This is a genomic window from Achromobacter sp. Root83, from assembly GCF_001428845.1.
Lineage (GTDB): Bacteria > Pseudomonadota > Gammaproteobacteria > Burkholderiales > Burkholderiaceae_B > Achromobacter.
The window spans coordinates 392235-449712 of the sequence record NZ_LMIU01000025.1 but is presented as its reverse complement, the minus strand read 5'-3'; the positions used below and the strand labels follow the sequence as shown (position 1 = coordinate 449712).

The 57478-nt window shown below is 64.9% G+C and carries 49 protein-coding genes and 1 tRNA gene (2 of these 50 only partly in view); 31 read left to right on the top strand and 19 right to left on the bottom strand.

From position 1 onward, the window contains the following. From ASE30_RS25230 to ASE30_RS25215, 4 genes are all read right to left on the bottom strand, one after another. Positions 1–464: the 5' portion of a histone H1-like DNA-binding protein gene (locus tag ASE30_RS25230; protein ID WP_057286997.1), read on the bottom strand. The gene continues 262 nt to the left of window position 1, outside the view; only the first 464 of its 726 coding nucleotides appear in the window; it begins with the start codon at positions 462–464; the stop codon falls past the left edge of the window. A gap of 352 nt (positions 465–816) precedes the next feature. Further along, complete coding sequence (locus tag ASE30_RS25225; protein WP_057286996.1) at positions 817–2016, bottom strand: ribonucleotide-diphosphate reductase subunit beta; 1200 nt, start codon at positions 2014–2016, stop codon at positions 817–819. Positions 2017–2036: 20 nt separating this feature from the next. Then, positions 2037–4967, bottom strand: coding sequence for a ribonucleoside-diphosphate reductase subunit alpha (locus tag ASE30_RS25220; RefSeq protein ID WP_057286995.1), 2931 nt, complete (start codon positions 4965–4967; stop codon positions 2037–2039). A gap of 304 nt (positions 4968–5271) precedes the next feature. Beyond that, entirely contained in the window at positions 5272–8778 is a 3507-nt protein-coding gene (locus ASE30_RS25215) for an indolepyruvate ferredoxin oxidoreductase family protein (protein ID WP_057286994.1), read from the bottom strand. Between the two features lie 129 nt (positions 8779–8907). Between ASE30_RS25215 and ASE30_RS25210 the strand changes: the two genes are divergently transcribed. Then, on the top strand, positions 8908–9357 hold the full coding sequence (locus ASE30_RS25210) for an Lrp/AsnC family transcriptional regulator (protein ID WP_008159001.1): 450 nt from the start codon (positions 8908–8910) through the stop codon (positions 9355–9357). Positions 9358–9436: 79 nt separating this feature from the next. Here the strand turns inward: ASE30_RS25210 and ASE30_RS25205 are convergent, their stop codons facing one another. Further along, positions 9437–10402: a tripartite tricarboxylate transporter substrate binding protein gene (locus ASE30_RS25205; protein ID WP_057286993.1), complete on the bottom strand. Its 966-nt coding sequence runs from the start codon at positions 10400–10402 to the stop codon at positions 9437–9439. A 61-nt stretch (positions 10403–10463) separates the two neighbouring features. After that, complete coding sequence (locus ASE30_RS25200) at positions 10464–11309, bottom strand: alpha/beta hydrolase (protein ID WP_057286992.1); 846 nt, start codon at positions 11307–11309, stop codon at positions 10464–10466. 85 nt (positions 11310–11394) lie between these two features. On the opposite strand from ASE30_RS25200, the gene ASE30_RS25195 reads away from it, so the two are divergent. From ASE30_RS25195 to ASE30_RS25185, 3 genes are all read left to right on the top strand, one after another. Then, entirely contained in the window at positions 11395–12294 is a 900-nt protein-coding gene (locus ASE30_RS25195; protein WP_057286991.1) for a LysR family transcriptional regulator, read from the top strand. Between the two features lie 189 nt (positions 12295–12483). Next, positions 12484–12990: a hypothetical protein gene (locus tag ASE30_RS25190; RefSeq protein ID WP_057286990.1), complete on the top strand. Its 507-nt coding sequence runs from the start codon at positions 12484–12486 to the stop codon at positions 12988–12990. Between the two features lie 98 nt (positions 12991–13088). Continuing rightward, complete coding sequence (locus tag ASE30_RS25185) at positions 13089–14288, top strand: MFS transporter (protein ID WP_057286989.1); 1200 nt, start codon at positions 13089–13091, stop codon at positions 14286–14288. Positions 14289–14375: 87 nt separating this feature from the next. Here ASE30_RS25185 and gltX read toward each other — a convergent pair whose 3' ends face one another. Then, a complete protein-coding gene (gltX, locus tag ASE30_RS25180) occupies positions 14376–15782 on the bottom strand; it encodes a glutamate--tRNA ligase (RefSeq protein WP_057286988.1) in 1407 nt (468 codons plus the stop codon). Between the two features lie 134 nt (positions 15783–15916). Between gltX and ASE30_RS25175 the strand changes: the two genes are divergently transcribed. Continuing rightward, positions 15917–18358 carry a GNAT family N-acetyltransferase gene (locus ASE30_RS25175; RefSeq protein WP_057286987.1) on the top strand — a complete coding sequence of 814 codons (2442 nt, stop codon included), beginning with the start codon at positions 15917–15919 and terminating at the stop codon, positions 18356–18358. Positions 18359–18386: 28 nt separating this feature from the next. On the opposite strand, the gene ASE30_RS25170 is transcribed toward ASE30_RS25175, so the two are convergent. The 6 genes from ASE30_RS25170 to yjgA all read right to left on the bottom strand — a co-directional run bounded on the left by ASE30_RS25170 (position 18387) and on the right by yjgA (position 23349). After that, the gene (locus ASE30_RS25170) at positions 18387–19079 is read right to left on the bottom strand and encodes an isochorismatase family cysteine hydrolase (RefSeq protein ID WP_057286986.1); all 693 of its coding nucleotides are present in this window, start codon (positions 19077–19079) and stop codon (positions 18387–18389) included. A gap of 9 nt (positions 19080–19088) precedes the next feature. Beyond that, positions 19089–19925, bottom strand: coding sequence for an ABC transporter permease (locus ASE30_RS25165; RefSeq protein ID WP_057286985.1), 837 nt, complete (start codon positions 19923–19925; stop codon positions 19089–19091). A 3-nt stretch (positions 19926–19928) separates the two neighbouring features. Then, a complete protein-coding gene (locus ASE30_RS25160; protein WP_057287068.1) occupies positions 19929–20741 on the bottom strand; it encodes an ABC transporter ATP-binding protein in 813 nt (270 codons plus the stop codon). Next, positions 20741–21745 (bottom strand): ABC transporter substrate-binding protein, encoded by a 1005-nt coding sequence (locus ASE30_RS25155; RefSeq protein WP_057287067.1) that lies wholly within the window; start codon positions 21743–21745, stop codon positions 20741–20743. The genes ASE30_RS25160 and ASE30_RS25155 overlap by 1 nt, the downstream gene beginning before the upstream one ends. Before the next feature lie 364 nt (positions 21746–22109). After that, a complete protein-coding gene (locus ASE30_RS25145; protein WP_057286983.1) occupies positions 22110–22787 on the bottom strand; it encodes an alpha/beta hydrolase in 678 nt (225 codons plus the stop codon). Positions 22788–22797: 10 nt separating this feature from the next. Beyond that, positions 22798–23349, bottom strand: a complete 552-nt coding sequence (gene yjgA / locus ASE30_RS25140; RefSeq protein WP_057286982.1) for a ribosome biogenesis factor YjgA — start codon at positions 23347–23349, stop codon at positions 22798–22800. A 58-nt stretch (positions 23350–23407) separates the two neighbouring features. Here yjgA and pmbA point away from each other — a divergent pair, with 58 nt between their 5' ends. From pmbA to erpA, 12 genes are all read left to right on the top strand, one after another. Further along, entirely contained in the window at positions 23408–24772 is a 1365-nt protein-coding gene (gene pmbA, locus ASE30_RS25135; RefSeq protein WP_057286981.1) for a metalloprotease PmbA, read from the top strand. Between the two features lie 173 nt (positions 24773–24945). Next, a complete protein-coding gene (locus ASE30_RS25130; protein WP_057286980.1) occupies positions 24946–26043 on the top strand; it encodes a TRAP transporter substrate-binding protein in 1098 nt (365 codons plus the stop codon). Positions 26044–26299: 256 nt separating this feature from the next. After that, positions 26300–27454 carry an ABC transporter substrate-binding protein gene (locus ASE30_RS25125; RefSeq protein WP_057286979.1) on the top strand — a complete coding sequence of 385 codons (1155 nt, stop codon included), beginning with the start codon at positions 26300–26302 and terminating at the stop codon, positions 27452–27454. 166 nt (positions 27455–27620) lie between these two features. Next, positions 27621–28502: a branched-chain amino acid ABC transporter permease gene (locus tag ASE30_RS25120; protein WP_057286978.1), complete on the top strand. Its 882-nt coding sequence runs from the start codon at positions 27621–27623 to the stop codon at positions 28500–28502. A 3-nt stretch (positions 28503–28505) separates the two neighbouring features. Beyond that, the gene (locus ASE30_RS25115; protein WP_057286977.1) at positions 28506–29381 is read left to right on the top strand and encodes a branched-chain amino acid ABC transporter permease; all 876 of its coding nucleotides are present in this window, start codon (positions 28506–28508) and stop codon (positions 29379–29381) included. Then, entirely contained in the window at positions 29374–30162 is a 789-nt protein-coding gene (locus ASE30_RS25110; protein WP_057286976.1) for an ABC transporter ATP-binding protein, read from the top strand. Before ASE30_RS25115 ends, ASE30_RS25110 begins: the two co-directional genes overlap by 8 nt. After that, positions 30159–30869 carry an ABC transporter ATP-binding protein gene (locus ASE30_RS25105; protein ID WP_057286975.1) on the top strand — a complete coding sequence of 237 codons (711 nt, stop codon included), beginning with the start codon at positions 30159–30161 and terminating at the stop codon, positions 30867–30869. Before ASE30_RS25110 ends, ASE30_RS25105 begins: the two co-directional genes overlap by 4 nt. 327 nt (positions 30870–31196) lie before the next feature. Next, on the top strand, positions 31197–31625 hold the full coding sequence (gene rplM, locus ASE30_RS25100) for a 50S ribosomal protein L13 (RefSeq protein WP_056564379.1): 429 nt from the start codon (positions 31197–31199) through the stop codon (positions 31623–31625). Between the two features lie 9 nt (positions 31626–31634). Beyond that, complete coding sequence (gene rpsI / locus ASE30_RS25095) at positions 31635–32027, top strand: 30S ribosomal protein S9 (RefSeq protein WP_008163098.1); 393 nt, start codon at positions 31635–31637, stop codon at positions 32025–32027. Between the two features lie 195 nt (positions 32028–32222). After that, positions 32223–33287: an N-acetyl-gamma-glutamyl-phosphate reductase gene (argC, locus tag ASE30_RS25090; protein WP_057286974.1), complete on the top strand. Its 1065-nt coding sequence runs from the start codon at positions 32223–32225 to the stop codon at positions 33285–33287. 43 nt (positions 33288–33330) lie between these two features. Beyond that, positions 33331–34077: a DUF6776 family protein gene (locus ASE30_RS25085; RefSeq protein ID WP_057286973.1), complete on the top strand. Its 747-nt coding sequence runs from the start codon at positions 33331–33333 to the stop codon at positions 34075–34077. 86 nt (positions 34078–34163) lie between these two features. Beyond that, positions 34164–34535 (top strand): iron-sulfur cluster insertion protein ErpA, encoded by a 372-nt coding sequence (gene erpA / locus ASE30_RS25080; protein ID WP_057286972.1) that lies wholly within the window; start codon positions 34164–34166, stop codon positions 34533–34535. Between the two features lie 90 nt (positions 34536–34625). Here erpA and ASE30_RS25075 read toward each other — a convergent pair whose 3' ends face one another. Next, positions 34626–35759 (bottom strand): anhydro-N-acetylmuramic acid kinase, encoded by a 1134-nt coding sequence (locus ASE30_RS25075; RefSeq protein WP_057286971.1) that lies wholly within the window; start codon positions 35757–35759, stop codon positions 34626–34628. Positions 35760–35838: 79 nt separating this feature from the next. Continuing rightward, positions 35839–37248 carry a M23 family metallopeptidase gene (locus ASE30_RS25070; protein ID WP_057286970.1) on the bottom strand — a complete coding sequence of 470 codons (1410 nt, stop codon included), beginning with the start codon at positions 37246–37248 and terminating at the stop codon, positions 35839–35841. A gap of 259 nt (positions 37249–37507) precedes the next feature. On the opposite strand from ASE30_RS25070, the gene tyrS reads away from it, so the two are divergent. From tyrS to nrdR, 4 genes are all read left to right on the top strand, one after another. Continuing rightward, on the top strand, positions 37508–38737 hold the full coding sequence (tyrS, locus tag ASE30_RS25065; protein WP_057286969.1) for a tyrosine--tRNA ligase: 1230 nt from the start codon (positions 37508–37510) through the stop codon (positions 38735–38737). A gap of 71 nt (positions 38738–38808) precedes the next feature. After that, complete coding sequence (locus ASE30_RS25060) at positions 38809–39462, top strand: YbhB/YbcL family Raf kinase inhibitor-like protein (protein ID WP_057286968.1); 654 nt, start codon at positions 38809–38811, stop codon at positions 39460–39462. A gap of 311 nt (positions 39463–39773) precedes the next feature. Beyond that, positions 39774–41024: a serine hydroxymethyltransferase gene (glyA, locus tag ASE30_RS25055; RefSeq protein WP_057286967.1), complete on the top strand. Its 1251-nt coding sequence runs from the start codon at positions 39774–39776 to the stop codon at positions 41022–41024. 258 nt (positions 41025–41282) lie between these two features. Further along, positions 41283–41762 (top strand): transcriptional regulator NrdR, encoded by a 480-nt coding sequence (gene nrdR / locus ASE30_RS25050; RefSeq protein WP_057286966.1) that lies wholly within the window; start codon positions 41283–41285, stop codon positions 41760–41762. A gap of 47 nt (positions 41763–41809) precedes the next feature. Here the strand turns inward: nrdR and ASE30_RS25045 are convergent, their stop codons facing one another. Then, positions 41810–42772 (bottom strand): GlxA family transcriptional regulator, encoded by a 963-nt coding sequence (locus ASE30_RS25045; protein ID WP_057286965.1) that lies wholly within the window; start codon positions 42770–42772, stop codon positions 41810–41812. 19 nt (positions 42773–42791) lie between these two features. Further along, positions 42792–43355, bottom strand: a complete 564-nt coding sequence (locus tag ASE30_RS25040) for a cysteine hydrolase family protein (protein ID WP_057286964.1) — start codon at positions 43353–43355, stop codon at positions 42792–42794. A gap of 215 nt (positions 43356–43570) precedes the next feature. Between ASE30_RS25040 and ribD the strand changes: the two genes are divergently transcribed. The 6 genes from ribD to ASE30_RS25015 all read left to right on the top strand — a co-directional run bounded on the left by ribD (position 43571) and on the right by ASE30_RS25015 (position 50474). Then, positions 43571–44677 carry a bifunctional diaminohydroxyphosphoribosylaminopyrimidine deaminase/5-amino-6-(5-phosphoribosylamino)uracil reductase RibD gene (ribD, locus tag ASE30_RS25035; RefSeq protein ID WP_369819371.1) on the top strand — a complete coding sequence of 369 codons (1107 nt, stop codon included), beginning with the start codon at positions 43571–43573 and terminating at the stop codon, positions 44675–44677. A gap of 299 nt (positions 44678–44976) precedes the next feature. After that, positions 44977–45447 carry a hypothetical protein gene (locus tag ASE30_RS29080; RefSeq protein WP_156407755.1) on the top strand — a complete coding sequence of 157 codons (471 nt, stop codon included), beginning with the start codon at positions 44977–44979 and terminating at the stop codon, positions 45445–45447. A gap of 66 nt (positions 45448–45513) precedes the next feature. Next, positions 45514–47430 carry a PrkA family serine protein kinase gene (locus ASE30_RS25030; protein WP_369819370.1) on the top strand — a complete coding sequence of 639 codons (1917 nt, stop codon included), beginning with the start codon at positions 45514–45516 and terminating at the stop codon, positions 47428–47430. A gap of 12 nt (positions 47431–47442) precedes the next feature. After that, the gene (locus tag ASE30_RS25025) at positions 47443–48702 is read left to right on the top strand and encodes a YeaH/YhbH family protein (RefSeq protein ID WP_057286961.1); all 1260 of its coding nucleotides are present in this window, start codon (positions 47443–47445) and stop codon (positions 48700–48702) included. Then, positions 48699–50252: a SpoVR family protein gene (locus ASE30_RS25020; protein ID WP_057286960.1), complete on the top strand. Its 1554-nt coding sequence runs from the start codon at positions 48699–48701 to the stop codon at positions 50250–50252. Before ASE30_RS25025 ends, ASE30_RS25020 begins: the two co-directional genes overlap by 4 nt. Positions 50253–50383: 131 nt before the next feature. Beyond that, positions 50384–50474, top strand: a tRNA-Ser gene (locus ASE30_RS25015). 148 nt (positions 50475–50622) lie between these two features. Here the strand turns inward: ASE30_RS25015 and ASE30_RS25010 are convergent. Further along, a complete protein-coding gene (locus tag ASE30_RS25010) occupies positions 50623–51840 on the bottom strand; it encodes a benzoate/H(+) symporter BenE family transporter (RefSeq protein WP_057286959.1) in 1218 nt (405 codons plus the stop codon). A gap of 17 nt (positions 51841–51857) precedes the next feature. Next, complete coding sequence (glyA, locus tag ASE30_RS25005) at positions 51858–53105, bottom strand: serine hydroxymethyltransferase (protein WP_057286958.1); 1248 nt, start codon at positions 53103–53105, stop codon at positions 51858–51860. A 191-nt stretch (positions 53106–53296) separates the two neighbouring features. On the opposite strand from glyA (ASE30_RS25005), the gene ASE30_RS25000 reads away from it, so the two are divergent. From ASE30_RS25000 to ASE30_RS24985, 4 genes are all read left to right on the top strand, one after another. Next, positions 53297–54742, top strand: a complete 1446-nt coding sequence (locus ASE30_RS25000) for a PLP-dependent aminotransferase family protein (RefSeq protein WP_057286957.1) — start codon at positions 53297–53299, stop codon at positions 54740–54742. A 59-nt stretch (positions 54743–54801) separates the two neighbouring features. After that, entirely contained in the window at positions 54802–55740 is a 939-nt protein-coding gene (locus tag ASE30_RS24995) for a LysR substrate-binding domain-containing protein (RefSeq protein WP_057286956.1), read from the top strand. A gap of 199 nt (positions 55741–55939) precedes the next feature. Beyond that, the gene (locus ASE30_RS24990; protein WP_057286955.1) at positions 55940–56878 is read left to right on the top strand and encodes a hydroxymethylglutaryl-CoA lyase; all 939 of its coding nucleotides are present in this window, start codon (positions 55940–55942) and stop codon (positions 56876–56878) included. A gap of 8 nt (positions 56879–56886) precedes the next feature. Beyond that, a protein-coding gene (locus tag ASE30_RS24985) for a CaiB/BaiF CoA-transferase family protein (RefSeq protein ID WP_057286954.1) crosses the window boundary here: on the top strand, positions 56887–57478 show its 5' portion. It continues 587 nt past the right edge of the window; the window shows 592 of its 1179 coding nt (coding positions 1–592); the start codon lies at positions 56887–56889; its stop codon lies beyond the right edge, outside the window.

Sequence of the window (57478 nt, the reverse complement as noted above, 5' to 3'; positions counted from 1 at the left end):
GCCTTCTTGGCAACGGCCTTCTTGGCGGCGGGAGCCTTCTTGGCTACAGCCTTCTTGGCAACGGCCTTCTTGGCAACCGCTTTCTTGGCGGCGGGAGCCTTCTTGGCTACAGCCTTCTTGGCAACGGCCTTCTTGGCTACCGCTTTCTTGGCGACAACCTTCTTGGCGACGGCCTTCTTGGCTACGGCTTTCTTGGCTACCGCCTTCTTGGCGACAACCTTCTTGGCTACTGCCTTCTTGGCGACGGCCTTCTTGGCTACCGCTTTCTTGGCGACGACCTTCTTGGCTGCCGGCTTCTTGGCGGCAACCTTCTTCACTGCCGGCTTCTTGGCTGCAGCGACTTTCTTGACGGCTACCTTCTTGACGGCAGCTTTCTTGGCCGGGGCGGCCTTCTTCGCTACTGCCTTCTTGGCGGCGGGCTTCTTCACCGCTGCTTTCTTTACGGCTTTCTTGGCTGTTGCCATGGTCATGCTCCTTAGGTTCAGGGGTCCCAGAACTTAAACCCGTGCCCCGGTTCGCCAACAAGGCGAGCCGTGCCCGGGCTATTCATCGGCGCATGCCGCTGTTCTGTGCGAGCAACAGCTACTACGGTTTGCGCTAATGAATTCGGCACAGCCATTTGATATGGCCCCCGCTCCTTTGGCGCGAGCCATTTCAAATGGCGCCGGTAGGCAGTCTGATCACAGACCGCCGACCGCTTGTTCTACGTGTTCGAAAACACCCTGACCGGGGAGACCGTCATCAAGCCTGTCGCGAACGCGACGCTCATTCTATAGAGAGAGAGCGTGCCCGCGCCGGGCTTGATGACGAACTGCGTTACTCCCAGCTCAGCGTGCCACCGGTTTGGTATTCGATCACGCGAGTTTCAAAAAAGTTGCGTTCCTTTTTAAGGTCGATCATTTCCGCCATCCACGGGAAGGGATTTTCTTCCTGCGGGTACAGAGGTTCGATACCGATTTGCTGGCAACGACGGTTGGCGATGAAGCGCAGGTAGGATTTGAACATAGGTGCGTTCAAGCCCAACACGCCGCGCGGCATCGTGTCTTCGGCGTAAGCGTATTCGAGTTCGACCGCTTTGCGGAAGAGTTCTCGAATTTCTTCGCGAAATTCCGGCGTCCACAGATGCGGATTTTCCAGTTTGACGGTGTTGATCAGATCGATGCCGAAGTTGCAGTGCATGGACTCATCGCGAAGGATGTACATGTACTGCTCTGCAGCGCCGGTCATCTTGTTCTGGCGGCCAAGCGCCAGGATCTGCGTGAAGCCAACGTAGAAGAACAGGCCTTCCATGAGGCAAGCGAAGACGATCAGCGACTTCAGCAGCGTCTGGTCGGCTTCGGGCGTGCCCGTCTTGAAGTTGGGGTCCGCGATCGCGTCGATGAACGGGATCAGGAACTCGTCTTTGGCGCGGATGGACGGAACTTCGTTGTAAGCGTTGAAGATCTCGGCTTCGTCCAGGTCCAGGCTTTCGACGATGTATTGATAGGCGTGCGTGTGGATGGCTTCTTCGAATGCCTGGCGCAGCAGGAACTGGCGGCATTCAGGCGCCGTGATGTGGCGGTAGGTGCCCAGCACGATGTTGTTCGCGGCCAGCGAGTCGGCCGTGACGAAGAAACCCAGGTTGCGCTTGACGATGCGGCGCTCGTCCTCGGTGAGCCCGTTCGGGTTCTTCCAGAGGGCGATGTCGCGCGACATGTTGATCTCTTGCGGCATCCAGTGGTTGGCGCAAGTCGCCAGGTACTTTTCCCAAGCCCACTTGTACTTGAAGGGCACAAGCTGGTTGACGTCCGTCTGGCCGTTGATGATGCGCTTGTCGGCAACCTTGACGCGCTGCGAGGTGGCTGCACCGCTGGCGGCCAGGCCGGCCGCGTGTTCAGGCGCGGCAGGCGTGGGCATGGCGGTGTCGCCGAATACACCGGTCGCCGCCCGGACTTCGGGCGCAGCCTGCCCACCCGCCGCGGGTGCGGGGGATTGTGCAGGTTGCGTTGCGATGGTGTCGTCTTCCCAATTAATCATGATTCATTCTCCGGAGGCGGTTATTGGCAGGCTTCGCACTCTTCGAAGCCGGGGTCACCCGGCCGCATGGTGCAAACCGCCCCGAGAACTTCGGGTTCCGGCAAAACAGGTGCTGCGGCCACGGACGAAGCCGTGGATTGGCCGCTGGCGTTGACGGCGTTCAATTCGCCGCCGCGGCCCGTGGACTTCTCGGCGCTGGTGGCGCCAAGGGTACGCAGGTAGTACGTGGTCTTCAGGCCACGCGTCCATGCCAGCTTGTAGGTGTCATCCAGCTTCTTGCCCGATGCGCCGGCCATGTAGATGTTCAGCGACTGAGCCTGATCGATCCACTTCTGGCGGCGCGACGCGCATTCAACCAGCCAGCTCGGTTCGACTTCGAACGCGGTGGCGTAGAGTTCGCGGAGTTCGGAAGGTACGCGATCGATGCGGGACAGGCTGCCGTCGAAGTACTTGAGGTCGGCGACCATGACTTCGTCCCAGAGACCGAGTTTCTTCAGGTCACGCACGAGGTAATCGTTAACGACCGTGAACTCGCCGGAGAGATTCGATTTGACGTACAAGTTCTGGAAAGTAGGTTCGATGCACGCAGATACGCCAATGATATTGGAAATAGTTGCGGTTGGGGCGATTGCGACGCAATTGGAGTTGCGCATGCCATGTTGTTTGATGCGCGCGCGCAACGTATCCCAATCAAGCGTGCTCGACTCATCGACCTCGACATGACCACCGCGTTCATCGCGCAGCATCTTCAATGTGTCTTGCGGCAAGATGCCGCGCGACCACAGCGAGCCTTCATACGATTGATAACGGCCGCGTTCTTCGGCGAGCAGGCTCGACGCGGAGTAGGCGTGATAGCACACGGCTTCCATCGAGCGGTCGGCGAATTCAACCGCGGCTTGCGACGCGTACGGCACGCGCATCATCTGCAGGCAATCCTGGAAGCCCATGATGCCCATGCCCACCGGACGATGGCGCGCGTTGGAGTTGCGGGCCTTGTCGACGGCGTAATAGTTGATGTCGATCACGTTGTCGAGCATGCGCATGGCGATGCTCACCGTGCGCTTGATCTTGTCGTGGTCGAGCTCGAAACCGCCGCCGGCGGCAGGCTTCATGTGCGCGACCAGGTTCACGGAACCCAGGTTGCACACGGCGATTTCGGATTCGTTCGTGTTCAGCGTGATCTCGGTGCACAGGTTCGAGCTGTGCACGACGCCCACGTGCTGCTGCGGCGAACGGATGTTGCAAGGATCCTTGAACGTGATCCACGGATGGCCGGTTTCGAACAGCATCGACAGCATCTTGCGCCACAGCGTCAGCGCCGGCATCTTCTTGAAGAGCTTGAGTTCGCCGCTGGCGACGCGGGCTTCATAGCCCACATAGGCTTCTTCGAAGGCGCGGCCGACCTTGTCGTGCAGGTCGGGGCAGTCGGAGGGCGAGAACAGCGTCCATTCGCCGGCTTCCATGACGCGCTTCATGAACAGGTCGGGAATCCAGTTCGCCGTGTTCATGTCGTGCGTGCGGCGGCGCTCGTCGCCGGTGTTCTTGCGCAGTTCCAGGAATTCTTCGATGTCCAGGTGCCACGATTCCAGGTAGGTGCAGACCGCGCCCTTGCGCTTGCCGCCCTGGTTCACCGCCACGGCGGTGTCGTTGACGACCTTCAGGAACGGGACGACGCCCTGGCTTTCGCCGTTGGTGCCCTTGATGTGGCTGCGCAGCGCGCGAACCGGGGTCCAGTCGTTGCCCAGGCCGCCGGCGTACTTGGCCAGCAGCGCGTTTTCCTTGATGGCGTCGTAGATGCCTTCCAGGTCGTCGGAGACGGTGGTGAGGTAGCACGACGACAGTTGCGAGTGCAGCGTGCCCGAGTTGAACAGCGTGGGCGTCGAGCTCATGAAGTCGAACGAGGACAGGATCTCGTAGAACTCGATGGCGCGCGTTTCGCGGTTGGTCTCGCGCAGCGCCAGGCCCATGGCCACGCGCATGAAGAACACCTGCGGCAGTTCGATGCGGGTGCCGCGGATGTGCAGGAAGTAGCGGTCGTACAGCGTCTGCAGGCCGAGGTAGCCAAATTGCAGGTCGCGCTTGGCGTTCAGCGCGTGGCCCAGCTTGGTCAGGTCATAGTTGGCGAGTTCGGGCGACAGCAGGCCACCTTCGATGCCGCGGGCGATGAAGGCCGGGAAGTATTCGGCGTAGCGTGCGCCCATGCCGTCCTGCGAGACTTCCTCGCCCAGGACTTCCTTGCGGATCGTGTGCAGCAGCAGTCGTGCGGTGACCTGGCTGTAGGCCGGGTCCTTTTCCACCAGCGCGCGCGCTGACAGGATGGCGGACTTGAACACTTCGTCGACGGGGATGCCGTCGTACAGGTTCTTGACCGTTTCCTTCAGGATGGCTTCGGCGTCGATGAATTCAGACAGGCCTTCACCGGCGGCGACGATCGTGGCGCGCAGTTCTGCCAGGTCCAGCGGACGGCGCACGCCGGCGTCGGTCACGTTCAGCACGTGTTCCTGCGGGGCGGCGGCGGACTTTTGCTGGCCTTCGGCTGCTGCAGCGGCGGCGCGTTCCTGCGTGCGCTTCTCGCGGTACAGCACGTAGGCGCGGGCAACGTCATGCTCGCCCGAGCGCATCAGCGCCAGTTCGACCTGGTCCTGGATGTCTTCAATATGGAAGGTGCCGCCATTGGGGCGGTTGCGCACCAGGGCGTTGACGGCTTGGCCGGTCAGCGTCTCGACCAGTTCGCGAACGCGAGCGGACGCGGCGCCCTGTCCACCGTTGACGGCCAGGAAGGCCTTGGTCATGGCGATGGCGATCTTGCTGGGTTCGAACCCGACCACCGAACCATTGCGGCGGATGATGTTGTAGCTGGCCCATTGCCCGCCATTGGCGTCGGCAGGGGAATCGGTTTGCGAGGGCGGCACGGCCGAAGGCCGGGTCACAGAGGCGATCGTAGTCTGCATGGAAGCTCCTGTGCGAAAAAGCGCGTAGATAGCGACATGACGACGTCATGTCAGGTACGAAATTGGATCTTTTAAGGGGGGTCGCAACGCTTGGACGGTCTAGTCCAAAAGGCGTGGCCGACGGGAATCAGCGCTTAGGCGACCACAACATATAGTGTAGCACCCCTCGTTGGACACTAATTCTAGTGATCGAGGTTTACAGGGACAAGAAGAAGATAAGACGAATCCCACAAAAGATTGTAACCAAATGCACTAGGCGCGCCCAGTAAGGCGCGCCCAGGACAGTGACGCTCAGAGCGGCTGTTTATGCGGTTTTCCGCAGGGGCATGTCGCGCGGGGCAGGCGCCGTATAGCTCTGCATCAATCTGCCCGATTCCGTCCGATACTTCTCGACGTTGGCCGTCTTCACGTGCCCAAAGCCGCGTATGGTCTCTGCCAGGGCGGCGATTGTAGCCGCTTGCGCGAGCTTGTCGCGGGTCAACCCGGCAAGCAGTTGGTCTATGGTCTGACGATACTCCTGGACCAGCGCGCGTTCCATCTTGCGCTCGGCGGTGTGGCCGAAAGGATCGAACCAGGTGCCGCGCAGGCCCTTCAGGCGGGTCAGCAATTTCAGGGCGGTCATGGTGCGCGGACCCAGCGTCATCTTGCGGGGCACGCCGGTGCGCGGGTCCTTGCGGGCGAAGATGGGCGGCGCCATATGGAAACGCAGGCTGTAGTCGCCCTCGAACTGGCCCTGCAATTGCGCCTGGAACGATGCACCCGTATAGAGCCGGGCCACTTCGTATTCGTCCTTGTAGGCCATGAGCTTGAACAGGCCGCGCGCCACCGCCATCGCCAGCCGCGGGGTCTTGGCGTCGGGCGCCAATTCGCGTTCGCGGGCCGCGACGGCATCGACCACAACCTGGTACTCCCGGGCATAGGCCGCATTCTGGTAGGCCGTCAGATCCTCGACCCGGCGCGCCACGGCGCGATCGAATGTCTCGGGCACGTGCAGTTGCACCACCTGGGCGCGCGGGCGCAGCGCGCCTTCCAGCGCGTCGGGCTGCTGCGCCGCCAGGCGGCCGCTGTCGAACGCGGCGCGATTGGCCGCCACCGCCACGCCATTGAGTTCGATGGCGCGGTTGATGGCGGCTTGCGACAGCGGCACGCCGCCGCGCTGCCAGGCGTAGCCCAGCATGAACATGTTCGACAGGATGCTGTCGCCGAACAGCGCCAGCGCGGCCTCATGCGCGTCGATGGCCGCGGTGTGCGAGTCGCCCGCCGCATGGCGGATCTTGGCCAGCAGCGCTTCGGGGCGCATGGCCGCGTCGGGGTTGCGCGTGAATTCCGAGACGGGCGCCACATAGGTGTTGACCGTGACCTGCGTGTGGCCGCGGCGCAGCGCGCCCAGCGAGTCCGGCGCCACGGCGGCCACCGGATCGCACAGGATGGCCGCGTCGGCCTGCTGCCAGTCCAGGCGCACGGGGCCGGGGGACGCGCCGGCGGGCGCCAGCCGGATGTGGCTGACGACGGTGCCGCCCTTTTGCGCCAGGCCGGTCAGGTCCAGCACCGCGGCCGACAGGCCTTCCAGGTGCGCCGCCATCGACACGATGGCGCCGATGGTGATGACGCCGGTGCCGCCCATGCCCGCGACCAGCAGGCGGTAGGGGTGGTCCAGGGCGGGCAGGTCGGGTTGCGGCAACGCTTCGATCAGGCGCTGCAGGCGTTCCTGGTCGGCCTTGGGCGCGGCGCTTTTCCTGGGCTTGCCGCCCATGACGGACACGAAGCTGGGGCAGAACCCTTCCGCGCAGGAATAGTCCTTGTTGCAACTGGACTGGTCGATCGCGCGCTTGCGGCCATAGGGCGTTTCCAGCGGCACCACCGACAGGCAGTTGGACTGCACGCCGCAATCCCCGCAGCCTTCGCAGACCGCGCTGTTGATCAGCATGCGGCGTGCCGGGTCCGGAAACTGGTTCTTCTTGCGGCGGCGGCGCTTCTCGGCCGCGCAGGTCTGATCATGGATCAGCACCGTCACGCCGGAAATCTCGCGCAGCTCGCGCTGCAGCGCGTCCAGGTCGCGGCGGTGATGCACCTTGATGTCCGGGCCCAGGTCCACGCCCTGGTATTTTTCGGGCTCGTCGCTGGTGACGACGATGCGCGCCACGTTCTCGCCGCGCAATTGCTGGCAGATTTGCGGTACCGAGATCGGTCCGTCGACCGGCTGCCCGCCCGTCATCGCGACCGCGTCGTTGAAGAGGATCTTGTAGGTGATGTTGGCGCGCGCGGCCACCGCCTGGCGTATGGCCAGGTAGCCGGAGTGGTAGTAGGTGCCTTCCCCCATGTTCTGGAAGATGTGCGGCATCTTGGTGTAGCGGGACAGGCCGATCCAGTCGACGCCTTCGCCGCCCATCTGCGTCAGGCCGCCCGTGTCGCGGTCCATCCAGGCGGCCATGTAGTGGCAGCCCACGCCGGACAGCGCCTGGCTGCCCTCCGGCACCTTGGTCGACGTGCTGTGCGGACAGCCCGAACAGAAATACGGCCGGCGACGCATGCCGTCGGCGTCGTTGGACAACGGGGCCTGGCATTCGAAGGCGGACAGGTCGCGGCCCAGCGGCAGCCCGGCCGCGCGCGCGAGCCAGCCGGCCAGCGGCTGCGCCAGCAGCGACGGGCGCAACTGGCCGGCCGACGGCACCATCGGTTCGCCGTCGAAGCCCTTCTTTCCGGTGACCGAGGGGCGCTCCGGCAGGTTGAACAGCAGGTCCTTGATCTGGCTTTCGACGACCGCGCCCTTTTCCTCGATCACGAGGATGTGCGACAGGCCGCGCGCGAAATCCAGCAGGCGGCCGGTGTCCATCGGCCAGGTCAGGCCGGGCTTGTAGATGCGCACGGGCGCGTTGGCCGTGACGGTGTCCACGCCCAGGCGCGACAGCGCCTCCATGGTGTCCAGGTGCGCCTTGCCGACCGTGACGATGCCCACGGCGGCCTTGGGCGCGGGACAGGTCAGTTTGTCGATGCTGTGGCGGCGCGCGAACGCGGCAACCGCCTTCATGCGCAGATTCATGCGCGCCTCGACGGCCAGCGACAGGAAATCGCGCGCCGAATACTCCAGCGACTCGGGCGGCAGGTCCGGGTCCGCCGGCATGTCATAGGACTGGATCGCGGCGGGCGTGAACGAGTGTCCGCTTTCGATGGTTTCGGACACGGCCTTGAAGGCTACCCAGGTGCCCGCGTAGCGCGACAGGGCCCAGCCCCACAGCGCGAAGGTTTCGTATTCGTCGATCGACGTGGGATGCACGATGGGCATCTGCCAGCCGATCAGCGATGCTTCGCTGGCGTGCGGAATCGACGACGAGACCGCCGTGTGATCGTCGCCCACCACCACCAGCACGCCGCCATGGCGCGAGGCGCCGGCGGCGTTGCCGTGATGCAGCGCGTCGCCCGCGCGGTCCACGCCCGGCCCCTTGCCGTACCACATGGCAAATACGCCGTCGACGTTGCGGTCGGCGCGCACGCCGGCCTGCTGAGTGCCCATGACGGCGGTGGCGGCCATGTCTTCGTTGATGCCGGGCAGGAACGAGATCTGATTGGCGTCCAGCGCCTTCTGCGCCTTCCACATGGCCATGTCCACGCCGCCCAACGGCGAGCCTCGGTATCCCGACACGAAACCGGCGGTGTTCAGGCCGCGTTCGCGGTCGACCCTGCGCTGGGTCAGCATGATGCGCACCAAGGCCTGGGTGCCCGTCATGAAGATGCGCCCGGATTCCCGGGTGAGGTTGTCGGCGAGCTGATACTCGAGGTCAAGCTGGGGGTCGGCGGCGGGAGTACCGTCCATATCGAATGCTCCTGGTGTTCGCACCATGATAGGTTCGCGAGGCATCAGGTTTATTGCGTTTTTGGATCGTGCTATCCCTATAATTCGCAATGAACGTTTCGTGATCGATAAAAACCAGGAGACAAAGAGATGGATAAGACCGATATCGGCATCCTCAAGGCCTTGCAGGAGGACGGGCGCGCCTCGGCACAGCAGCTTTCCGAGAAAGTTGGCCTGTCCGCCGCGCCGGTATGGCGGCGGGTGAAGGCGATGGAGGCCAGCGGGGTCATCCAGGGCTACAGCGCCCAGGTGGACCGCAGCAAGGTCGGGCTGGGCTGCATGTTTGCGCAGATCAGCCTTGAGCGGCATTCCGCCAACACGGTCGAGAACTTCGAGCGGTCGGTGCGCGATGCGCCAGAGATCCTGGAATGCTATGCGGTGACCGGCGATTCGGACTTCCTGTTGAAGATCCTGGTGGAAAGCCCGGAAGCCTATGACCGCTTCCTGCACCGGTTCCTGTTCAATATGCCGGGCATCCGCCAGACCCGCACGATCGTGGCGCTGCGCGAGATCAAGCACGAGCAGCGCCTGCCGCTGTAAAGCGGAACGCGCCTCTATATATAGAGAGCGCGGATAGGGGACGCGCCGCGGCGATAGGGACGGATCGCCGCCGGGCGGCTTACTGGGGCTGGATTCCCGCGATCCGGATCCATTCCTTCCAGCGCTCGGTGTCTTCCTTCACGAAGGCGTCAAAGCGCGCCACGTCCATCGATTCCGGGGTCAGGCCCAGGGCGCGCAGCTTGTTCGCCGTGGCCTCGTCCTTCACCGCCGCCTGCATGTAGGCATTCATCTTGGCCACGATCTCCGGGGGCGTGCGGGCGGGCGCCGACAATCCGAGCCAGCCCGCCACGACGAAATCAGGATAGTAGGTGGCCATGGTCGGCACGCTGGGCCATGCCTCGTGCTGGCGGGCGCCGGTAACGGCGATGGGGATGAGGCCCTTGCCGTCGATCTGGCCCATCGCGGTCAGGTAGTCGACGAAGGCGAAGCCGATCTGCTTGCCGCGCAGATCGGTGATGATCTGCGTGATGTTCTTGTAGGCCGCGCCGGTGACGTTGATGCCGGCGCGCTGCTTGAAGAGTTCGGACGGCACCTGCGAGGACGAGCTGTAGTAGCCGAAGAAGACGGCGCCGGGATGTTTTTTGGCGTAATCCACCAGGTCGGGCACGGTGCGGTACGGGCTGTCCGGCGATACGACGCCCACGGTGCCGAACGTGCCCAGCATGCCGACCTGCTGGAAGTCCTTTTGCGCGTCGTAGGGCAGGCTCTTGTACAGGTACTGGTTGGCCGAATGGGTGGAGTTCGTGGACAGCAGGAAGGTGTAGCCGTCCGCCGCCGCGTTCTTGCTGGCATTGGTGCCGACTATGCCGCCGGCGCCGGGGCGGTCTTCGACGATTACCGTCTGGCCGGTCTTTTCGCCCAGGTACTGGGCAAAGGTCCTGGCGGTCAGGTCGGCCGCGCCGCCGGCCGCGGACGGTACGATGATCGTTACGGGTTTTTCGGGCCAGCCGGCGGCGTGCGACGCGGCGGCAAGCAGCAGGCTGGCGCCGGCAAGCGCCGGGCGAAGCAAGTGGGGAATGGGCATGTCTGTCTCCTGGGTGCGCGGGCGCGCGTCGTTATCGTTGTCGTTGTCATGGTGATGGGGGTCAGCCGAAGCGCCCGCGATGCCAGTCCAGAATGGCGGCGGCGCTGATCTGCCAATCGTCGGCATACATCATGCAGTGCGGCTGGCCGGCAAGAACGGCGTGCGAAAAGCCGTAGCGGCGCGCGATCGCCTGGTCCTGTCCGGGCGGATGCCTGTCATGCGTGTCCAGTCCGGCTTCCAGGCACAGGCCCGGCGCGGTGACCGACGCACCGGCGACCGCCACCCGCAGCAGGTAACGGTCGTTCAGCACTTGCGGGCTTTCGGCGCACAGGCGCCGCGCCACCGCGCGGACGTCGCGGTCGGGCGTGGTCGCCAGAAAGCGCGCGCGGATCTCCGTGGCGGACGGTGGGAGGCGCGGCGTGCCGCCGGGGACGGGGGGCAGCGCCAGCGCGCCGGGCAGGTCGCCGGGCGGCGAGGGCGCCATCAGCACCACGCCCGCCACCGGCCGATGGCAGGCTGCCAGCAGTGCGGGCAGAGCGCCCATGCTGTGTCCCACGACGACGGTGGGGCCCTCCAGCGCATCGATCGCGCTTGCCACGTCCTCGCCCAGGTCCGCGATCGTTACGGAGGAAAACGAAGCGTCCTGCGGCAGCGCGCCATGGCCGCGCATGTCCAGCGCCGCGCAGGCCAGGCCGGCGCGCGCGAAGTAATCCAGATAGTGCGCGTAGCACCAGGCGCCGTGATAGGCGCCCGGCACGAACAGCAGGCCGGGCCCGCGGTCTTGCGGCGCCGCGCCGATCAGCAGGCGGCCATGGCCGGCAGCGCGGGCGGGCAGCCGGTCGGCCAGGCTGAAATCCAGCGGATCCGTGGCGGGACCGGGGTGGGGGGGCGAAATGGCTGTGATCATGTTGCGGCCATCTTAAAAGCGGTCCTATGATCAGAAAACTTTATTTTTCATATGATTCGATAAGTATCTCTAATCAGTCAGATCCATGCGCCCGCTCCCCGACCTGTCCATCGCGCACTACCGGCACTTCCTGCTGGTGGCGGAACTGCGCAGCTTCCGCGCGGCCGCCGCCCGGGCCTTCCGCTCGCAGCCCGCGCTGTCCCTGTCCATCCGAGAAATGGAGCAGCGCCTGGGGCAGCCCCTGTTCGAACGCGGCAACCGCAACACGCTGACGCGCTTTGGCCAGGACTGCCTGCCCTTGGCGCGCGAACTGGTCGAACACCACGATCGCGTGGCCGGCGCGCTGTCGGGCCTGGCCAGCAACGGCGCCGGCACCCTGGCGATGGCGTCGGTCGCAACGGTGGCCACGCACTGGCTGCCTGAGCTGGTGGCGACGTACCGCGATCGCTACCCCGCGGTGTCGCTGCGCCTGTTCGACGACAACTCCGAGGGCGTCGAGCGCATGGTGCTGTCGGGCGAGGTGGAGCTGGGCGTGTGCAGCCCGGTGTCGCGGGACCGCCGCCTGTCATTCGAACCCCTGCTGCGCGATGCCTTCGGACTGGTCTGCCATCGCGGCCATCCGCTGGCCGGCCGCAAGTCGGTGACCTGGCGCGAGATCGCGGACCTGCCCCTGGTCGGCACCATGGCGCATCGCCAGCTCGCGGGGTATCCGCAAGCCGCCTTCATGCTGGACCGTCAGGTGTTCGTCTCCAACATGATGTCGCTGCTGGCCATGCTGGAGCGGGGCGTGGGCGTCACGGTGCTGGCGCGCCTGGGCGTGCCGCCGGACTCGCCCGGACTGGCGTTCGTGCCCTTGTCCCGGCCGCGTATCGAGCGCGAGCTGGGCCTTACCCGCCTGGCCGGGCGCAGCTTGTCGCCGGCCGCGGCGCGCATGGAGGAAATGCTGCGCGCCAAGGCGGTCATGGGGCGGCGCACTGTCGCTTGAAACCAACGCATTTTTGCGGTTTCCGCCCGTATTCCACGCGGCGGCGGCGGTGGACTGTTGCGCAATTGCACACGGCGCGGATCGTCGTTGATTCTTCCCAGGCGGCTCATTAGAGTGCCTGATGTCTGTTGCGCGAAGGGCGTGCCGGTGCGATCGGCGCGGCGCGTCGACAGACGTGTTGAGGAAGTCATGAGCAGTGTGTATTTGCGTTCGGCCGGCATTGCCTGCGCCATTCTGATCCTGGCCGGCTGCGCCGCCAGGAAGCCCGCCACCATTACCGAGGCCCAGCCCGCGGAACCGCCCAAGCCGGTGGCATGCGAGCCCGCCAAAGCCGGCGATCCCATGATCGGCACCTGGTTGTCGAACTCGCGGCCGCGCGACGTCAGCGGCGATCTGCAATCGCTGATCGTCTTGTCGGCCGACGGCACGATGGCCTACGAAACCCTGCTCAAGATCGGCCGCAAGACGCGTCCCGCGCTGCGCGAGACCGGCTGCTGGAGCGTGGCGGACGGCGTCTACACGATGCGTACCACCAAATCCGCCGGTGAACCGGTGGATGCCAACGACCCGATCTACCTGAACCGCTATCGCGTTGAAAAGGTCGAGCGGTCCAAGCTGACGCTGCGCGAACTGAAGAACGGCGGCTTCGTTCTGACCGCGCGCCGCATGCCCACGGGTTACCGCCTGGCTTACTGAGCGTTGCGCCGGGCGGACATTTCGCCCGGCGGCTACACCAAGGGCGCCGGGCTGCGGTAAGGTGCGGGCTTCGACTTTCGACCCGCCGCCGGTTTCCCATGCCCGCCATGTCCTCTGAAGCACGCGCGATCGCGCTGCTTGCCCTGGCCGCCTTCGTCAGCGCCAGCGCTTTCCGTATCTGTGATCCCATGTTGCCGCAGCTCGCGGCGGAATTCGGCACCACCACCGGCCAGGCCGCGCGGGTGGTGACGGCGTTCGCCGTGGCCTACGGGGTGCTGCAGATGTTCTTCGGTCCGATGGGCGACCGCTACGGCAAGTTCCGCGTCGTCAGCGTGGCCACGGTGGCGTGCGCGCTGGGCAGCGCGGGCGCGGTGATGGCCCAGTCGCTGGATGTGCTGGTGTTCTTCCGCATCCTGTCGGGCGCCGCCGGAGCCGGCATCGTGCCGCTATCCATGGCCTGGATCGGCGACAACGTCCCTTACGAACGCCGGCAGGCCACGCTGGCGCGCTTTCTGACCGGCACCATCCTGGGCATGTCGGCGGGCCAACTGGCCGGCGGGCTGTTCGCGGACACGGTGGGCTGGCGCTGGGCCTTTGCCGCGCTGGTGGCCGGTTACCTGATCGTGGGCGCGCTGCTGCACCTTGAGGTGCGGCGCCAGCGGGCGGCGGGCTTTGCCCAGGTCGACCCCAACGCCGTCCGGCAGGGCTTCGTGGCGCAAGCCAGGCTGGTGCTGGGAACGCCCTGGGCGCGCGTGGTGCTGGCGACCGTCTTCGTCGAAGGCCTGCTGGTGTTCGGCGCGCTGGCCTTCGCGCCTTCGTATCTGCATGAGCGCTTCGATATCTCGCTGACTGCCGCCGGCGCGCTGGTGGCGGTCTATGCGGTGGGCGGGCTGGCCTACACGGTGGTGGCCGGACGCATCCTCAAGCGCCTGGGCGAGCGCGGCCTGGCCATCGCGGGCGGGCTGGTGCTGGGCGTGGCGTTCCTGTCGTACCTGCTGGGGCCGGTCTGGATGTGGAGCCTGCTGGCCAGCGTGCTGGCCGGTTTCGGCTATTACCTGCTGCACGCGACCCTGCAGACGAATGCGACGCAGATGGTGCCGTCGGCGCGCGGCACGGCGGTGGCGTGGTTCGCGTCCTGCCTGTTCATGGGGCAGGCGGCGGGCGTGGCCTTGGCGGGCGCGGTGGTGGATGAGATCGGCGCGGCGGCGCTGTTTGGCGGATCGGCCGTGCTGCTGCCGCTGCTGGGCGCCTTCTTCGCGCGGGCGCTGAAAGCGCGGGCGGCGATCCAGCAGGGTTGATGCGGGACGGCACGTCTGAAAGCACCGAGGGCCTTGCTCACACGTCGTGAGCAAGGCCCTCGTTCGGGAAGGCTTGGATCGCGCCCCTTAGATGGCGGCCAGGCGCTTGAGCACGGTTTCCTTGCCCAGCAGGGCCAGCACCGCGTCCACGGCAGGGGTCTGGGTCTGGCCGGTGACCGCCACGCGCAGCGGGATGGCCAGTTGCGGCATCTTCAGGCCGCGATCGGCCAGCACCGTCTTGATCAGGGCCGACAAGGCCTCGCGGGTCCAGTCGGTGTCCCGAGCACGCTGCGCGAAGTCCGCCAGCGCTTCGCGGGCGGGCGCGGTCAGGTGCTGCTCGGTCAGTTCGGCCGGCGCGGACTTGAACTCGGCGCAGAAGAGCATGGCGCCGTCGGCCAATTGCTCCAGCGTTTCGGCGCGGTCCTTGAGCAGGCCCATGACGCCCGGGAGGTCGATTTTCTCGGGGTGGCCGCCGCGGTTCGCCACGCGGGGCGCCACGCGCTCGGCCAGCTCGGCGTTGTCCATCTGCTTGATGTAGTGGGCATTGACCCAGTTCAGCTTCTTGGGGTCCCACTGCGAGGCGGACTTGGACAGGTGCTTGGTGTCGAACCAGGACACGAGTTGCTCGCGGGTGAAGAGCTCGTCGTCGCCGTGGCTCCAGCCCAGGCGCGCCAGGTAGTTGATCATGGCCTCGGGCAGGTAGCCCTCGTTGTCGTATTCCATGACGTTGACCGCGCCGTGGCGCTTGGACAGCTTTTCGCCGTCCGGGCCCAGGATCATCGGCACGTGGCCGTATTCGGGCAGGGTGGCGCCCAGCGCGCGCAGGATGTTGATCTGGCGCGGCGTGTTGTTGACGTGGTCATCGCCGCGCAGGACGTGGGTGATGCCCATGTCCCAGTCGTCGACCACGACGCAGAAATTGTAGGTGGGCGTGCCGTCCGGGCGCGCGATGATCAGGTCGTCGAGTTCCGTGTTGTCGAAGCTGATCGTGCCCTTGACCATGTCGTTCCAGGCCGTGGCGCCTTCTTGGGGATTCTTGAAGCGCACGACGGGTTTGCGGCCTTCGGGAATGGCGGGCAGCGTCTTGCCGGATTCCGGGCGCCAGGTGCCGTCGTAGCGCGGCTTGTCGCCGCGCGCGCGGGCGGCCTCGCGCATGGCTTCGACTTCCTCGGGCGAGCTGTAGCAGTGGTACGCGGTGCCGGCGGCCAGCATCTGCGCCACCACCTCGCGGTAGCGGTCCATGCGCTGCATCTGGTAGAAGGGGCCTTCGTCGGGCTGCATGCCCAGCCACTCCATGCTGTCCAGGATGGCCTGCACCGCTTCCGGCGTGGAGCGTTCGACATCCGTGTCTTCGATGCGCAGCACGAAGGTGCCTTGATGGTGGCGCGCGAAGGCCCAGGAGAACAGCGCGGTGCGCGCGCCGCCCAGGTGCAGGAAGCCCGTGGGCGAAGGCGCGAAACGGGTACGAATGGGGGAGGGGGCGTTGGAAGTCATAGGTGGCAATGATAGCGGCTGCGGCGCCACAAAACGGCGTCGGGCAGTGTCCGCGTCAAGCGGACGGCAGGGTTGTCTTGTTACGATGAACGGTATTTTAGATCAGTGCAAACAGGCTCCGGCCCACCCTTCCTATGCTTCGACACGCTCTTGCGCCCATGTTCGAACCCGGTTCGCTGGTGATCGTGGCCGACCGGCCCCTGCCGGCGGCGGGGTCCCTGTCGCCCGCGCTGAAGGCGAAAACCACGATCGTCACCCCCGAGCCCGGCGCCGCGCCCGAGCTGCCCGGCAGCCTGCAGGGCCTGGCGGCGGGCGAACGGCCTGATCTGGCCCTGGTTTGCGTGTCGCCCGCTGTCCTGCCGGAAACGCTGCGCCGGCTGTCGCCGCTGTCGCCCCGCTCGGTGATCCTCCTGCCCCACGAATTGCCCGATCCGTATCCGCGCGGCACGCTGGCGCTGTGCCGCGCCTGGGCCGAGGAAAACCGTTGCGAGTTGCTGGGCCCGCGCTCGTTCGGCGCGCAGCGGCCCCATGCCGGCCTGAACTTCAGCCAGCACCCGGTGCTGGCGCGCGCGGGCCGCGTGGCGCTGGTGGCGCAGTCCCGCTCCATCATGGCCGCGGTCATGGACTGGGCCGAAGACGTGCATATCGGCTTTTCCACCGCGGTGTCGCTGGGCGACGAGGCGGTGGTGGGCCTGGCGAAGCTGCTGGACTACCTGGCCAGCGATCCGCGCACGGACAGCATCGTGCTGTACCTCGAAGACGTGGGTCCCGCGCGCGAATTCATGAGCACGTTGCGCGCCGCGGCCAGCATCAAGCCCGTCATCGTGCTGAAGGCCGGCCGTTCCGATGCCGACAGCGCCGACGCCATCTTCGACGCCGCCCTGCGCCGTGCCGGCGCCGTCCGCGTGCGCTACTTCGTGCAGCTCTTCTCGGCAGTGAAGGTGCTGGGCTACACGCGGCGCCCAAAGGGCCGCCGCGTGGCGCTGATCTCCAACGGCAGCGGGCCTCCGCAACTGGCCATGGACCTGATCGGCCCCGACGCCGCCGTGCTGCGCGCCGAACTGGCGCCCGCCACGCAGCGCGCGCTGGCGGCGATGCTGGAACCGGACGCGGCCACCGCCAATCCGGTCATCACCTACATGCCGATGACGCCCGACCGCATCCGCGCCATCCTGGAGTCCGTGCTGGACGACGCCGGCGTGGACGGGGTGCTGGTGCTGCTGGCACCTGACGCGCTCGCCGACATGCCGGCCGTCGCGCGCGAACTGGCGCAGATCGCGCCCAGCGCCAAGAAGCCGGTGGTGACCTGCTTCATGGGCGATGCCGGCATGCGCCCGCTGCGGCGCATGCTGGACGATGCGGGCACGTCGGCGTTTCGCACGCCCGAGTCGGCCGCGGACGCCTTCGGCGTGCTGGCGTCGCACCACTACAACCAGCAATTGCTGCTGCAGACCCAGCCGCCCGACCCCGCCGGCCATGTGCCGGACCTGGCGGCCGCGCGCGAGATCCTTGCGCGCGTGCGCGCCGACTGCCGGCGCGAACTGAACACCTCCGAAATCCGCACCTTGCTGGCCTTGTTCTATGTGCCGCTGAGCGACCTGCCGCCGGCCGTGGCGCCCGCCGGGACCGAATCCCGCCCCATGGCGATCCGCGTGCGGCGCGATCCGCAGTTCGGTCCGGTCATCCGCTTCGGCGCGGGCGGGCCGGACGCGGTGCTGTCGCTGGCGGACCGCGGCATGGACCTGCCGCCGCTCAATGGCTATCTGGCGCGCCAGCTCATCGAACGCAGCCGGCTGTGGCGGCGCGTGCTGGCGCCGCGCATCGGCCACATGGCCGCCGAAGCGCTGCAGCAGGCGCTGGTGCTGGTGTCCGAGCTGGTCTCGGAACTGCCCGACATCGAATCCCTGGACATCGATCCGCTCTACGCGGGCGAAACCCATCTGCGCGCCGGCGGCCTGCGCATGACGCTGACCGAGACGCCGGGCTGCGAATCCCCGCAGACGGCGGGCTATCCGCACATGGCGATCCACCCTTATCCGGCGCGGCTGGTGCAGGTGCGGCGCTTCGATGACGGCATCCCGTGGGTGCTGCGGCCCATCCGCCCCGAAGACGGCGAGGCCCTGCAGGAATTCATCCGCGGCCTGTCGGAACGGTCGCGCTATATGCGCTTCGTGTCGATGATGCGCGAGCTCACGCCGCGCATGGTGTCGCGCTACACCCAGGTGGACTACCACCGGGAACTGGCCCTCGTGGCGGCCACGCAGGTACCCAACCCGGCCAATCGCGGGCATCCGCGCGAAGTGCTCGTGGGTTTTGCGCACTACCTGCGCAACCCCGACGGCCGGGGGGCGGAATACGCGCTGGTGATTGGCGACGACTGGCAGCGGCGCGGCCTGGGCCGTCAGCTCATGACGGCGCTGATCGACGCCGCGCGCGAGCAGGGGCTGGAATACATCGATGGCCTGGTGCTGTCGACCAACCGCCCCATGCTGGCGCTGATGACCAGCCTGGGCTTCACCAACGACGCGGACCCCGAAGACCCGACGATGCGCCGGGTCTGGCTGAATCTGGCCTGAGCCCCACGGGGGGCCAGGCCGGCCGCTGTCAGGCGGTCTTGCGGGCCGGCTGCGCGGGTGTCAGCCGCGCGGCCGCTTCATCCACCGACAGCACATCGCCGAAGAACAGCATCCAGCCGTGCAGGGCGTGTTCGTGCTCGGCGGGCGTCACCGCCGCCAGCGCATCGTCCACCATGATGGTCCGGAAGTCCCGCATCATCGCGTCGCGCGCGGTGGATTCGCAGCACACGTTGGTGACCGTGCCGGCGATCAACAGCGTGTCCACGCCCAGGCCGCGCAGCAGCGGCTCCAGTTCGGACGAACCGGGCGCCATCGCGCTGTAGAAGCGCTTGACCACGCGCAGGTCCGTGTCGCGCGCGTGCAGGTCCTGATGCAGCGCAAAGCCCGGTGAATCGCGGCGCAGCGTTTCCAGGCGCCGCGCGCTGCGCTCCGGCGTCAGCATCACCCCGTGGTGATGCGACCAGAACACATCGGCGTTGTCGGACGCCGTCTGCACCCAGACGATGACGCCGCCGGCATCGCGCACCGCATCGCACAGGCGGTTGATGGGGGCGATGATCTCGCGCGCCGGCGCGCATTCGCCCTGATAGCCCGGCAGCGTGAAGTACTGCTGCATGTCCACCACGATCACCGCCGTGCGGGCGGCGGGCAGTTCGTCATAGGGATGCAGGCAGCCCTGGCGCGCCACGACGCGATCCTTTACCCATTGCGGGAATTCCATGCTGCCCCCTTATCCGTAGCGCCGCGCCACGGCGGCTTCGATGCGATAGACGATCAGGTACATGACGCTGGAAATCAGCGCCAGCATTGCGATGGCGGTCATGACGATGTTCAGCTTGAACACCTGGCTGCCATTCATGATCAGAAAGCCCAGCCCGGAGTCCGCCGACTGGAACTCGCCCACGATGACCCCCACCAGCGCCAGCCCGATGTTCATCTTCACGGCCGCGATCAGCGTGGGTACGCTGCCCGGCAGCACTACCTTGACCAGCACCTGCCAGCGGCTGGCGCCGAAGGTGTGGGCCAGCTTCACCTTGTTCAGGTCGATGCCCCGGAAGCCCGCATACACCACCATGATGGTCACGAACACGGCGATGGCCACCGCCATGCCGTACACCGCGTAGTCCGAGCCCAGCCACAGATAGAAGATGGGCACGAAGGCGATCTTGGGCATGGCGTTGGCCACCACCAGGAACGGATCCAGCACCTTGTAGAGGAAGTCGGACCACCACAGCGCGGCGGCCACCACGATGCCGATCGCCATGCTCAGCGTGAAGCCCACCAGCGTGGCCGACAGGGTGGTCATGACGTGCTTGCCCAGGCTGCCGTGGTTCCAGAGTTCGATGAACGTGGGCCACAGCGCGCTGGGATAGCTGGTCAGCAGCGGGTTCAGGATGTGCATGCGCGGCAGGATTTCCCAGGCGCACAGGAAGACCGCCAGCAGCAGCGCCTGCGCTACGCGGATGTTGCGGCGGCGCGCGCGGTCGCGCCGCAGGTAGTCCAGGTATTTTCCGCTGGGGCCGGGCACGGCGCGCAGCGGGACGGTGTTGGCAATCGGGGCGTTCATGGCTCAACCCTCCACATGGACGTCCAGCTCGTCCCAGAGCTGTTTGAAGTAGGTATTGAATTCCGGACGCGAGCGCGCCTGGAAGGGCGTCGGCCGGGCGCCGTCGCCATAGTGGATGCGGTACTGGCTTTTCAGGCGGCCGGGCCGGCGCGACAGCACGATGACGCGGTCCGTCATGGTGATGGCCTCGCCGATATCGTGCGTGACCAGCACCACCGTCTTGCCCTCGCGGCGCAGGATGTCCACGACCTCGTCGGAGATCGCCAGCCGGGTCTGCGAATCCAGCGCCGAGAAGGGCTCGTCCAGCAGGATCACGTCGGGCTCGGTCACCAGCGTGCGGGCCAGCGCCGCGCGCTGGCGCATGCCGCCCGACAATTGGCGCGGCGTATGCGACAGGAAGGCGCCCAGTCCGCACTTTTCCAGCAGATGCACGGCGCGCGCCTCGCTGCGCGCATCGCGCCGCCCCTGGATCTCGGCGCCCAGCATCACGTTGTCCAGGATGGTGCGCCATTCGAACAGGTAGTCCTGCTGCAGCATATAGCCAATGCGCGCATTGGGGCGGGTCACGGCGTGGCCGTCGACCATCACCGCGCCCGACGTGGGCGGGATCAGGCCGGCGATCAGCGACAGCAGCGTGCTCTTGCCACAGCCGCTTTGCCCGATCAGGCTGACGAATTCGCCCGGCGCCAGCGTGAACGACACGTTCGACAGCGCTTCGGTCTCGCCCTCGGGCGTGAAGTAAGACAGGCAGACGTCGCGCAGCTCGATCTTGGCCGTGGCCGCTGCCGGCTTCAGGTTGTGGACGGCGGCTCCCATCATTGGGCCTTCTTGGCGAAATCGGTCACCACCACGTCCTCGTACTTCACGCGGGCGCTGTCCTTCATGACCGCGCTGGCGATGAGCATGTCCTGCAACTGGTTCATGGCTTGCGCCGTGACCAGCGGGGACGTCTTCCAGATCTGGTACTGCTTATAGCGGTCGATGGCCTCCGTCACCGCGCCCTGGTCCATGCCGGGGAAGAAGGTCATGATCTGCGGCGCCAGCGTGGCCGCGGGCGTGTCCTTCACGTATTTTTCGGCGCGCGCCACTACGTCGGTCCAGGCCTGGATGACCTTGGGGTTGTCGCGGATGTACTTGTCGGTGGCGGTGAAGACCGTGTAATCCACCTGGCCGACCTCATGGCCCACCGAGGCCACGATATGGCCCTTGCCGTTGCGCACCAGTTCGCCGGCCTCGGGTTCCAGGAAGATGCCGTACTCGCCCTGGCCGGCCATCCATGCGCCCGCGCGGGCCGGGATGCCGATGTTGTTCAGCAGCTTCACGTCCTTCTGGGGATCCAGTCCGTGCTTGCGCAGCGCGGTCTCCAGGAAAACGATGGGATTGGACCCCGGGCGAAAGCCGATGACCTCCTTGCCCTTGAGCATGGACCAGTCGAATTTCTCGACCGGCTTGCGCGCCAGCAGGAAAAATCCGTCGGTGGCCGTCAAGCCGGCGAAGATCTTCGGCTTGACCGGCGATTCGCTGTTCTGCACATAGATTGACGCCTCGGGGCCGATCAGCACGATGTCGGCGCTGCCCGACAGCAGGGCGGTCATGCCCTTGTCGGTTCCCTGCGAGGTCTTCATGGACACGTCCAGCCCGGCGTCCTTGAAGTAGCCCTGCGACAGCGCGACATACTTGGGCACGTAGAGGATGGATCGCACCACCTCTTCGTAGCGGACCTTCACGGGGGGATTCAGGGCTTCGGCCTGGGCGGCCAGGGGGGCAATCAGCGCGAGTAGCGCCGCGCCTGCCAGACGGGGCAATGGCAAGGTCTTCACGGGACTTTCTCCTGCGTCTTGATGCCACGCCGAAATCTGGCGCGACACGGCCAATGGGATTGATCGACTACAACAACAGGGAAGCCCGAACGATGGTTGCCCGGGCCGGTAAGGCTTGGATCGAATACTATATTCAATACAAATGGGCGACAAGCATTTTGAAGTTGGCGTTTTTCTCTATGGACGCGGCCAATGTGAGCCCTGACAATTCAAGGCTGGAATACCAGTTGGTATACAAAATGGTTTTTTCTGCCGATGGGGAGTCCCACCCATCTTAGGCGCCGCGCCATGCCGCGCCCATCGGCCAGGAACACGGACCGCGCGTTGCGCGCAGCCCGTCATCGTCCCTAGGCCGCAACCCGTCCTAGACCAGGACTTCGTTCAGGAATGCCGAGATGTCCGCCACTTCCTCGGCGCAAACCGAATGCGGCATCGGATACGTGCGCCAGCGCACGTCGTAACCCAGGCGCTTCAGTTCCGCCAGCGAGGCTTCCGCGCGCGCCAGCGACACCACCGGATCGTATTGGCCGTGGGCCATGAAGATGGGGGTGGCCTTGTTGGCCTCGTTGCGTTCGGCTTCGGCGGTATCCACCAGAGGCAGATAGCCCGACAGCGCCATCATGCCCGCCAGTTTTTCCGGCAGCCGCAGGCCCGTGTGCAGGGTCATGGCGCTGCCTTGCGAGAAACCTGCCAGCACGATGTTCGACGTGGGGATGCCGCGGGCGTTCTCGCGCGCGATCAGCTTATGGACTGCGGCTTCGGATGCGCGGATGCCCTTGGCGTCTTCGACGCGCACCAGGTCCATCACCAGGATGTCGTACCAGGAGCGCATCGCCATGCCGTTGTTGATCGTCACGCGTTGCACCGGTGCGTTCGGGAACACGAACCGCACGCCCTTGCCGGCCGGCAGGTCCAGTTCCGGCACGATCGGCGCGAAGTCGTTGCCGTCGGCGCCCAGGCCGTGCAGCCAGATCACGGCATGCGTGGGGTTGGGAGCGGTTTCGATCTCGATGCAATCGAGCAGGTCGGTCGGAGCGTTCATGACGGCGGGATCAGAGGGTAAGGGTTTTCAGCGCCTGGAATAGCGCCCGGTAGTGCTTTTTTTGCGGTTCCTGGCCTTGCAGCAGCGAGGCGTTGCCGAGCCTTTCCTTGCGGGCGGCGCGGATCAGCGTCCGCAATTGCTGCACATCCGCCTGCGGGTTGTTGGCCAGCAGCTTGGTCAGCGCGTCATCGTCGTCCAGCAGACGATCACGCAGCGTCTCGAGCCGGTGCATGGCGGCGGTTTCCTCGCGCGAACCGTTCTCCCAGACATCGAGCTGGGCGCGGATTTCATCGGCGGGCGCGTCGCGCATCAGCTTGCCCACGAAGTGGACCTGGCGGCGCAGGCCCTCGCGGCCGGTGGTGCGCTGCGCCGTGCGGATGGCCTCATAGAGGCGCTCCGCCAGCGGCAGTTGCTTGAGGCGTTCGGGGGACAGATCGATCAGCTGCTTGCCCAGGTCCAGCAAGGCGTGCATTTCACGCTTGACCTGGGACTTGCTGGGACGGTCGTAGCCGTTCTCGTCGTAACCGTCGTCGACGGATTCTTCTTCGGGATGGGAATTCATGGAAAACTGCGCAATGACAGACTTGGCTATGATAACCGTCTCTGCAAATTGGACTGCAATGGTTAAATCCTCCTCTTCCTTGCCGCTGGCGGCGAATCACGCGCGTTTTTCCGAACTCGTCGAACAAACCCTTGCTTACGCGCGCCAGATCGGCGCTTCCGACGCCGCCGCGGAAGTCTCGGAAAGCCTGGGGCTGTCGGTCTCGGTACGCAAGAACGACATCGAAACCGTTGAGCAGACCCGCGACCGCGCCCTGGACCTGACGGTCTACGCCGGCCAGAGCCGCGGCTCCGCCTCGACCTCCGACTTTTCCGAAGCGGCGCTGCGCCAGACCGTCGAAGCCGCCTGGCACATCGCCCGCCACACCGCCGCCGACCCGGCCGCCGGCCTGCCCGATGCCGATCAACTGGCCACCGAATTTCCCGATCTGGACCTGCATCGCGCCTGGAGCGTGTCCACCGAGGAAGCGGCCGAGCTGGCGCTGCGCGCCGAACGCGCCGCCCGCGACGTCGATCCGCGCATCACCAATACCGACGGCGCCACCGTCGGCACCTACGAAGGCCAGTTCGTGATGGGCAACACGCGCGGCTTCCTGGGCGGCTATCCGTACTCGCGCCACAGCCTGTCCGTCGCGCCCATCGCGGGCCGCGGCAACGGCATGCAGCGCGATTACTGGTACACGTCCGAGCGCGATCCGGCCAAGCTGGCGTCGCCCGAGGCCATCGGACGCTACGCCGCCGAACGCACGCTGTCGCGCCTGTCGGCCCGCCGTATCCGCACCGGCAAGTTCCCCGTCCTGTTCGAGGCGCCGCTGGCGCTGGGGCTGGTCGGCGCCCTGACGCAGGCCGTCAACGGCGGCGCGCTGTACCGCAAGGCCAGCTTCCTGCTGGACTCGCTGGGCAAGTCCATTTTCCCCAAGCACATCAACCTGACCGAAGATCCGCACATCCCCGGCGCCATGGGCAGTTCGCCCTTTGACGACGAGGGCGTGCGCACGCGCCGCCGCAACGTGGTGTCGGCCGGCGTGCTGGAAGGGTATTTCCTGTCTTCCTACACCGCCCGCAAGCTGGGCATGACCACCACCGGCAACGCCGGCGGCTCGCACAATCTGGTGTTCAGCTCCACGCTGACCCGGCGCGGCGACGACTTCGAAGCCATGCTGAAGAAGCTGGGCACGGGCTTTCTCGTCACCGAGCTGATCGGCCAAGGCGTCAACTACGTCACCGGCGACTACTCGCGCGGCGCATTCGGCTACTGGGTCGAAAACGGCAAGATCCAGCATGCGGTCCAGGAAATCACCATTGCCGGCAACCTGGCGGACATGTTCCAGCAGATCGTCGCGATCGGCGCGGACACTGTCTCGCGCGGCACCAAGACCACCGGCTCGATCCTCATCGAGCAAATGGCGATCGCCGGGACCTGATCCCGTCCCAAGCGGCGGCCCGCGCGCCGCCGCTTGCGCCATCGGCGCCTACGCTCGTGCATTGCAATCCCTTACCTGCTCGGGAATTCCTCTAGCGATTTCGGCCCCTGCCAGCGTGTAATATCCGGCGGGTATTGCTCGAAGTCCCGGGTGTTGCTGTAAGGAGCAAAGAGATGCAACGACGTTCATTCTTGAAGCACGCCGGTCTCGGCGCCGTCGCAACCGGAGCTGCCGTCAGCGCGCCCGCGTTCGCGCAGGAGATGCCGTCGCTGAGCTGGCGCCTTTCCTCTGGTTTTCCCAGCGCCCTGGACCTGCGCGTCGGCGCCGCCGAAAGTTTCTGCAAGTTCGTGTCGGAAGCCACGGGCGGCAAGTTCAACATCCGCCACTACCCGGACGGTGAGATCGTCGCCGCCGCCGATCTGATGGAAGCCGTGTCCACCAAGAAGGTGGAGTGCGGCCATGTCTCTTCCCGCCTCTACTACGCCAAGAATCCCGCCTTCTGTTTCGATGCCGCGGTGCCGTTCGGGCTGAACGCGCGCCAGATGAACGCGTGGATGAGCGAGGGCGACGGCCTGCGCTTGACCCGCGAGCTCTTCAAACCCGAAAAGATCATCAATTTCCCGCTCGGCAATACCGGCGCCCAGATGGGTGGCTGGTACATCAAGGAAATCAAGCGGGCTGGCGATCTGAAAGACCTGAAGATGCGCGTGGGCGGCCTGGCCGGCGACGTGTTGGCCCGCATGGGCGTGGCCCCGCAGCAGGGGGACCCGGCCAAGCTAGCCGAGGCCTTCGAGAAGGACGGCCTGCAGGCCGTGGCGGGAGCTGGCGCCTATGACGACGGCAAGCTCGGCCTGAATAAGGTAGCTAAGTATTACTACGCACCCGGCTGGTGGGCCGGCGGCGAACAGCTTTCGCTCTATATCAACGACGAGGCCTGGAGCAAGCTGCCCAAGAACTATCAGGCGGTGGTGGAAGCCGCGGCGATGGCCGCGCATGCCGCCACGACCGCGCGCTACGACGCCCAAAATCCGCGTGCGCTGGCCCAGTTGACGGCGAACGGCGCGCAAGTGCGCACATTCCCGCGATCCATCATGGATGTGGCTTTCGAGACCACGCAGCAGGTCTACAAGGACTTGAGCGCGAAAGACGCTCGGTTCAAGGCAATACACGACAGTTACATGGGCTTTCGCGACAGCGAGATGCCCTGGTTCCGCCTGACCGAAAGCGCTTACGGCCAATACCTGGGCGTGGCGCTATCGGCCAGGACATGAGGGGGCGCCGGCTGCCGAATGGCATTCGGCGAGAATAGGGTTTTCGCTAGTAACCACACGTTTTTTACAAAAAAATGGGCGGTTTTCAAGCTTTTGTTGAATGGCATTCGAGTTTCGGCCTGATACAAAGGAGTAATATCCCGGGTCTTGACGCGCACACTTGTCGCCTTTAAGCGGCATTTCGACGTCAATCCGGCGGGATTACAACAGCCCGGATTACCAATATTCCGAGACAGACTTTAAGGTGGTATCAACCATGCAATCCAAGACCAAGAAGCTGCTGGCCGCGCTGATCGCCGCCGGTATCGTCCCGGCCGCCCATGCGGCTGATATCAAGCTGGGCGTGGCGGAAGCCCTGTCCGGCGGCGCCGCCCAGTACGGCGTGTCGATCCGCAACGGCTTCCAGTTGGCAGCCGACGAAATCAATGCCGCGGGCGGCATCAACGGCAACAAGCTCGTGCTGGTGGTCGAAGACGAGCAAGGCAAGAAAGAAGAAGCGATCAACGTCTTCAAGAAACTGATCTTCAAGGACAACGTCCTGATGGTCTTCGGCCCCACGCTGTCGAACTCGGCCCAAGCTGCCGACCCGGTCGCCCAGGCCGCCAAGACGGTCGCTTTCGGCACGTCCAACACCGCCGACGGCATCACGTCCATCGGCAACTATGTGTTCCGCAATTCGGTCACCGAAGCCGACGTGCTGCCCGCCACCATCTCCACCGTGAAGGCCAAGACCGGCCTGAAGAACGTGGCGGTGCTCTATGGCAACGACGACGTCTTCACCAAGAGCGGCTACGACAACTTCAAGAAGGCCCTGGAAGACCAGAAGATCCCGGTCACGACGACCGAAACGTTCGCCAAGGGCGACGTGGACTTCAAGGCCCAGCTCACCAAGATCAAGGGCACCAACCCCGACGCCATCGTGCTGTCCGCACTGCTGGCCGAAGGCGCGCCGATCATGGTGCAGGCCCGCCAGCTGGGTCTGAATGTGCCCGTCATCGGCGGCAACGGCATGAACTCGGTCAAGATTTTCGACCTGGCCCCCGGCGGCGCATCGAACAATCTGTGGATCGGCAGCCCGTGGTCGATCGAGAACAAGGCGCCCGAGAACCTCAAGTTCATCGACGCCTACAAGGCCAAGTTCAACGGTTCGCCCGACCAGTTCGCGGCGCAGTCGTACGACGCCATGTACATCGTGGCCCAGGCGCTGAAGAACACCAAGATCACCGGTGAACTGGCCAAGGATCGCGCTGCCCTGCGCGACGCCCTGCCGGCCGTGACCTGGACCGGCGCAACCGGCCCGTTCAAGTTCCGTCAAGCCAACGACCGCGCCGGCAAGCCCGCCGGCTACGATGCCGATCAGGCACCGATCGTCAGCGTGACCAAGGACGGCAAGTACGTCATCGAGAAGTAAGCGGTACGCATCCCCGCGCGGGGGGATGCGCCTTGCGGACGGCGTCGCCGCCATCCGCAAGGCGCTTTTTGTCGTAGGGCCATCCCAATAAAATAAGCCCCCATACGGGGAAGCCGGGCCACGCAGCGGGCGCGTGGAGGCCCTCATAGATCTGGAAAGTCCCATCATGTTCGAACAACAATTCGTCAATGCCTTGTCGCTGGGCTGTGTGTATGCACTGTTCGCGCTGGGCTTCACGCTGATCTTCGGCGTGCTCGGGGTGATCAACCTGGCGCACGGCGCCGTATTCATGGTTGGCGCCTACGCGGCACTGTTCGTCGTACAGCAATTCGGCCTGCCCCTGTGGGGTGCGCTGATGGTCGCGTTCTTCGTCGCCGGCTTTACCGGGGTCATCATCGACTACCTGGTGCTCAAGCCGCTGCGCAAGCGCAACGCGCCGCACTTGATTCCCATGATCGCCACGATTGGCGTGGGCATCATCCTGAATAATGGCGCCCAAGGCATCTTCGGCGCCAGCAACCTGCGCTTCCCGCACGGCACCGTGCCCGAGGAAGTGATCGAGATCGCCGGCCTGCACCTGACCGTCATCGAGCTGGGGATCATCTTCCTGTCGTTCGCGCTGATGGCCGTACTGATGTACGTCATGCGCCGCACGCAGTTCGGCCGCGCGCTGCGCGCCATCGCGGAATCGCCCAAGGCCGCCTGGCTGCTGGGCATCAACGTCGAAAAGCTCTTCGTCACCACCTCGTTCGCCGCCGCCGCCCTGGGTGGCGTGGCCGGCGTGCTGATCGGGCTGTACTCGAACGCGCTGTTCCCGCTGATGGGCCAGCCGATGCTGCACAAGGGCATCGCGGTCATCATCCTGGGCGGCATGGGGGACATCCGCGGCGCCATGCTGGGCGGTCTCTTCCTGGGCTTCGCCGAGGTGCTGTCCGTGGCTTACATCGGCTCCACCATGCGCGACGCGGTGGCTTTCGGCCTGCTGTTCCTGATCCTGCTGGTGCGCCCGCAAGGTCTGTTCGGCAAAGTGGTTCAACGCAAGGCTTAAAGTATGAGCGGATTCGAAAACTTCTGGGCCATCTATGGCAACCTGGTGCTGACGCTGGGCACCAACGCATTGCTGGCCCTCTCCATCTGGCTGACCCTGGCTTGCGGCATGCTCGCCATGGCCAACGCCGCCTTCATGGGCATCGGGGCGTACGCCGCCGCGCTGCTCACCATGAACTACGACGCGCCGTTCACGGTGGCGCTGGCCGGGGGCATGGCAGCGCCCGCGCTGGTGGCCGCGCTGATCGGCTTGCCAACCTTGCGGCTGTCAGGGGTCTACCTTGCCATGGCCACGCTGGGCTTCGGCGAAGTGGTCCGCGTGACCATCCTGAATACCGAGTCGATCACCGGCGGCGCGCTGGGCCTGAACGGCATTCCGCAGCTCACGCAGTGGTGGCATGTGGTGCTGGCGGTGGTCATTGTGCTGTTCGTGCTGTGGCGCGTGCGCGCGTCCAAGATCGGCCGCTCGTTCGACGCCATCCGCGGCGACGAGACGGCGGCGGGCTTGATGGGTATCGACGTGCGCGCCAACAAGATGCTGGCGTTTGTCGCCGGCGCGATGATCGCCGGCCTGGCCGGCGCATTGAACGCGCACCTGACCTTCTTCATCGGCCCCAACGAATACGGTTTCGACCGCGGCGTCGAAATCCTGACCATGGCCATCCTGGGCGGCATCGGCGGCCTGGCCGGTCCCGTGCTGGGCAGCTTCATCATTACGGTGCTGCCCGAACTGCTGCGCGGATTCGCGGATCTGCGCCTGATCGCGAACGGAGTGATTCTGGTGGTGATTGTGTTGTTCCTGCCGCAAGGCATCTGGGATCCGGCGCGCTTCAAGCGCTGGATGCGCCAAGGCCGTCAAGGAGGCAAGCGCCATGCTTGAGCTGTCCTCCGTCTCCAAGAGCTTTGGCGGCCTGCATGTGCTGCATGACGTCAGCCTGTCGGTACCCGAAGGCGCCATCTTCGGCTTGATCGGCCCCAACGGCGCCGGCAAGACCACGGTGTTCAACCTGATCACGGGCCTGTTGCCGCCCAGCGGCGGCACGATCACCTTCCAGGGCGAAAGCGTCCTGCGCAAGAAGCCGCACAGCATCACGCGCATGGGCATCGCCCGCACGTTCCAGAACATCCGTCTCTTCAAAGAGATGACGCTGCTGGAAAACGTGGTGGTGGGCGCCTACCGCCACATGAACTACGGCTTCCCCAGCCTGCTGCTGGGCCTGCCGGGTTACCGCGAGCACGAGCAGCGCGCCCGCGAGCGCGCCCACGAACTGCTGACGTGGATGCGCCTGGATCACAAGGCCAATGACCTGGCCGACAACCTGTCCTACGGCGAACAGCGCCGCCTGGAGCTGGCGCGCGCGCTGGCCACCGAGCCCAAGCTGCTGCTGCTGGACGAGCCCGTCGCCGGCATGAACACCGGCGAACGCGCCGAACTCATGCGCGAGATCCTGGCGATCCGCGACCGCGGCTACACCATCCTGATGATCGAGCACGACATGCGCTTCGTCATGGGCTTGTGCGAGCGCATCGCGGTGCTGAACTTCGGCAAGATCATCGCCTGCGGCGGCCCCGAAGAGATCCGCAACAATGAGCAGGTCATCGAAGCCTACCTGGGCCGCGAAGACGACGAAGACACCGAACAAGCGGAGGCCGCACAATGACAGTCATGCTGGAAGTCCGCGGACTCGAGGTCAACTACGGCCATATCGAAGCCGTGCGCGGCATCGACCTGGATCTGAACGCCAACGAAATCACCGCCCTGGTGGGCGCCAACGGCGCCGGCAAGTCGACCACGCTGCTGGCCCTGTCGGGCCTGCTGCCCAAGGCGCGCGGCCGCATCCTGTTCGAAGGCGAAGACATCACCAACCTGGCGCCGCACAAGCTGGTGGCGCGCGGCATCGTGCAGGTGCCGGAAGGCCGGGCCATCCTGACCACCATGACGGTGCTCGAGAACCTGGAACTGGGCGCTTACCGCCGTGGCCTGAAGAACGTCAGCTCGGACCTGGAGTACGTGTTCAACCTGTTCCCGCGCCTGAAGGAACGGATCACAGGCACCGCCGGCAACCTGTCCGGCGGCGAGCAGCAGATGCTTGCCATTGGCCGCGCCTTGATGGCAAAGCCCCGCCTGTTGCTGCTGGACGAGCCGTCCATGGGTCTGGCCCCGATCGTGGTCCAGGAGATCTTCCGCTCGCTGCGCGCCATCAACGCCGACGGCCTGACGCTGTTCCTGGTCGAGCAGAACGTGCGCCAGGCGCTGAAGATCGCCCAGCGCGGCTATGTGCTTGAGAACGGCGCCATGGCGCTGACCGGTTCGGGCCGCGAGCTGCTGGGCCATCCGCGCGTGCTGGAAGCCTACCTGGGCGCCTGATCGCCCGGGGGCATGCGTCCCTTCTTGAACGCGTGCGGCCGCCACGCCCGAGTGGCGGCCGCACACTGCCTGAATTCTTGCCGCTTGCCCATTTTTTGAGCAACCGTGTTAGAATTTCAGGCTTTCCCTCATTTTGGCTATTGCACGGGCGGGTTAATAACGCTTAGGCGGGAGTCGATAGGGACTTGAAAACTCAAGGCTTTTTGGAAGTGGTCTTCAGAAATGAAGCGATTATTCAGAAAATCATGGGCGCTTTCGGTCTAGTTTGGGAAAGAACACTGGTCAGATGGTCTGGCCAGAAGCAAATTTTTATTCTTAGGAACCATCATGAAGACCTTTGTGGCCAAGCCGCATGAAGTCCAACGTGACTGGTTTGTGATCGACGCCAAGGGCAAAGTCCTCGGTCGTGTGGCCAGCGAAGTCGCACGTCGTCTGCGTGGCAAGCACAAACCTGAATTCACGCCTCACGTTGATACCGGTGACTACATCGTCATCATCAACGCGTCCGATATCGTTGTTACCGGTGCCAAGGCGAAGGACAAGAAGTACTTCCGCCACACGACGTACCCGGGCGGTATCCGTGAAACGAACTTCGAGAAAATGCAAGAGCGTTTTCCCGGCCGTGCCATTCAGAAGGCCGTCAAGGGCATGCTGCCCAAGGGTCCTCTGGGCTACGCCATGATCAAGAAGCTGAAGGTCTATGCCGGTGCCGAGCACCCGCACACCGCCCAGCAGCCCAAGACGCTGGATCTCTAAGGAAACGCCATGATCGGTAACTGGAATTACGGAACCGGCCGTCGCAAAACTTCGGTGGCTCGCGTTTTCATCAAGAAGGGTACGGGTAAGATCGTCGTCAACGGCAAGCCCGTCGACGAGTTCTTCGCTCGTGAAACCGGCCGTATGGTCGTGCGCCAGCCGCTGGAACTGACCGGCCACCTGGAATCGTTTGACATCAAAGTCAACGTGCACGGCGGCGGCGAAACCGGCCAAGCCGGCGCAATCCGTCACGGCATCACGCGTGCCCTGATCGACTACGACGCCACGCTGAAGCCCTCGCTGTCGCAAGCTGGCTTTGTGACCCGCGATGCCCGCGAAGTCGAACGCAAGAAGGTCGGCTTCCGCAAGGCACGTCGGCGCAAGCAGTTCAGCAAGCGTTAATGTCCTGCAAAAAGCCCGCTTCGGCGGGCTTTTTGTTTTTGGGCGGCAAGCGCGGTCGCTGCCGTCCCGCGCGCGGAACTCCGCGCACTCCATCCGGTCGGAAAGAAGGATTGCAGTGCTGTTTCCAGCACGCCGGCGCAACACCTTGTTTCCCGAGCGATACAATCGATCCTCGTTCTCCGAAGAGCACACATCATGGCCCAAGCATCGAACACCCGCATCAAGGTTGGCATCGTCGGCGGCACCGGCTATACCGGCGTCGAGCTGCTGCGCTTGCTGTCGCAGCACCCCAACGTGGAATTGACCGCCATCACGTCGCGCAAAGAAGACGGCCTGCCCGTCGCCGACATGTACCCGAACCTGCGCGGCCGTGTGAAGCTCGCGTTCTCCGCCCCGGAAAAGGCCTCGCTGACGGATTGCGATGTCGTGTTCTTTGCGACGCCGCATGGCGTGGCCATGGCGCAGGCCCAGGAACTGATCGCCGCGGGCACCCGCGTCATCGATCTGGCCGCTGACTTTCGCTTGCAGGACATTCCCACCTTCGAGCGCTGGTACAAGATTCCCCACACCTGCCCTGACATCCTCGCCGAGTCCCAATATGGGCTGGTGGAGCTGAACCGCGAGGCCATCTCCAAGGCGCGGGTCATCGGCAATCCCGGCTGCTACCCCACCACCGTGCTGCTGGGCCTGGCCCCCTTGCTGGAAGGCGGCAAGTCGCTGGTCGATGCGCAAACCCTGATCGCCGACTGCAAGTCGGGTGTGTCGGGCGCCGGCCGCAAGGCGGAAGTGGGTTCGCTGTTCTCGGAAGCCTCCGACAACTTCAAGGCCTACGGCGTGGCGGGCCACCGCCACCATCCGGAAATCGTCGCCCAGCTGGAAAAAATCGCCGGCGGCAAGGTCGGGCTCACCTTCGTGCCCCATCTGGTGCCGATGATCCGCGGCATGTTCTCCACCATCTACGCCCGCATCCTGCCGGAAGCGCGCGATACCGACTTCCAGGCGCTGTTCGAGCAACGCTACGCTGACGAGCCCTTCGTGGACGTCATGCCCGCCGGCAGCCTGCCCGAAACCCGTTCGGTGCGCGCATCGAACACGCTGCGCATCGCGCTCAGCCGCCCGGGCAATGGCGACCAGCTTATCGTCATGGTCGTGCAGGACAACCTGGTCAAGGGCGCTGCCGGCCAGGCGGTGCAAAACATGAACCTGATGTTCGGCATCCCCGAATCCATGGGCCTCGACCAGGTCGCGATTCTGCCGTAAGGCCTTGGCGGCCCGGGGCTCCGGGCCGCCGGCCCGCGCCTCCATGCCAGCAGATCCCTCCTATTCCCCGCCACGCCTGGCCCGCAACGGCCTGGTGCGCTTGTGCGCGGCGATGTTGCTGGGCGTCTTGCTGGGTGGGGCGGCGGGATTCTTCCATGCGCGCAAGCTCTATCGCCCGCAAGACGCCGTCGTGATCAGCGCCCGCCAGGCCGAGGAACAGGAAGACACCATGCGTCAGCAGGCCACGCAACTGCGGTATACGCGCGGCCAGCTCGATACCGCCGATGGCGAACTGGTCATCGAGCGCTCGGCGCGCCAGGAACTCGAGGCCCAGCTCCACGCCGCGCAGGCCGAAGTCGGGCGGGTCCGGGACCAATTGGCCTTCTATGAGCAACTGCTGCCCCCGGGGCCCGAGGGCTCCGTCGACATCCGGGGCGTGCAAATCGACCGAGAGGGCGGCGGACTGCGCTACAAGGTGCTGCTGATGCGCAGCGGCCGCAATGGCGGCACGCCGTTCGCGGGCGCGCTGCGGTTCCAGGCCACGGGCATCCTGAAAGGCGAAACCGTGACGGTGGACCTGGCCCCGATGCAGGTCAAGGCAGAATCCGGCCCGGTCACGGCCACCGGCGACAACATCGCCGCGGCGTCCCTGGCCCTGCAGTTCGATCAGTATCAGCGCAGCCAGGGCATCCTGGCCGTGCCCGAGGGATTTGTCCCCGAAAGCGTGACCATCAGCGTCCTGGAGGGTGAAACCGTCCGGGCTTCCCGCAGCGTCAAACTGGAACTTTGAGTCTGGTCAAGCCCTGCGCTATAGTGACACCATACGAGCGGCGACGCCGCTCACTGAAATATGGCCGAATCGGCCAGGAGTGAACCATGAATGCAGTGACCGAAACCGTCGACCTCCAGGCCGCCCCGCCTGTCCCTCTGGTATTTACCGACTCGGCTGCCGCCAAAGTGAAAGACCTGTTGGCCGAAGAAGGCAACCCGGAGCTGAAGCTGCGCGTCTTTGTTCAAGGCGGCGGCTGTTCGGGCTTCCAGTACGGCTTCACGTTCGACGAAGTCGTGAACGAGGACGACACCGTGCTGGACAAGGACGGCGTGCAACTGCTGGTCGACCCCATGAGCTTCCAGTACCTGGTCGGCGCAGAGATCGACTACAAGGAAGACCTGGAAGGCGCGCAGTTCGTCATCCGCAATCCCAACGCCAGCACCACCTGCGGCTGCGGTTCCTCGTTCTCGGTGTAAAGCGCCGGGCAGGAAAGAAAAAGCCCTTCGGCACGCCGAAGGGCTTTTTGCATTGGCGGCTGCCGGCTGGGCAAGTCGCGCGCCTGGGCGTCACGCCGGATAGAGCGCACCGAGAATGCGGGCGCCGCGCGCGCCCGTGACGGCGGGCAGGCCGGCTTGCCTGCGCTGTACAAAAGCCTGCGCGAGCCAGGCGAAGGCCAACGCCTCGACCTGCTGGGCGGGTACCCCCAGATCGTCGGTCGGGCGGACGGGGCGCTGCAGGCAATAGGCAAGTTCGCGCATGAGCCCCGCGTTGTGGGCGCCGCCGCCGCAGACGAAGACCTCGCGTGTGTTCGCCGCGGCGCCGTCGATGGCGTTAGCCACGGTTCTGGCGGTCAGCCGCTGCAAGGTCGCCTGCACGTCCTGGGGCAGAGGCTTGGGACCGTCGAACGCGGCCAGCCGGGAGTCCAGCCACTGCATATTGAACAGGTCGCGGCCAGTGGACTTCGGGGGAGGCAGGCCGAACCACGGCTCGCTGGCGATCCATTGTTCCAGCAGGGGCGCCAGCACCTGGCCCGTCGCCGCCCAGCGGCCGTCCGCGTCGTAAGGGAGTCCCAGGTGGCGCTGGCACCACCCATCCAGGAAGACGTTGGCCGGGCCGGTATCGAAACCGCGTATGGCTTGCCCGGGGGCAAGCAGGGTCACGTTGGCGATGCCGCCCAGGTTGAGCACGGCGCGGCCGTGCTGGGCGCCGAAGACCGCCGCGTGGAAGGGCGGCACCAGGGGCGCGCCCTGGCCGCCGGCCGCCACGTCGCGGCTGCGGAAGTCCGCCACCACATCGATGCCCGTCAGTTCGGCCAGCAAGGCGGGGGCGTTGAGCTGCACCGTGTAGCCGCTATCGGGACGATGCCTGACCGTCTGGCCATGCGCGCCGATCGCGGTCACCGCACTGGCCGCGATGCCGGCATCCTGGAGCAGGGCGGCGGTAGCTTGGGCATACAGGCGCGCCAGCGCGTTGGCCGCCAGCGCCGCGCGCGCGAGCTCGTCACCGCCCGCTTCGTTCAGGGCCAGCAATTCCCGGCGCAGGTTCTCGGGCATCGGCAGGCTGGCGCTGGCGAGAACCTGCGGGGCCTGCCCGTCGGTCAGGCTCGCCAGCACACCGTCGACGCCGTCGACGCTGGTCCCCGACATCAGTCCAATGTACAAGTCTGGGTTCGCGTGCCCTGCGGGCGTGGAGAAATTCACGGGCGCCTCGAAAGAAGAAAGGCGGCCGGGCAGATTTGCACGGGCCGCCTCTTTGGGGACGTTGGGTTGGCTGGCCGGGTTAGCGGCTGGCCACGTTGGTCAGCGCGTCGGGCAGGGTCTGCTGGAATTCGGTCAGTAGCTGGATCTGCTGCTTGTAGGGCGTAACGGCCTGGTTGAACGCGCGGACTTCCGCGGGCTCCAGGGCGCGAGCCACGGGCAGGTCCACCGACAGCGGATCGATCGGCTGGTTATCCACGCGGAATTCGTAATGCAGGTGAGGGCCGGTGGCCCATCCGGTGGAACCGACATAGCCCAGCAACTGGCCTTGCGAGATCTTGGAGCCCTTGGTGATGCCTTCCGCGATACGGCTCTGGTGGGCGTACAGCGTCGAGTATTTGCCGTGGTGCTTCACGATGACCACGTTGCCGTAGCCGTTCTGCCAGCCGGAAAATTCAACCGTGCCGTCCGCGGTGGAGTGGATCGGCGTGCCCGAGGGCGCCGCGTAATCCACGCCCTTGTGTCCCGTCCAGGTCTTGTGGATCGGGTGCATGCGCATGCCGAACGTCGAGCTGATGCGGCTGAACTTCAGGGCGGTGCGCAGGAACGCGCCGCGCAGGCTGGTGCCGTCGAAGTCGTAATAGGAACCGCTCTTTTCGTCGGGGCTGAACCAGACGGCGCTGTAGGTCTTGCCGCCGTTGATGAATTCCAGGGCCAGCACGCGGCCGGCGCCGGCATAGCGGCCGTCGTGGGAGCGCACTTCGTAGACGACCCGGAATTGATCGCCCTGGCGCAGGTCGCGCAGGAAGTCGATCTTGGCGCTGAGGATGTCGGCCATCTGCATGGTGACCGAATCCGGGATGCCCGCGCCGTCGGTGGCGCCGAACAGCGACGATTTGATGGTGCCCACGGCGACGCGCGTCTGGCGGTCGGTGCTTTCGGTGACTTCCTCGGCCTTGTAGCTGTCGCCCGCGGGGGCGACATGCAACATGCGGGTGACGACCTGGCCGTCGGCCTCGTTGCCGGGGGTGTGGATGTAGCGCAGCCAGATCAGCTTGCCCTGTTCGTCCGTCGCCGCCTGCACCGAGCGCCCGGGATACAGTTTGTAGATGCTGCGGGCGCTGGCGTCGTGCGTCAGGAAGGTCTGCAGGTTCGGCGCGTCGAGTTCCAGGCGTTGCAACACCGCCGCCAGCGTGTCGCCGGCGCGGATGCGGGTTTCGCTGATGTAAGGCGCGGCGCTCGGGCTGCTGACTTCGACTTGCTCGGAGGTCAGGGGCAGAACGCTCTGGATGATGCGCGAGGCGGGGAGTTCGCTGCGGTCGGGTTGCTGCACCATGCCGAGAGCGGCGGCGCCTGCGAACAGACCAATTGCGGTGACGAGAATGGTGCGGCGGAAAAGACCCGAGCGATGGGGCTTGGGCTCAACGGGCGCAAACAGGGCAGCAACTTTGCGCTTGATGCTACTCGCCAGTTCGTGGAGGCCACGATTCATCGTGAAGATACCCTCTCAGGTGGCTTGAGCTCGCAGGGTGCGTGACACGAACGGCCCTCGCGCGCCACATTTCCGGGGCAAGGGCTGGCACGGAGGCGCAACTTGTGAACAACGGGGTGGTAGGCCGAATCACAACTGCGTACATATGACAGTTGCGTATGATTAGGGCAGTATCCTAGCCGATTCGGCTAGAATTTTCGATAGTTTTCGTCACTTTTTACACCTTTTTGTCGGCTGAAGCCGCATTGGTCCCCCTGTCATGTCACCCTCCGAAGCCCCTGTCACACCTGAAGTTGAAGCTGATCTGCGTATAGCCAAGCGTGGCTGCGATGAGCTGTTGGTCGAATCCGAGTTCGCTCGCAAGCTGGCCAAGAGCCGCGCGACCGGCGTGCCTTTGCGCATCAAGCTGGGGCTGGATCCCACCGCCCCGGACATCCACCTGGGCCACACGGTGGTGCTGAACAAGATGCGCCAGTTGCAGGACCTGGGCCATAACGTCATTTTCCTTATCGGCGACTTCACGTCGACCATCGGCGACCCCAGCGGCCGCAACAGCACTCGCCCGCCCCTGACGCGTGAACAGATCGAGGCCAACGCCAAGACCTATTACGCGCAGGCGAGCCTGGTGCTGGATCCGGCGCGCACCGAGATCCGCTACAACTCCGAATGGTGCGACCCCCTGGGCGCGCGGGGCATCATCCAGCTTGCGTCGCGCTACACCGTGGCCCGCATGATGGAGCGCGAGGATTTCACCAAGCGCTTCAAGGGCGGGATTCCCATCTCCGTGCACGAATTCCTGTATCCGCTGATGCAGGGTTACGACTCGGTGGCGCTGAAGTCCGATCTGGAGCTGGGGGGCACCGATCAGAAGTTCAATCTGCTGGTCGGGCGCGAGCTGCAAAAAGAGTATGGGCAAGAGCCCCAATGCATTCTGACGATGCCTTTGCTGGTGGGGACGGACGGCGTAGAGAAGATGTCCAAGTCCAAGGGCAACTACATCGGGATTTCGGAGTCGCCCGACTCGATGTTCGGCAAGCTCATGTCGATTTCCGACACGCTGATGTGGCGTTACTTCGAGCTGCTGTCTTTCCGTACGCTGGAAGACATTGCCGCGCTCAAGCAAGAGATCGACGGCGGCCGCAACCCGCGCGACGCCAAGGTGATGCTGGCGCAGGAAATCATCGCGCGCTTCCATTCCCCCAAGGCGGCCGATGACGCGCTGGCCTCTTTCGAAGCCCGTTTCCGGGACGGCGCCATCCCCGAGGACATGCCCGAAGTGAACATCGGCGGTGCGCCGGTGGGCATTCTTAAGCTGCTGCGCGAAGCCGGTCTGGTCGCGTCCGGATCGGAAGCGCAGCGCAACGTGGAGCAGGGCGGAGTGCGCGTCAATGGCGACCGCGTGGAAGACAAATCGTTGCAATTGCCGGCCGGGACTTACGTCGTTCAGGTGGGCAAGCGCAAGTTTGCGCGTGTTAACTTGAACCCGTGATTGCGAAGTTTTGATACGCTGAGGGTACAGACAGGGGCAGGGCGCCTTTGCGGCATTTAAAGGAGCACGACATGGAACTTTCGAGTTTGTCTTTTTCCGATCACGAGTCGATTCCCGAGCGCTACGCATTCGGCCGGATCGATGCGCAATCGCACGTCGCGCTGGCAGACAACTTCAACCCGCAGTTTTCCTGGGACGATGTCCCGGCGGGTACGCAGTCGTTCGCCTTGCTCTGCCATGACCCCGACGTGCCCTCGCGCCCCGACGACGTCAACCAGGAAGGGCGGGAAGTCCCGGCCGACCTGCCGCGGGTGGACTTCTTCCACTGGGTGCTGGTGGACCTGCCCGGCGACCTGCGCGAGATCGACGAAGGCGCGTTCTCCAACGGCATCACGCCGCGCGGCAAGGGCGGCCCGCTGGCGCCGATGGACGCGCGCCAGGGCATCAATTCGTATTCTTCGTGGTTCGCGAACGACCACGACATGAGCGGCGAGTACTTCGGCTATGACGGCCCGTGCCCGCCCTGGAACGATGCGCTGGTGCACCGCTACATCTTCACGCTGTACGCGCTGGACGTGCCCAGCCTGAACCTGCAGGGCTCGTTCACCGGCGAAGATGCGCTGCGCGCGATCCAGAAGCACGTGCTGGCGCAAGCCTCGCTCACGGGGACCTATACGCTCAATCCCGCGCTGGCGCCCAAGCAGATCGGCGCCACATCGGCCTGACGCCGGCTGGATTGCACCAGGGGCCGCTTGATGCGGCCCTTTTTCATGGGCCGGCGGTCGGCGAATGGGCTACTCTGAAGTAGATTCTGCTTGAAACCCCTTTGCATGAATCTTTCTCAAGTCGCCATGAAGGGGGTTTCCGAGCGCCCGGGGAAGGCGTGGTTTTCGCGCCCATCCAGCGTAATTTGACCCCGTTCCGGCGATGTTGGCGACAAGTGAGTTCGCCTGACGCGGTAAACTACTCAGCATTCTCCGGGTTTACCCACCCGACGCAGTTTTCTCCTCTTTTACCGCCTCAGGAAACCCCCGTCATGTTTGACCGCAACCTCACCTTGTCCAAGGCTGACCCGGACGTTTGGGCCGCCATCCAGAAGGAAGACGTACGCCAAGAGCAGCATATCGAGCTGATCGCTTCGGAGAACTACGCCAGCCCCGCCGTCATGGAAGCGCAGGGCACGCAGCTCACGAACAAGTATGCCGAGGGCTACCCGGGCAAGCGCTACTACGGCGGTTGCGAGTACGTTGACGTGGTCGAACAGCTTGCCATCGACCGCCTGAAGCAGATCTTCGGCGCCGAAGCCGCCAACGTGCAGCCCAACTCGGGTTCGCAGGCGAACCAGGGCGTGTACATGGCCGTGCTGAAGCCGGGCGACACCGTGCTGGGCATGAGCCTGGCCGAAGGCGGCCACCTGACGCACGGCGCGTCGGTCAACGCTTCGGGCAAGCTGTATAACTTCATCTCGTACGGCCTGGACGAAAACGAAGTCCTGAACTACGCGCAGGTCGAACAACTGGCCAAGGAACACAAGCCCAAGCTGATCGTGGCGGGTGCTTCGGCCTACGCCCTGCACATCGATTTCGAACGCATGGCCCGCATCGCCCGTGAAAACGGCGCGCTGTTCATGGTCGACATCGCCCACTACGCCGGCCTGGTTGCCGGCGGCGCCTATCCCAATCCGGTCCCGCACGCCGACTTCGTCACGTCGACCACGCACAAGTCGCTGCGCGGCCCGCGCGGCGGCGTCATCATGATGAAGGCCGAGCACGAGAAGATCGTCAATTCGGCCATCTTCCCGGGGATCCAGGGCGGTCCGCTGATGCACGTCATCGCGGGCAAGGCCGTGGCCTTCAAGGAAGCGCTGGAACCCGAGTTCAAGGATTACGCGCAGCAAGTGGTCAAGAACGCCAAGGTGCTGGCCGACACGCTGGTCAAGCGCGGTCTGCGCATCGTCTCGGGCCGCACCGAAAGCCACGTCATGCTGGTGGACCTGCGTTCCAAGGGCATCACGGGCAAGGAAGCGGAAGCCGTGCTGGGTCACGCCCACATCACGGTCAACAAGAACGCGATCCCGAACGATCCGGAAAAGCCCTTCGTGACAAGCGGCATCCGCCTGGGCACGCCGGCCATGACCACGCGCGGCTTCACGGAAGCGGACGCCGAGCTGACCGCCAACCTGATCGCCGACGTGCTGGACAACCCGCGCGACGAAGCCAATATCGCCGCCGTGCGCGCCCGCGTCAACGAACTGACCTCGCGCCTGCCGGTCTACGGCAAGAAGTAAGCAGGCGGCCCTTGGGCGGAGCACGTCTCAGCCCGAGGGTCCCAACCGAAGGGACGGCCCCGCAAGGCGCCGTCCCTTTGTTTTGGGGGCGCCCGGCTGGGCGCGCCCGGCTAGGGGCGCCCGGCTAGGGGCGCGGCCAGGCGCGTCCACCCCGGGATGTCAGGCTATTGGGGACGAATTCGTCCATATGGCGCTTCCCTTGAGGCGCGTCGTTACAATATGCTCAATTATTGCCTTCAGTGCCTTTAGGGATCACACATGCGGTGTCCATTTTGCGGCAATGCCGAAACGCAGGTCGTCGATAGCCGGGTGTCCGAGGAAGGCGACGCCATCCGGCGGCGCCGCCGCTGCCTGTCCTGTGACAAGCGATTCACCACCTACGAACGGGTAGAGCTGGCCATGCCTTCCGTCGTCAAACGCAACGGCAGCCGAAGCGAGTACGACCCCGCCAAGCTGCGGGGCAGCCTGAGCCTGGCGCTGCGCAAGCGGCCGGTCAGCACCGAGGATGTGGATGCGGCCGTGGCCCGCATCGAAGAACAATTGCTGGCCAGCGGTCAAAGGGAAGTGCCCACGGAGCATATCGGCGAGCTCGTCATGAACGAACTGCGCAAGCTCGATAAAGTGGCCTACGTGCGCTTCGCCTCGGTCTACAAGAGCTTCGAGGACATCGGCGAATTCGTCGAGGCCATCCGCGAGATGCAAGGGCCGCTGCTGCCCGGCAAGCTGCGCAAGGAATAGCCCGCCGCTGGCACGCCGGAATGCAATAAACGGCGCCTGGACGCCGTTTATTGCATGGGTCCGGCTCGCGTCAGGCTGGGCGTCAGCGGCTGGAACTTGCGCCAGACGCGGCGCATGTGCTGCGCCGACCCGAATCCCGATTTCTCTGCCACGCGTTCCAGATCCAGCCGGGTTTCGCGCAGCAGGTCGCGCGCCAGCGCCACCCTGATTTGATAAAGATAGTCCATCGGCGTGCAGCCCGCGTGTTCTCGGAACAGCCGGGTCAGATGCCGGGGGCTGGTGTGCGCCTGGTCCGCCAGTGATTGCGCCGACCAGGGCGCGGCCGGATTGCGCACGACCGCGTCCTGGACCCGGTGCACGCCCGGATGCATATGGCTGCGGTGGTCCAGCCACGGCGACAGCGTGGAGTCCGTGCCGGCCCGGCGTTGATAGACGACCATGTCGCGCGCCACTTCGCTGGCGGCGCGCGGCCCGCAATGGCGAGACACCATGTGCAGCGCCAGGTCGATACCCGCCGTGATGCCCGCGCTGGTGACCAGGTTGCCGTCTTCGACGAAGATGCGATCGTCCTGAACGCGGGCGGTGGGGTCGATGCTGGCCAACTGTTCCAGGCAGGAGTGATGCGTGGTGCATTCGCGCTGCCGGGTGAGGCCCGCGGCGGCGGCGAACAGCGCGCCCGCGCAGACGGTCATCAGCGTGAAGCCGTCGGCGGGGTGCCGGACGGCCAGCCAGTCCACGATGGCGCGCGCGTCGAGGTCTTCCAGCCGGGTGTGCTTGCCCACCACGCCGGAGATGATGACCAGTGCGTTGGACGGCAACGCGGCCGGCAGGGGCTGGACATGCGCCAGATGCAGCCCGGGAATACCGCTTTCGACGTCGCGGGAGGGGCCGCAGAAGTGCTGTTCGAACGCGCCCGGGCAAAGCTTGTTGGCGACGCGGAACGCTTCCGCCGGGCCTGCCAGGTCCAGCAGGACGATACCCTGCGACAGCACGAAGTACACCGGGACCATGCGCGCCTCCTGCGGTGGGCTATGCCGCCAGCGCGTCGGCGGCGCGGACGATGCGGGCAAAGCGCCCCTGCAGGACCAATTCGGTGTGATCCCGGATTTCGGCCGGCGTGTAGTGCTTGCCGGACGGGCTCTGCATGGCAAAGGTGAGGGTGGCGTCGGTGGGGAAGAGCACCTTGAATCCGGCGTCGCTGGCGTGGCGGGACGTGGTTTCGCAGCATTGCTCGGTGCGGATGCCGCTCACGATGATGCCTTCGATACCGTGCTTGACCAGCCAGTCCTGCAGCGAGGCGCCGTTCTCGTCCTTCGCGTAAAGCGACGAATGGACGGTCTTGTGGAACACGGCGGCAGGCGCAATCCGCAGTTCCTTGAGCGTCTTCACGTGCCCCGATGCCAACGAGAAAGGGTTGGCGGGATCGGCGGACGTGCTGGTGTGGAACACCTGCAGAATGGGGATGTCGCGCGCGGCGGCCGAATCGATCAGCGGCTGGATCTGCGCCAGGAACGCCGGATATTCGGTTTCATCCCAAAACGGACGTTGCCGGAAGGATTCTTGTACGTCGATGACGATCAATGCCTGTTTCATTGCCGGCCTCCTGGCCATTGGATTTAAAGGGGATGGAGCTATTTTTACTCCAATACCGCCAATGTGCGAGCGCGATCCAAGACGCGGGACGGCCCGAAACGGACATCCCGGCTGGCGCCGGGCGCGTGCCTGGATGGTCCGCCTTGCAGGCTCCCGGCGGGCATACAATCCCGAGCATGAAGACTCCGAGCGACACTGACGACGACCTTTTCTGGATGCGACGCGCCTTGGCGCTGGCGCAGACCGTCATGTACACGACCGCGCCCAATCCCCGGGTCGGCTGCGTCATCGTGCGCGACGGACGGGTGCTGGGCGAAGGGGCGACACAGCCGCCGGGCGGCCCCCACGCCGAAATCCGCGCGCTGCGCGACGCCCAGTCGCGCGGCCAGCCGGTAGACGGCGCCACGATGTATGTGACCCTGGAGCCGTGCAGCCATTTCGGCCGGACGCCGCCCTGCGTGGAAGCGGTGCTGGCGGCGCGGCCGGCGCGCGTCGTGGTGGCCATGGGCGATCCGAATCCACTGGTCAACGGCCAGGGGCTGGCGCGCTTGCGCGGCGCCGGCATCCAGGTGACCACGGGCATCTGCCGCGAAGAGGCGCTGGCGGTGAACGCCGGTTTCATTTCGCGCATGAGCCGCGGCCTGCCTTGGGTGTGGATGAAGATGGCGGCTTCGCTGGATGGCCGCAGCGCCTTGCATAACGGCATGTCGCAATGGATCACCGGCCCCGAGGCCCGGGCCGACGGGCATCGCTGGCGCGCGCGCAGCTGCGTGGTGCTGACCGGCATGGGCACGGTCCTGAAGGATGATCCCCAGCTCAACGTGCGCGGCATCGACACGCCCCGCCAACCTCGCAAGGCCGTCGTGGACGGCCATTTCCAGATTCCGGAAGACGCCCGCCTGTTCGATGGGGCGGAAGTCATCCTGTTCACCGCGCGCGACGATGCCGCGAAGGCAGAACGCCTTGCGGCCCGGAATGCCCGCGTGGTGTGCCTGCCGGGCGCGGAACCCGGCCGGGTCGATCTGCCGGCGATGATGCGCTGGATGGCCCAGGAACAGTTCAACGAGGTCCACGTCGAAGCGGGAGCCGGACTCAGCGGCGCCCTCGTGTCGGCGGGCTGCGTGGATGAGCTGCTGCTATACCTGGCGCCCGTGCTGCTGGGCGATGCCGCAGGCATGGTGCGCCTGCCGATGCTCGAGCACCTGGACGCCGCACGGCGCTACGAGTTTATCGAGGCCGGACGGGCTGGGGCGGACCTGTGCGTGCGTGCGCGTGTCGCCAGCACCTGGCAGCAGATGATGCAGCGGGTCGCGCTTACCTAGCCTTCGGCGCGGTGGCGCGAGCGCGTCGAATTGCGTGATTCCATCTCCTTGTGCGCAGACGCCTTGCGGCAGGTATCCGTGCTGGCGCAAGGGGTACTAGCACTCGTCATGCATGGCTGCCAATTCGCTGCAGGCCGCGCCCAGCCTGCGTTTGGCGGTGGTGCGAGCGCGCGCCGCGCGGCGTCTGGGTTATCGGCAAATGCGCGCGCCCTACATTTGATGGCGCTTGTGTCATCACTATTTGGGGCAAGGCGCAAATGAATTGCCACAAAACGGTCAATTGGCTTTAGCATAGGTGCATGACTTGGCGCTACGCGCTTCCGGCCTTCCCGCTCAGTGCCGCGCGCCCTCGTCACCACACGGATTCCCGTGCCGCGTATCGGCGCTTTTCCAGACCGACCGGCACGCTGCTGAACGAAGACGCAAAGCGCCGTTCAGAACGCCCGCTGCGATCGCATAGCGGACGAACCGGGCATAAGCCCGATCATAAGAATCCACCGGGATATCGCTCATCCCTTCAATTGATTGCTGACCATTTCATGTGCGGCCGCATCATGCATGCGATCTGCGGCGATATGCTGAAGACGAACGAGCGAACTTGCTCACGTAAGTTGCATTCCCTGACGGAACTTGTTTCCAAGGGGTGCGGCCTAAACGGAAAGGGCCCGATAGTGCTTGTGGTTGATGTGTGGCGAAAGCAACATACCATCCAGCCGAAAATGCTCGTAGCAAAATTGTTTTGGTTTAGCTTAGTAAAGCGTGGGCGCTGACGGCACAATGGGCATGTAGGGACGTATTGGATTTTTCGCGTGTTGTAGGAGGTTTCCGTGCAAAACATCGTCGAAGGCTTCAAGTCGCAGTATGCAAGAGAGCAGGAATCAGAGCTCTCCCTAGAGGAGTATCTGAGCCTCGCCAAACGCGATCCCATGGCATACGCCAGCCCGGCTGAACGCATGCTTGCCGCGATCGGCGAACCTGAAATCGTGGATACGCGCAACGACCCACGTCTTTCCCGTTTGTTTTCCAACCGGACCATCCGGCGCTACCCGGCGTTTCAGGAGTTCTACGGCATGGAGGACGTGATCGGACAGATCGTCGCGTTCTTCAAGCACGCCGCGCAGGGCCTGGAAGAACGCAAGCAAATCCTCTATCTGCTGGGACCGGTGGGCGGCGGCAAGTCGTCCATCGCGGAACGGCTCAAGTCCCTGATGGAAAGCTATCCCATCTATGCCTTGAAGGGATCGCCGGTAAACGAATCTCCGCTGGGCCTGTTCCATCCGGAACGGTTCGGCGACATGCTCGAAAAGGAATACGGCATTCCACGGCGCTATCTGAGCGGCATCATGTCGCCCTGGGCCGTGAAGCGCCTGAAGGAGTTCGACGGCGATATCTCGCAATTCCGCGTCGTGCGCCTGAACCCGTCCGTGCTGCGCCAGATCGCCATCGCCAAGACCGAACCGGGCGACGAAAACAACCAGGACATCTCTTCGCTGGTCGGCAAGGTCGACATCCGCAAGCTCGACCGCCACTCGCAGGACGACCCGGACGCCTACAGCTATTCCGGCGGCTTGTGCCTGGCCAATCAGGGGCTGCTTGAGTTCGTGGAAATGTTCAAGGCCCCGATCAAGATGCTGCACCCGCTGCTGACGGCAACCCAGGAAGGCAACTTCAAGGGCACCGAAGGCTTCTCCGCGATTCCGTTCAATGGCGCGATCCTGGCCCACTCGAACGAATCCGAATGGCAGACCTTCCGCAACAACAAGCACAACGAGGCGTTCCTCGACCGTATCTATATCGTCAAGGTGCCTTATTGCCTGCAGGTATCCGAAGAGGTCCGCATCTACGAAAAGCTGCTGCACCACAGCTCGCTGTCCACGGCGCCGTGCGCGCCGGGAACGCTGGACATGATGGCGCAATTTTCTGTGCTGACCCGCCTGAAGGAACCCGAAAACTCCAGCATCTATTCCAAGCTGCGGGTCTATGACGGCGAAAGCCTCAAGGACGTGGACCCGAAGGCCAAGGCCCTGCAGGAGTACAAGGATTACGCTGGCACCGACGAAGGCATGAACGGCGTGTCCACGCGGTTCGCCTACAAGATCCTGTCCAGCGTCTTCAACTACGACCAGACCGAAGTGGCCGCCAATCCGGTGCACCTGATGTACGTGCTGGAACAGCGGATCGGCCGCGAGGACTACCCCGAGGAAATCCGCCGGCGCTATCTGGAGTTCATCAAGGGCTTCCTGGCGCCGCGTTACGCGGAGTTCATCGGCAAGGAAATCCAGACCGCTTACCTGGAGTCCTATTCCGAGTACGGCCAGAACATCTTTGACCGCTATGTGACGTTTGCCGATTGCTGGATCCAGGACGAGGAATTCCGCGATCCCGAAACCGGCGAAAGCTTCGATCGCAGCGCACTGAACGACGAGCTGGAAAAGATCGAGAAACCCGCGGGCATCGCGAACCCCAAGGACTTCCGCAACGAGATCGTGAACTTCGTCCTGCGGGCGCGCGCCAACAACAACGGCCGCAACCCCACCTGGACCAGCTACGAAAAGCTGCGCGAAGTGATCGAGAAAAAGATGTTCTCGAACACGGAAGATCTGCTGCCGGTGATTTCGTTCAATGCCAAGGCCTCGGCCGAGGACAAGTCGAAACACCAGAGCTTCGTGGATCGCATGGTGGACAAGGGCTACACGGAAAAGCAGGTCAGGCTGCTGTGCGAGTGGTATCTCCGTGTGAGGAAGTCTTCCTGAACGAGGTGAATCATGAATTCACTCATCGATCGCCGTCTTAACGGCCGCAACAAAAGCGCCGTCAACCGGGAACGCTTTCTTCGGCGTTACAAGGACCAGATCCGCAAGGCGGTCCACGGGATGATCCGAGACCGCTCGATCCAGGACATGGATCAGGGCGGAGAGATCAACCTGCCCGCCCGCGATATTTCCGAGCCGACGTTCCGGCACGGCGCGGGCGGAGACCGTGAGCTGGTCCATCCTGGCAATCGCGAATTCGCCAAGGGCGACACGTTCGACCGGCCGCAGGGCGGGCAGGGCGAGGGCGGTTCCGAGCCCGGCGAAGGTGAATCGGTCGACCAATTCACCTTCAGCCTGTCGCGCGCCGAGTTCCTGAACCTGTTCTTCGAGGACCTGGAACTGCCGCACCTGGCGCGCAATCAGCTAGGCGAGGTCAGCCAGAAGAAATGGCAGCGCGCGGGATACACGACCACGGGTTCGCCCAGCATGCTGAGCATCAGCCGCACGCTCAAGTCGTCCCTGGCGCGGCGAGTCGCGCTCAGCGTCAAGGCGCGCGCCGATCTCGAGGACGCAGAGGAAGCGCTGGCGAAGGCGAAATCGGCGAATGCCCCCGCCGCCGACATCCGCGCACTGGAGCAGACGGTCGAAGAATGCCGCGAGCGCCTGGCCCGCGTGCCCTTCCTGGACGATCTGGACTTGCGCTATCGCAACCGCGTGTCGGTGGCCATTCCCATGGCGCGCGCGGTCATGTTCTGCCTGATGGACGTATCGGGCTCGATGGACGAAGGCAAGAAAGACCTGGCCAAGCGCTTCTTCACGCTGCTCTATCTGTTCCTGTCGCGCAAGTACGAGCACGTGGACCTGGTCTTCATCCGCCATACCGACAATGCCGAAGAAGTGGATGAGCAGACGTTCTTCTACGACCCCAAAAGCGGCGGCACCATCGTGCTGTCCGCGCTGGAACTGATGCGCGAGATTCTTGAAAAGCGCTATCCGCCGTCGGCCTGGAACGTCTACGCGGCGCAAGCTAGCGACGGCGATTCGTTCGGCGCCGACGCCGGCAAGAGCGCGCGGTTCCTGGCGGAACACCTGCTGCCCTCGACGCGCTATTTTGCCTATATTGAAATTCCCGACTCCCAGGAAGCGCGCAAGAGCAGCCTGTGGGCGGAATATGAACAGAAGCTGGAGCCGCATTTCGTCATGCGCCGCATCTGCGACCGTGGCGAGATCTTCCCCGTGTTCCATGACCTGTTCAAGAAGGAGACCGCATGACTGCCATCGTGGGTGCTCTCTTGGAGCCGGAATCGGCCGGCGGAGCCCGGCCGATCTCCCAGGGTTCCGAATGGACGTTCGAACTCATCCAGGCCTATGACGATGCGATCTCGCAGGTCGCGCGTGAATACGGGCTGGACACGTACCCGAACCAGATCGAGGTGATCACCTCGGAACAGATGCTGGACGCCTATGCGTCGGCCGGCTTGCCCATCGGTTATCCGCATTGGTCATACGGCAAGGAATTCATCCGCAACGAACAGTTCTACCGGCGCGGCATGCAGGGATTGGCGTACGAGATCGTCATCAACTCCAGCCCCTGCATCTCCTATCTCATGGAAGAAAACTCCATGACGATGCAGGCGCTGGTGATCGCGCATGCGTGCTACGGGCACAATTCGTTCTTCAAGGGCAACTACCTGTTCCGCCAGTGGACCGACGCCGACGGCGTGCTGGACTACCTGGTGTTCGCGCGCAAGTATGTGATGTCCTGCGAAGACCGCTACGGCATCGATGCCGTGGAGGCGCTGCTGGATTCCTGCCATGCGCTGTCCCACCACGGGGTGGATCGCTACAAGCGGCCGACCCCGGTGTCCTACAAGGAAGAGGCCGCGCGCCAGGCCGAGCGCCAGGAGCACGCCCGGCTGCAATACAACGACTTGTGGCGGACGCTGCCGCGGCTGGAAGCGGACAAGGATACGCGCGCCGCCGCCGCGGTATTTCCGCCGGAGCCCGAAGAGAACCTGCTGTACTTCATCGAGAAGTACTCGCCCAAGCTGGCGCCCTGGCAGAAGGAACTGGTGCGCATCGTCCGCAAGGTCGCCCAGTACTTCTATCCGCAGACGCAGACTAAGGTCATGAACGAAGGCTGGGCCACGTTCTGGCACTACACCATCCTGAACCGCCTGCATGAGAAAGGGCTGGTGAACGATGGCTTCATGATGGAATTTTTGCAAAGCCATACCAACGTCGTCAGCCAGCGCGGCTTCGACGAGCGCGGCTACGGCGGCATCAACCCGTACGCGCTGGGCTTTGCGATGATGTCGGACATCCGCCGCATCTGCGAGGCACCCACCCCCGAGGACCGCCGCTGGTTCCCCGATATCGCGGGCGGCGACTGGCTGAAGACGCTGGACTTCGCCATGCGCAACTTCAAGGACGAATCCTATATCTCGCAGTACCTGTCGCCGCGCCTGATCCGCGAGTTCCGGTTCTTCGCGATCTCCGATCACCAGGCCAACCCGAAGCTGGAAGTGGCCGCCATCCACGACGACGAAGGCTACCGCGATATCCGGCGCCTGCTGGCCGCGCAGCACAACCGCGACAACCAGGTCCCGGACATCCAGGTGGTCCGCTTCAACCGCGACACCGACCGATCGCTGGTGCTGCGGCACCTGAAAAGCCGCGGCCGGCCCCTGGCGGGCGAGGACGCCGAGCAGGTGATGAAGCATCTGGCGCGCCTGTGGGGTTTCCGCGTCCGGCTGGAAGAGACCGAGCCGGACGGCACGATCAGCTCCTATCGGGAGCAGGACCCGCCGGCGTCCGTGTAAAGCGCCGGTTGGGGAAGGGACGCGTGTAGTGCGTCCCTTTTTCTGTGCCCGCTTGCTGTCCAGTCCCGCATTCTGCTAGAATCGCGGATTCGCATTTTTCGTAGCAGCAATTTAGCCGCGAAATGCAGTTAGGACAGGTGGCCGAGCGGTTGAAGGCGCACGCCTGGAAAGCGTGTATACGTCAAAAGCGTATCGGGGGTTCGAATCCCCCTCTGTCCGCCAGAAATTCAAAAGCCCTTGATTTCGTGAGAAATCAGGGGCTTTTTGTTTTGGTCAGTGGGAGCCGGTCTTGACACCCTGCCCCTGACCACAGTTCGACGCCCACCACCGCCGACCACCACGAAGTCAAAAGTGGTTTTCATGCCGCCTCTCAGGTTTTGTTTGGCTTCGGTTGAGCAAGCAACGGTTGTTGCCAGGGCTTGTGCAGAATCAGGTAGGCCAAACCTCCGATGACAAGGCCCCAGAACGCGGCGCCCAGGCCCATGAAGCTCATGCCGGAGGCGGTCACGAGGAAGGTCAGCACGCTCGCGTCACGGTGCTTCTCATCGACGACGGCGCCCACCAGGCCGGTGGTGATGGCGCCCACCAAGGCCAGGCCCGCCAAGGTGGCGATCAGTTCCTTGGGCAGCGACGAGAACAGCATCGCCAGCGCACCTCCAAAGGTGCCGATCAGCACGTAGATCAGGCCGCAGGCAATGCCGGCGACGTAGCGTTTGCCGGCGTCTTCGTGCGCTTCCTTTCCGGTGCATATCGCGGCGGTAATGGCCGCCAGGTTCACGCCATGCGAGCCGAATGGCGCCAGCAGCAGCGAGGCCAGACCAGTCGTGCCCACGATGCCGCCGGCTGAGACCGGGTAGCCCGAGGCGCGCAGTACCGCCATGCCCGGGACGTACTGCCCCGTCAGCGTGACCAGCGCGAGCGGAAGGCCCAGGCTGAGCACCGCATGCAAGGACCACTCCGGCATGACGAACACTGGCTGCACCAGCGCCAGGCTCACGTGCGAAAGCTCGGTGCGGCCGGCGAGCACGGCAAAGAGAATGCCCACCAGCATCACTGCGGCAATCGCATAACGTGGCCAGATGCGCTTGAAGACCAGGAAGGTGAGCACCATCAAGATCACGAGCTCGGGGCTGGCACTCAGCGAGCTGAAGACGTTGGTTCCGAATTGGAACAGGATGCCCGCCAGCATGGCCGCGGCAATACCCTTGGGAATGGCGCCAATCAGCTTGTCGAAGGCGCCCGAAAGGCCGATGGCGGTGACGGCGAGCGAACTGACGATGTAGGCGCCAATGGCTTGCGGCAGGGGCAGGCCGGGCAGCATCACCACCAACAGCGCCGCGCCCGGCGTCGACCAGGCGGTGATGACGGGCGTCTTCAGCCGCCAGCTCAGCAGCAGGCCGGTCAGCCCGCTGCCGATGGAAATCGCCCAGATCCACGAAGAGGTCATCTCGGTGGACAGATTGGCCAGCTCGGCCGCCTGGAACACGATCACCAGCGGACCGGCATACGAGATCAGCACGGCCAGGAAGCCAGCCACCAGGGCCGACAGTGAAAGGTCCGATCGGACTTGCTTGAATGTCACGCTCATGAGCACGCTCCTTGATGTCAGCGGTAAGCCGGGAAGCGCGCGCACAGCGCCGCCACCTGTTCGCGCACCCGCGAGAGCACCGCCGTGTCCTGCGGCGCCTGCACCACGTCGGCAATCAGCTCACCGACCAGGCGCGACTCTTCCAGGCCGAAGCCGCGCGTGGTGATTGCAGGGCTGCCGACACGGATGCCACTGGTGACGACAGGCTTTTGCGGGTCGTTCGGAATCGCGTTTTTGTTGCAGGTGATGCAGACGTCGCCCAGCACTCGCTCGGCATCCTTGCCAGTGATGCCTTGCGCTCGCAGGTCGATCAGCATCATGTGGGTCTCGGTGCGTCCGGAGACCAGGCGCAGCCCTCGCTGCTTCAGTGCTTGGCCCATTGCCGCGGCATTGGCCAGCACCTGCTGCTGGTAGACCTTGAACTCGGGTTTGAGCGCTTCCTTGAACGCCACCGCCTTGCCGGCGATCGCGTGCATCAGCGGGCCGCCCTGCGTACCGGGGAAGATGGCCGAGTTGATCGCCTTCTCGTGCTGCTCTTTCATCAGGATCACGCCGCCGCGCGGGCCCCGCAGGCCTTTGTGCGTGGTGGTGGTCACGAAGTCGGCGTGCGGCACGGGGTTCGGGTAAACGCCGCCCGCGATGAGGCCGGCGTAGTGGGCCATGTCGACCATGAAGTAGGCGCCCACCTCTTTCGCGACCTGGGCAAAGCGCTCGAAGTCGATGCGAAGCGCATAGGCCGACGCGCCGGCGATGATCAGCTTCGGCCGTTGTGCATGGGCCAGGCGCGCCATCTGGTCGTAGTCGATTTCCTCATGTTCATTCAGGCCGTAGCTGCTGACCTCGAACCACTTGCCGCTGATGTTCAGCGGCATGCCGTGCGTCAGATGGCCCCCTTCGGCCAGGCTCATGCCGAGGATGCGATCGCCCGGCTTGAGCGCCGCGAAGAACACGGCCTGATTGGCCTGCGAGCCGGCATGCGGCTGCACATTGGCCGCCTCGGCGCCGAACAACTCCTTGAGGCGGCTGATGGCCAGGCGCTCTGCCTCGTCCACGATCTCGCAGCCGCCGTAATAGCGCTTGCCGGGATAGCCTTCGGCGTACTTGTTGGTCAACTGCGAGCCGACGGCGGCCATCACTGCCGGGGAGGTGTAGTTTTCTGACGCGATCAACTCGATGTGGGCTTCCTGTCGCAAGTTTTCGCGGCGGATTACATCGGCGATTTCGGGGTCGACGTTATCCAGGCTATGGGTGTGACGCTCAAACACGGCGGATCCTTTGGGCTTGATGGTACATCGATTGCATCGATTTATATGGAATTAAGCGGTTTAATATGAGTGCCTTTTCGACTCTAATTTCACCGATTCAATGTGTCAAGCGGATATTTTTGGCAAGTCTTTGCGCGGGCAGAGCCCAGCGATGAGCTAGAATTCTGGATCCCCCTGATTGAGTCGATTCAATGGAACAAGTTGTCTGGGCTCCGAGCTTGCAGTCTCTGGATGGACCGCTATACGAGAAGATCGCTTCGGCGCTGGAGCGCGACATCAACGCTGGCCTGCTCGGTGCTGGCGACCGCCTGCCTACGCTGAAGGAGCTGGCTGCGGCATTGGGCGTTACGCCCGGCACGGTGAACCGTGCCTATGAACTGGCGCAGCGGCGCGGGCTGATCGATGGTGAAGTGGGCCGCGGTACTTTCGTGCGCAAGGGCGACAAGCCGAATGCCCTGCACCCGGCCCGGCCGGCGCCGGTGCCGGCGGCGGTTTCGCAGCCTGCGTCCATGCCGGCCGCGGCCGAGACCGGCCGCGGCAACGACTGGGTGGACCTATCCATCGTCAAGCCCAACCTGCAGTTGCAGGAACCCTATGTGCGCGCGGCGCTGCTCGACCTGGCGAACTCGCCCGTGCTGGCCGACATGCTGGACTACACGCCCGACGGCGGCCACCCGCTGCACCGCGAGGCGGGCGCTGCCTGGATGCGGCAGGCGGGTCTGCAGGCGCGTGCCGAACAAGTGTTGCTGACCGCCGGCGCGCAGCACGGCTTGCTGGTCGCCGTGAACGCGCTGACTCGCCCCGGTGACCTGGTGCTGTGCGAGTCGCTGTGTTACCCGGGCGTGGCGTCGGTCGTGCATAGCCTGGGACGGCGCCTGAAAGGCGTGCGGCTGGACGACGAGGGCATGACGCCCGAACACTTGCGCGAGCTTTGCAAGGCCGAACGGCCGGCGCTGGTGATCTGTATCGCCACCTGCCAGAATCCGACCAGCAGCGTGATGTCGGCCGTTCGTCGCGGGCAGATCGCCGAGATCGCCCGCGAATTCGACTTCGCTTTGGTGGACGATGACCTCTATGGCTTCCTGGCGCCCAGCCCGGTGCCGCCGCTGGCAAGCTTTGCACCGGAACGCACGCTGTATCTGACCAGCCTGTCGAAGTCGGTGCTGTCCACCGTGCGCCTGGGCTATCTGCATTGCCCGCCGGAATGGCTGGCGCGGCTGGCCGTCAGCGTGCGCTCCAGCATCTGGATGGTCTCGCCACTGGCCGCCCAACTAGGCACCAGCCTGATCAACAACGGCAGGGCCCACGAAATGGCCCAGGCCCAACGCGCCGAAGCCGAGGCCCGCCAGCAGTTGGCGCGCGAACTGCTCGGCGCATTCGAGTACCGCTCGCAACCCACCGCCTTCCACGTCTGGCTGAAGCTGCCCGCCAATTGGACCAGCGGCGACCAGTTCGCGGCGCTGGCGCGCGGCCACCAGCTATTGGTGGCCGGCGGCGAGGCTTTCTCGATGAACCGCGACGGCGAAGGGCGCCAATATGTGCGCATTTCGATAATGGCCGGCTCCCGCGAGCAGATGCGCTTCGTGCTGACCAAGCTCGGCGGCCTGATGAGCACCCCCGACACCGCCTGGTTCTGAGGCGCCGCAAAGACGCCGAAGCGCTGCCTGGCGCCCCGGCGTTGCGGTACGCTTTCACCATGACCACGCCCGATACGTTGACCCGTTCGCCTGTGCCTCGCCTGGACCTCTATACGCTTCAGGTTTTTGTGGCCGTGCTGGAGGAAGGCAGTATTGCCGCCGCGGCGGCGCGCGAACACATCGCGCCGTCCGCACTCAGCAAACGGTTGTCCGAGCTTGAGCGCACCTTGGATGTGATTCTGTTCAACCGCCACGCGCGCGGGGTGGAACCCACCAGCGCGGGGCTGGCGTTGGCGCGGCACGCGCGGGCGCTGTTGCACCAGGCGGGCGGCCTGGCCGATGAAATCCGCGATTTTTCGTCGGGTGTGCGCGGGCATGTGCGCATCGCCGCCAATCTGTCGTCCATCACGCAATTCCTGCCCGGCGAGCTGCGCCGCTTCCTTGACCAGCATCCCGATGTGCGGCTCGACCTGGAAGAAAATGTCAGTTCGGCGGTGACTCGGGCGGTTCAAGAGAACGTGTCCGACATCGGCATTTACACGCAGACGGACGACGATAGCGGACTGCTTGTGTTCCCGTACCAGCGCGACGTGATGGCGCTGGTGGTCAATCGCGGCCACCCGCTAGCGGCACGGCGCAGCATTGCGTTTGCCGACACGCTGGAATACGACCATGTGGGCATGCACCGGGGCAGCGCGGCCAACTCCCTGTTCACCCGGGAAGCGGCGGCCATCAACCGGACGGTGCGGCTGCGGTTCCAGGTGACCTCGTACGACACGCTGGTGTCGATGGTGCGCGGCGATCTGGGCATCGGCATCGTGCCGGCCAAGGCCTTGTCCCTGTTCGCCTGCGACGACCTCCGGATAATCCCGCTTACCGACTCGTGGGCGCAGCGCCAGCTCAAATTGTGCGTGCGCAGCAATCAGCCGTTGTCCGGGGCCGCGCGCCTGCTGTTGGATCATCTGCGTCACGACGTCCAGGGCGCGGGGATAGCCTGAACGCCGGGGGCGTTCGATTTGCCGCCGAGGGATGCTGCGCCACGGAATTTCGGCGGGGCGGCTTGCGCCGGGTGAGCGAGCCGTCGCGTTTCGCGATGCCCCATCGAAGATTCACGATTTGTGCCTGCTGGCCCTATCTTGCAAGATTGGCTCACGAACCCATAGGCCCGGGTCATGCCCCGGGCGCCAGGAGAAAGACGTGAGCCTTCCCGGTCGAGTTGATATTGTCGAGGTGGGGTTGCGCGACGGCCTGCAGAGCGAGCCGGAATTCGTGCCCACCGAAACCAAAGCCGCGATCTTGAATGAACTGATCGCGGCTGGCGTGCGCCACATCGAGGCCACCTCCTTCGTGTCGCCCCGCGCCGTGCCGCAGATGAGCGATGCCGTCGCGCTGCTGGAGCAGGTCAATAAGCCCGAGGGCGTGGTGCTGAGCGCCTTGGCGCCAAATCAACGGGGCGTGGAGCGCGCCCTGTCGTCACGCGCGGATGAGGTGGTGGTGTTTCTGTCGGCCACCGAAAGCCATAACCAGAAGAATCTCAACCGGCCGGTGGAGCAATCGCTGCGCGATATCGAGGAAGTGGCCGCGCTGTTGCAAGGCCATGCGATCGGGCGCAAGGGCGCCATTGCCGTGGCCTTCGGCTGTCCGTTCGAGGGCGATGTGGAGATCGCCAGGCTGAAGGCCATCGTGGCGCATTTCGCGCGCCTGGATTTTGATTCGGTGACCCTGGGCGATACCACCGGCATGGCGACCCCCAGACTGGTCCGCCGGACGGTCGATGCGCTACGCGCGGAGTTTCCGGAGATGAAGTTTTCCCTGCATTTCCACAATACGCGCGGCCTGGGGCTGGTCAACGTGGTGGAAGGGCTGCACGCGGGCATCACCTGCTTTGAATCATCGCTGGGCGGCCTGGGCGGCTGCCCGTTCGCGCCGGGCGCCACCGGCAACGTCTGCACCGAGGACCTGGTCAACCTGCTGCACGAAATGGGCATCGAGACCGGCATCGACCTGCCTGCCTTGATACAGGTGGCCCGCCGCTTCGAAGACGTGATGAAACGCAGCCTGCCCGGCCAGGTGATGAAGGCCGGGCCCCGCCTGGCGCTGCACGACTACGCCGGCGCCGTGGCCGCGGTAGGCTGAGGAAACCCATGCCCTTATCTGGATTTCGCATTCTGGACCTGACACGCATCATCTCGGGTCCCTTCTGCACCTCGCTGCTGGCGGACATGGGCGCGGAGGTCATCAAGATAGAGTCGCCCGGAGAGGGGGACCCGGTACGTGCGCAAGGGGTCATCCGCGAGGGCATAAGCTGGTACTTCGCCAACTACAACCGCAACAAGAAGTCGGTCACGCTGGACCTGTACAGCGACGAGGGCAAGGCCGTCCTTCGGCAACTGATCGCGCAATGCGACGTGGTGGTGGAAAACTACCGGCCCGGCGTCATGGAAAAAATGGGTCTGGGCGACGAGCAGCTCAACGCGCTGCGGCCGGACATCATTCATTGCAGCATCAACGGCTTCGGCACCACCGGGCCCTATCGGGACAGGCCGGCCTTTGACTTCATCGCGCAGGCGATGAGCGGCTTCATGAGCCTGAACGGCGGCGAGCTTGATCCGCCCATGCGTGCCGGGCCTCCCATCAGCGACCTGATCGCAGGGATGAACGGCGCCTTGGGCATCGTGGCGGCCCTGTTGCGCCGCGAGCGCACCGGCCTGGGCGACAGCGTAAGCGTCAGCCTGC

Coding starts and splice junctions, on each gene's coding strand:
- glyA (WP_057286967.1), top strand. CDS start 39,774: ATGTTTGACCGCAACCTCACCTTGTCCAAGGCTGACCCGGACGTTTGG.
- gltX (WP_057286988.1), bottom strand. CDS start 15,782: ATGACTTCCAACGCCCCCTCCCCCATTCGTACCCGTTTCGCGCCTTCG.
- ASE30_RS25025 (WP_057286961.1), top strand. CDS start 47,443: ATGAATTCACTCATCGATCGCCGTCTTAACGGCCGCAACAAAAGCGCC.
- ASE30_RS25175 (WP_057286987.1), top strand. CDS start 15,917: ATGCTTCGACACGCTCTTGCGCCCATGTTCGAACCCGGTTCGCTGGTG.
- ASE30_RS25110 (WP_057286976.1), top strand. CDS start 29,374: ATGCTTGAGCTGTCCTCCGTCTCCAAGAGCTTTGGCGGCCTGCATGTG.
- ASE30_RS25070 (WP_057286970.1), bottom strand. CDS start 37,248: ATGAATCGTGGCCTCCACGAACTGGCGAGTAGCATCAAGCGCAAAGTT.
- ASE30_RS25195 (WP_057286991.1), top strand. CDS start 11,395: ATGCGCCCGCTCCCCGACCTGTCCATCGCGCACTACCGGCACTTCCTG.
- rplM (WP_056564379.1), top strand. CDS start 31,197: ATGAAGACCTTTGTGGCCAAGCCGCATGAAGTCCAACGTGACTGGTTT.
- yjgA (WP_057286982.1), bottom strand. CDS start 23,349: ATGAATTCCCATCCCGAAGAAGAATCCGTCGACGACGGTTACGACGAG.
- ASE30_RS25020 (WP_057286960.1), top strand. CDS start 48,699: ATGACTGCCATCGTGGGTGCTCTCTTGGAGCCGGAATCGGCCGGCGGA.
- ASE30_RS25220 (WP_057286995.1), bottom strand. CDS start 4,967: ATGCAGACTACGATCGCCTCTGTGACCCGGCCTTCGGCCGTGCCGCCC.
- ASE30_RS25210 (WP_008159001.1), top strand. CDS start 8,908: ATGGATAAGACCGATATCGGCATCCTCAAGGCCTTGCAGGAGGACGGG.
- ASE30_RS25105 (WP_057286975.1), top strand. CDS start 30,159: ATGACAGTCATGCTGGAAGTCCGCGGACTCGAGGTCAACTACGGCCAT.
- ASE30_RS25085 (WP_057286973.1), top strand. CDS start 33,331: ATGCCAGCAGATCCCTCCTATTCCCCGCCACGCCTGGCCCGCAACGGC.
- ASE30_RS25170 (WP_057286986.1), bottom strand. CDS start 19,079: ATGGAATTCCCGCAATGGGTAAAGGATCGCGTCGTGGCGCGCCAGGGC.
- ASE30_RS25130 (WP_057286980.1), top strand. CDS start 24,946: ATGCAACGACGTTCATTCTTGAAGCACGCCGGTCTCGGCGCCGTCGCA.
- ASE30_RS25010 (WP_057286959.1), bottom strand. CDS start 51,840: ATGAGCGTGACATTCAAGCAAGTCCGATCGGACCTTTCACTGTCGGCC.
- ASE30_RS25225 (WP_057286996.1), bottom strand. CDS start 2,016: ATGATTAATTGGGAAGACGACACCATCGCAACGCAACCTGCACAATCC.
- ASE30_RS25190 (WP_057286990.1), top strand. CDS start 12,484: ATGAGCAGTGTGTATTTGCGTTCGGCCGGCATTGCCTGCGCCATTCTG.
- ASE30_RS25125 (WP_057286979.1), top strand. CDS start 26,300: ATGCAATCCAAGACCAAGAAGCTGCTGGCCGCGCTGATCGCCGCCGGT.
- rpsI (WP_008163098.1), top strand. CDS start 31,635: ATGATCGGTAACTGGAATTACGGAACCGGCCGTCGCAAAACTTCGGTG.
- pmbA (WP_057286981.1), top strand. CDS start 23,408: ATGGTTAAATCCTCCTCTTCCTTGCCGCTGGCGGCGAATCACGCGCGT.
- ASE30_RS25185 (WP_057286989.1), top strand. CDS start 13,089: ATGCCCGCCATGTCCTCTGAAGCACGCGCGATCGCGCTGCTTGCCCTG.
- tyrS (WP_057286969.1), top strand. CDS start 37,508: ATGTCACCCTCCGAAGCCCCTGTCACACCTGAAGTTGAAGCTGATCTG.
- ASE30_RS25215 (WP_057286994.1), bottom strand. CDS start 8,778: ATGGACGGTACTCCCGCCGCCGACCCCCAGCTTGACCTCGAGTATCAG.
- ASE30_RS25060 (WP_057286968.1), top strand. CDS start 38,809: ATGGAACTTTCGAGTTTGTCTTTTTCCGATCACGAGTCGATTCCCGAG.
- nrdR (WP_057286966.1), top strand. CDS start 41,283: ATGCGGTGTCCATTTTGCGGCAATGCCGAAACGCAGGTCGTCGATAGC.
- ASE30_RS25145 (WP_057286983.1), bottom strand. CDS start 22,787: ATGAACGCTCCGACCGACCTGCTCGATTGCATCGAGATCGAAACCGCT.
- ASE30_RS25200 (WP_057286992.1), bottom strand. CDS start 11,309: ATGATCACAGCCATTTCGCCCCCCCACCCCGGTCCCGCCACGGATCCG.
- ASE30_RS25115 (WP_057286977.1), top strand. CDS start 28,506: ATGAGCGGATTCGAAAACTTCTGGGCCATCTATGGCAACCTGGTGCTG.
- erpA (WP_057286972.1), top strand. CDS start 34,164: ATGAATGCAGTGACCGAAACCGTCGACCTCCAGGCCGCCCCGCCTGTC.
- ASE30_RS25205 (WP_057286993.1), bottom strand. CDS start 10,402: ATGCCCATTCCCCACTTGCTTCGCCCGGCGCTTGCCGGCGCCAGCCTG.
- ASE30_RS25160 (WP_057287068.1), bottom strand. CDS start 20,741: ATGGGAGCCGCCGTCCACAACCTGAAGCCGGCAGCGGCCACGGCCAAG.
- ASE30_RS25040 (WP_057286964.1), bottom strand. CDS start 43,355: ATGAAACAGGCATTGATCGTCATCGACGTACAAGAATCCTTCCGGCAA.
- ASE30_RS24995 (WP_057286956.1), top strand. CDS start 54,802: ATGACCACGCCCGATACGTTGACCCGTTCGCCTGTGCCTCGCCTGGAC.
- ASE30_RS29080 (WP_156407755.1), top strand. CDS start 44,977: ATGACTTGGCGCTACGCGCTTCCGGCCTTCCCGCTCAGTGCCGCGCGC.
- ASE30_RS25045 (WP_057286965.1), bottom strand. CDS start 42,772: ATGGTCCCGGTGTACTTCGTGCTGTCGCAGGGTATCGTCCTGCTGGAC.
- ASE30_RS25165 (WP_057286985.1), bottom strand. CDS start 19,925: ATGAACGCCCCGATTGCCAACACCGTCCCGCTGCGCGCCGTGCCCGGC.
- ASE30_RS25000 (WP_057286957.1), top strand. CDS start 53,297: ATGGAACAAGTTGTCTGGGCTCCGAGCTTGCAGTCTCTGGATGGACCG.
- ribD (WP_369819371.1), top strand. CDS start 43,571: ATGCGACGCGCCTTGGCGCTGGCGCAGACCGTCATGTACACGACCGCG.
- ASE30_RS25120 (WP_057286978.1), top strand. CDS start 27,621: ATGTTCGAACAACAATTCGTCAATGCCTTGTCGCTGGGCTGTGTGTAT.
- argC (WP_057286974.1), top strand. CDS start 32,223: ATGGCCCAAGCATCGAACACCCGCATCAAGGTTGGCATCGTCGGCGGC.